The 55,834-nt window shown below is 69.2% G+C and carries 55 protein-coding genes, 1 other RNA gene and 1 pseudogene (1 of these 57 cut by a window edge); 30 read left to right on the plus strand and 27 right to left on the minus strand.

The window, feature by feature from the left end; genetic code table 11:
- Positions 1 to 162 precede the first annotated feature (162 nt).
- Positions 163 to 654, plus strand: a complete 492-nt coding sequence (locus TY25_RS35630) for a winged helix-turn-helix transcriptional regulator (protein WP_042263921.1) — start codon at positions 163 to 165, stop codon at positions 652 to 654.
- On the opposite strand, the gene TY25_RS35635 is transcribed toward TY25_RS35630, so the two are convergent.
- On the minus strand, positions 627 to 1,322 hold the full coding sequence (locus tag TY25_RS35635) for a nitroreductase (protein WP_042263923.1): 696 nt from the start codon (positions 1,320 to 1,322) through the stop codon (positions 627 to 629). The two genes, TY25_RS35630 and TY25_RS35635, sit on opposite strands and share 28 nt — an antisense overlap.
- A 172-nt stretch (positions 1,323 to 1,494) precedes the next feature.
- Here TY25_RS35635 and TY25_RS35640 point away from each other — a divergent pair, with 172 nt between their 5' ends.
- Positions 1,495 to 3,267, plus strand: a complete 1,773-nt coding sequence (locus tag TY25_RS35640) for an Eco57I restriction-modification methylase domain-containing protein (RefSeq protein WP_042263925.1) — start codon at positions 1,495 to 1,497, stop codon at positions 3,265 to 3,267.
- A gap of 3 nt (positions 3,268 to 3,270) precedes the next feature.
- On the opposite strand, the gene TY25_RS35645 is transcribed toward TY25_RS35640, so the two are convergent.
- Complete coding sequence (locus TY25_RS35645) at positions 3,271 to 3,894, minus strand: TetR/AcrR family transcriptional regulator (RefSeq protein ID WP_042263928.1); 624 nt, start codon at positions 3,892 to 3,894, stop codon at positions 3,271 to 3,273.
- Between the two features lie 215 nt (positions 3,895 to 4,109).
- On the opposite strand from TY25_RS35645, the gene TY25_RS35650 reads away from it, so the two are divergent.
- Together TY25_RS35650 and TY25_RS35655 are read left to right on the plus strand one after the other, a co-directional pair.
- Positions 4,110 to 4,922, plus strand: coding sequence for an SDR family NAD(P)-dependent oxidoreductase (locus tag TY25_RS35650; RefSeq protein ID WP_042263930.1), 813 nt, complete (start codon positions 4,110 to 4,112; stop codon positions 4,920 to 4,922).
- A gap of 102 nt (positions 4,923 to 5,024) precedes the next feature.
- The gene (locus TY25_RS35655; protein WP_042263931.1) at positions 5,025 to 6,020 is read left to right on the plus strand and encodes a GAF domain-containing protein; all 996 of its coding nucleotides are present in this window, start codon (positions 5,025 to 5,027) and stop codon (positions 6,018 to 6,020) included.
- A 24-nt stretch (positions 6,021 to 6,044) separates the two neighbouring features.
- Here TY25_RS35655 and TY25_RS43020 read toward each other — a convergent pair whose 3' ends face one another.
- The 3 genes from TY25_RS43020 to TY25_RS35665 all read right to left on the minus strand — a co-directional run bounded on the left by TY25_RS43020 (position 6,045) and on the right by TY25_RS35665 (position 7,904).
- Positions 6,045 to 6,182 carry a hypothetical protein gene (locus TY25_RS43020; RefSeq protein WP_162184251.1) on the minus strand — a complete coding sequence of 46 codons (138 nt, stop codon included), beginning with the start codon at positions 6,180 to 6,182 and terminating at the stop codon, positions 6,045 to 6,047.
- A gap of 224 nt (positions 6,183 to 6,406) precedes the next feature.
- Positions 6,407 to 6,922 (minus strand): gamma carbonic anhydrase family protein, encoded by a 516-nt coding sequence (locus tag TY25_RS35660; protein WP_042263932.1) that lies wholly within the window; start codon positions 6,920 to 6,922, stop codon positions 6,407 to 6,409.
- A 31-nt stretch (positions 6,923 to 6,953) separates the two neighbouring features.
- A complete protein-coding gene (locus tag TY25_RS35665) occupies positions 6,954 to 7,904 on the minus strand; it encodes a GlxA family transcriptional regulator (protein WP_042263934.1) in 951 nt (316 codons plus the stop codon).
- Positions 7,905 to 7,975: 71 nt separating this feature from the next.
- Here TY25_RS35665 and TY25_RS35670 point away from each other — a divergent pair, with 71 nt between their 5' ends.
- Together TY25_RS35670 and ald are read left to right on the plus strand one after the other, a co-directional pair.
- Positions 7,976 to 8,746 carry an MBL fold metallo-hydrolase gene (locus TY25_RS35670; RefSeq protein WP_042263936.1) on the plus strand — a complete coding sequence of 257 codons (771 nt, stop codon included), beginning with the start codon at positions 7,976 to 7,978 and terminating at the stop codon, positions 8,744 to 8,746.
- A 128-nt stretch (positions 8,747 to 8,874) separates the two neighbouring features.
- Complete coding sequence (gene ald, locus TY25_RS35675; RefSeq protein WP_042263937.1) at positions 8,875 to 9,990, plus strand: alanine dehydrogenase; 1,116 nt, start codon at positions 8,875 to 8,877, stop codon at positions 9,988 to 9,990.
- Positions 9,991 to 10,042: 52 nt separating this feature from the next.
- Here ald and TY25_RS35680 read toward each other — a convergent pair whose 3' ends face one another.
- The 3 genes and pseudogenes from TY25_RS35680 to TY25_RS44530 form a co-directional block, all read right to left on the minus strand.
- Entirely contained in the window at positions 10,043 to 11,233 is a 1,191-nt protein-coding gene (locus TY25_RS35680) for a cytochrome P450 (RefSeq protein ID WP_042263939.1), read from the minus strand.
- 116 nt (positions 11,234 to 11,349) lie between these two features.
- Positions 11,350 to 12,312 carry an RNA polymerase sigma factor SigJ gene (gene sigJ / locus TY25_RS35685; protein ID WP_042263941.1) on the minus strand — a complete coding sequence of 321 codons (963 nt, stop codon included), beginning with the start codon at positions 12,310 to 12,312 and terminating at the stop codon, positions 11,350 to 11,352.
- 325 nt (positions 12,313 to 12,637) lie between these two features.
- A pseudogene (locus TY25_RS44530) lies at positions 12,638 to 12,739 on the minus strand (DUF4333 domain-containing protein); the annotation flags it as partial.
- A 103-nt stretch (positions 12,740 to 12,842) separates the two neighbouring features.
- Between TY25_RS44530 and TY25_RS35690 the strand changes: the two are divergent.
- Positions 12,843 to 13,760: a cobalamin biosynthesis protein gene (locus TY25_RS35690; protein WP_042263944.1), complete on the plus strand. Its 918-nt coding sequence runs from the start codon at positions 12,843 to 12,845 to the stop codon at positions 13,758 to 13,760.
- Between the two features lie 569 nt (positions 13,761 to 14,329).
- Here the strand turns inward: TY25_RS35690 and TY25_RS41005 are convergent.
- The 3 genes from TY25_RS41005 to TY25_RS35705 form a co-directional block, all read right to left on the minus strand.
- Positions 14,330 to 15,076: a hypothetical protein gene (locus TY25_RS41005; protein ID WP_081869325.1), complete on the minus strand. Its 747-nt coding sequence runs from the start codon at positions 15,074 to 15,076 to the stop codon at positions 14,330 to 14,332.
- A 241-nt stretch (positions 15,077 to 15,317) separates the two neighbouring features.
- Positions 15,318 to 16,193 (minus strand): SURF1 family cytochrome oxidase biogenesis protein, encoded by an 876-nt coding sequence (locus TY25_RS35700; RefSeq protein WP_042264046.1) that lies wholly within the window; start codon positions 16,191 to 16,193, stop codon positions 15,318 to 15,320.
- Complete coding sequence (locus TY25_RS35705) at positions 16,193 to 16,711, minus strand: low molecular weight protein-tyrosine-phosphatase (RefSeq protein ID WP_042264047.1); 519 nt, start codon at positions 16,709 to 16,711, stop codon at positions 16,193 to 16,195. The genes TY25_RS35700 and TY25_RS35705 overlap by 1 nt, the downstream gene beginning before the upstream one ends.
- A gap of 271 nt (positions 16,712 to 16,982) precedes the next feature.
- Between TY25_RS35705 and cobC the strand changes: the two genes are divergently transcribed.
- From cobC to TY25_RS35735, 6 genes are all read left to right on the plus strand, one after another.
- The gene (gene cobC / locus TY25_RS35710) at positions 16,983 to 18,023 is read left to right on the plus strand and encodes an Rv2231c family histidinol phosphate aminotransferase CobC (protein WP_042263947.1); all 1,041 of its coding nucleotides are present in this window, start codon (positions 16,983 to 16,985) and stop codon (positions 18,021 to 18,023) included.
- Between the two features lie 244 nt (positions 18,024 to 18,267).
- On the plus strand, positions 18,268 to 19,389 hold the full coding sequence (locus TY25_RS35715) for a Nif3-like dinuclear metal center hexameric protein (protein WP_042263949.1): 1,122 nt from the start codon (positions 18,268 to 18,270) through the stop codon (positions 19,387 to 19,389).
- 142 nt (positions 19,390 to 19,531) lie between these two features.
- Positions 19,532 to 20,173 carry a hypothetical protein gene (locus tag TY25_RS35720; RefSeq protein WP_042263952.1) on the plus strand — a complete coding sequence of 214 codons (642 nt, stop codon included), beginning with the start codon at positions 19,532 to 19,534 and terminating at the stop codon, positions 20,171 to 20,173.
- An 85-nt stretch (positions 20,174 to 20,258) separates the two neighbouring features.
- The gene (locus TY25_RS35725) at positions 20,259 to 20,996 is read left to right on the plus strand and encodes a zinc ribbon domain-containing protein (RefSeq protein ID WP_042263954.1); all 738 of its coding nucleotides are present in this window, start codon (positions 20,259 to 20,261) and stop codon (positions 20,994 to 20,996) included.
- 31 nt (positions 20,997 to 21,027) lie between these two features.
- Positions 21,028 to 22,191: a bifunctional RNase H/acid phosphatase gene (locus tag TY25_RS35730; RefSeq protein WP_042263955.1), complete on the plus strand. Its 1,164-nt coding sequence runs from the start codon at positions 21,028 to 21,030 to the stop codon at positions 22,189 to 22,191.
- Between the two features lie 506 nt (positions 22,192 to 22,697).
- Positions 22,698 to 23,402 carry a S1 family peptidase gene (locus TY25_RS35735; RefSeq protein ID WP_052383413.1) on the plus strand — a complete coding sequence of 235 codons (705 nt, stop codon included), beginning with the start codon at positions 22,698 to 22,700 and terminating at the stop codon, positions 23,400 to 23,402.
- Positions 23,403 to 23,413: 11 nt separating this feature from the next.
- Here TY25_RS35735 and TY25_RS35740 read toward each other — a convergent pair whose 3' ends face one another.
- Positions 23,414 to 24,244, minus strand: coding sequence for a helix-turn-helix domain-containing protein (locus TY25_RS35740; RefSeq protein ID WP_370466238.1), 831 nt, complete (start codon positions 24,242 to 24,244; stop codon positions 23,414 to 23,416).
- Positions 24,245 to 24,449: 205 nt separating this feature from the next.
- Here TY25_RS35740 and TY25_RS35745 point away from each other — a divergent pair, with 205 nt between their 5' ends.
- The 5 genes from TY25_RS35745 (at position 24,450) to TY25_RS35765 (ending at position 27,913) form a co-directional block, all read left to right on the plus strand.
- Complete coding sequence (locus TY25_RS35745; RefSeq protein WP_236639171.1) at positions 24,450 to 24,788, plus strand: hypothetical protein; 339 nt, start codon at positions 24,450 to 24,452, stop codon at positions 24,786 to 24,788.
- Between the two features lie 102 nt (positions 24,789 to 24,890).
- On the plus strand, positions 24,891 to 25,115 hold the full coding sequence (locus tag TY25_RS35750; RefSeq protein ID WP_146154031.1) for a hypothetical protein: 225 nt from the start codon (positions 24,891 to 24,893) through the stop codon (positions 25,113 to 25,115).
- A gap of 9 nt (positions 25,116 to 25,124) precedes the next feature.
- Positions 25,125 to 25,613, plus strand: a complete 489-nt coding sequence (locus TY25_RS35755) for a GNAT family N-acetyltransferase (protein WP_042263963.1) — start codon at positions 25,125 to 25,127, stop codon at positions 25,611 to 25,613.
- 60 nt (positions 25,614 to 25,673) lie between these two features.
- Positions 25,674 to 26,705: a YihY/virulence factor BrkB family protein gene (locus TY25_RS35760; RefSeq protein WP_081869318.1), complete on the plus strand. Its 1,032-nt coding sequence runs from the start codon at positions 25,674 to 25,676 to the stop codon at positions 26,703 to 26,705.
- Positions 26,705 to 27,913, plus strand: a complete 1,209-nt coding sequence (locus tag TY25_RS35765) for a hypothetical protein (protein ID WP_042263964.1) — start codon at positions 26,705 to 26,707, stop codon at positions 27,911 to 27,913. Before TY25_RS35760 ends, TY25_RS35765 begins: the two co-directional genes overlap by 1 nt.
- 447 nt (positions 27,914 to 28,360) lie before the next feature.
- Here the strand turns inward: TY25_RS35765 and TY25_RS35770 are convergent, their stop codons facing one another.
- From TY25_RS35770 to TY25_RS35780, 3 genes are all read right to left on the minus strand, one after another.
- Complete coding sequence (locus tag TY25_RS35770; RefSeq protein WP_042263966.1) at positions 28,361 to 28,921, minus strand: NUDIX hydrolase; 561 nt, start codon at positions 28,919 to 28,921, stop codon at positions 28,361 to 28,363.
- A 39-nt stretch (positions 28,922 to 28,960) separates the two neighbouring features.
- The gene (locus TY25_RS35775) at positions 28,961 to 29,239 is read right to left on the minus strand and encodes a hypothetical protein (protein WP_042263968.1); all 279 of its coding nucleotides are present in this window, start codon (positions 29,237 to 29,239) and stop codon (positions 28,961 to 28,963) included.
- 150 nt (positions 29,240 to 29,389) lie between these two features.
- Complete coding sequence (locus tag TY25_RS35780) at positions 29,390 to 30,088, minus strand: hypothetical protein (RefSeq protein ID WP_042263971.1); 699 nt, start codon at positions 30,086 to 30,088, stop codon at positions 29,390 to 29,392.
- A 40-nt stretch (positions 30,089 to 30,128) separates the two neighbouring features.
- Between TY25_RS35780 and TY25_RS35785 the strand changes: the two genes are divergently transcribed.
- The gene (locus TY25_RS35785) at positions 30,129 to 30,749 is read left to right on the plus strand and encodes a TetR/AcrR family transcriptional regulator (protein WP_042263972.1); all 621 of its coding nucleotides are present in this window, start codon (positions 30,129 to 30,131) and stop codon (positions 30,747 to 30,749) included.
- 2 nt (positions 30,750 to 30,751) lie between these two features.
- On the opposite strand, the gene TY25_RS35790 is transcribed toward TY25_RS35785, so the two are convergent.
- Positions 30,752 to 31,270 (minus strand): TrmH family RNA methyltransferase, encoded by a 519-nt coding sequence (locus TY25_RS35790; RefSeq protein ID WP_042263974.1) that lies wholly within the window; start codon positions 31,268 to 31,270, stop codon positions 30,752 to 30,754.
- A gap of 135 nt (positions 31,271 to 31,405) precedes the next feature.
- Entirely contained in the window at positions 31,406 to 32,293 is an 888-nt protein-coding gene (locus TY25_RS35795; RefSeq protein WP_014983032.1) for an alpha/beta hydrolase, read from the minus strand.
- Positions 32,294 to 32,369: 76 nt separating this feature from the next.
- Here TY25_RS35795 and rnpB point away from each other — a divergent pair.
- The 3 genes from rnpB (at position 32,370) to TY25_RS35805 (ending at position 34,389) form a co-directional block, all read left to right on the plus strand.
- Positions 32,370 to 32,785: RNase P RNA component class A (gene rnpB / locus TY25_RS41015), an RNA gene on the plus strand.
- A gap of 201 nt (positions 32,786 to 32,986) precedes the next feature.
- Positions 32,987 to 33,409, plus strand: a complete 423-nt coding sequence (locus tag TY25_RS35800) for a hypothetical protein (RefSeq protein WP_042263977.1) — start codon at positions 32,987 to 32,989, stop codon at positions 33,407 to 33,409.
- Between the two features lie 104 nt (positions 33,410 to 33,513).
- On the plus strand, positions 33,514 to 34,389 hold the full coding sequence (locus TY25_RS35805) for a slipin family protein (protein ID WP_042263978.1): 876 nt from the start codon (positions 33,514 to 33,516) through the stop codon (positions 34,387 to 34,389).
- Positions 34,390 to 34,484: 95 nt separating this feature from the next.
- Here the strand turns inward: TY25_RS35805 and TY25_RS35810 are convergent, their stop codons facing one another.
- Entirely contained in the window at positions 34,485 to 34,862 is a 378-nt protein-coding gene (locus tag TY25_RS35810) for a hypothetical protein (RefSeq protein ID WP_042263982.1), read from the minus strand.
- Positions 34,863 to 35,294: 432 nt separating this feature from the next.
- Here TY25_RS35810 and TY25_RS35815 point away from each other — a divergent pair, with 432 nt between their 5' ends.
- Together TY25_RS35815 and TY25_RS35820 are read left to right on the plus strand one after the other, a co-directional pair.
- Positions 35,295 to 35,627: a hypothetical protein gene (locus TY25_RS35815; RefSeq protein ID WP_042263985.1), complete on the plus strand. Its 333-nt coding sequence runs from the start codon at positions 35,295 to 35,297 to the stop codon at positions 35,625 to 35,627.
- A gap of 16 nt (positions 35,628 to 35,643) precedes the next feature.
- A complete protein-coding gene (locus TY25_RS35820; RefSeq protein ID WP_042263987.1) occupies positions 35,644 to 37,077 on the plus strand; it encodes an RNB domain-containing ribonuclease in 1,434 nt (477 codons plus the stop codon).
- A gap of 397 nt (positions 37,078 to 37,474) precedes the next feature.
- Here the strand turns inward: TY25_RS35820 and TY25_RS35825 are convergent, their stop codons facing one another.
- From TY25_RS35825 to panB, 5 genes are all read right to left on the minus strand, one after another.
- Complete coding sequence (locus TY25_RS35825; RefSeq protein ID WP_042263989.1) at positions 37,475 to 38,362, minus strand: CHAD domain-containing protein; 888 nt, start codon at positions 38,360 to 38,362, stop codon at positions 37,475 to 37,477.
- A 3-nt stretch (positions 38,363 to 38,365) separates the two neighbouring features.
- Entirely contained in the window at positions 38,366 to 39,343 is a 978-nt protein-coding gene (gene pip, locus TY25_RS35830) for a prolyl aminopeptidase (RefSeq protein WP_081869319.1), read from the minus strand.
- Positions 39,343 to 39,789: a hypothetical protein gene (locus TY25_RS35835; protein WP_042263992.1), complete on the minus strand. Its 447-nt coding sequence runs from the start codon at positions 39,787 to 39,789 to the stop codon at positions 39,343 to 39,345. Before TY25_RS35835 ends, pip begins: the two co-directional genes overlap by 1 nt.
- Before the next feature lie 74 nt (positions 39,790 to 39,863).
- Entirely contained in the window at positions 39,864 to 40,712 is an 849-nt protein-coding gene (locus TY25_RS35840; protein WP_052383414.1) for a hypothetical protein, read from the minus strand.
- A 28-nt stretch (positions 40,713 to 40,740) separates the two neighbouring features.
- Complete coding sequence (gene panB / locus TY25_RS35850) at positions 40,741 to 41,598, minus strand: 3-methyl-2-oxobutanoate hydroxymethyltransferase (protein ID WP_042264055.1); 858 nt, start codon at positions 41,596 to 41,598, stop codon at positions 40,741 to 40,743.
- Between the two features lie 205 nt (positions 41,599 to 41,803).
- Between panB and TY25_RS35855 the strand changes: the two genes are divergently transcribed.
- The 5 genes from TY25_RS35855 to TY25_RS35875 all read left to right on the plus strand — a co-directional run bounded on the left by TY25_RS35855 (position 41,804) and on the right by TY25_RS35875 (position 50,560).
- Entirely contained in the window at positions 41,804 to 43,336 is a 1,533-nt protein-coding gene (locus TY25_RS35855; RefSeq protein WP_042263998.1) for an alpha/beta hydrolase, read from the plus strand.
- Between the two features lie 99 nt (positions 43,337 to 43,435).
- Positions 43,436 to 44,776, plus strand: coding sequence for a glutamine synthetase family protein (locus tag TY25_RS35860; RefSeq protein ID WP_014983044.1), 1,341 nt, complete (start codon positions 43,436 to 43,438; stop codon positions 44,774 to 44,776).
- An 87-nt stretch (positions 44,777 to 44,863) separates the two neighbouring features.
- Positions 44,864 to 47,875, plus strand: a complete 3,012-nt coding sequence (locus TY25_RS35865; protein WP_042264000.1) for a bifunctional [glutamine synthetase] adenylyltransferase/[glutamine synthetase]-adenylyl-L-tyrosine phosphorylase — start codon at positions 44,864 to 44,866, stop codon at positions 47,873 to 47,875.
- Positions 47,876 to 48,039: 164 nt separating this feature from the next.
- Positions 48,040 to 48,984 carry an endonuclease/exonuclease/phosphatase family protein gene (locus TY25_RS35870; RefSeq protein WP_042264002.1) on the plus strand — a complete coding sequence of 315 codons (945 nt, stop codon included), beginning with the start codon at positions 48,040 to 48,042 and terminating at the stop codon, positions 48,982 to 48,984.
- A 130-nt stretch (positions 48,985 to 49,114) separates the two neighbouring features.
- A complete protein-coding gene (locus TY25_RS35875) occupies positions 49,115 to 50,560 on the plus strand; it encodes a neutral zinc metallopeptidase (protein ID WP_042264004.1) in 1,446 nt (481 codons plus the stop codon).
- Here the strand turns inward: TY25_RS35875 and TY25_RS35880 are convergent.
- Genes TY25_RS35880 through TY25_RS35895 form a run of 4 tightly spaced genes read right to left on the minus strand, consistent with a single transcriptional unit; the run spans position 50,491 to position 54,975 of the window.
- A complete protein-coding gene (locus TY25_RS35880) occupies positions 50,491 to 51,009 on the minus strand; it encodes a 6,7-dimethyl-8-ribityllumazine synthase (RefSeq protein ID WP_226887446.1) in 519 nt (172 codons plus the stop codon). The genes TY25_RS35875 and TY25_RS35880 overlap by 70 nt on opposite strands.
- Positions 51,010 to 51,018: 9 nt before the next feature.
- Positions 51,019 to 51,888: an alpha/beta hydrolase gene (locus TY25_RS35885; protein ID WP_226887445.1), complete on the minus strand. Its 870-nt coding sequence runs from the start codon at positions 51,886 to 51,888 to the stop codon at positions 51,019 to 51,021.
- A gap of 43 nt (positions 51,889 to 51,931) precedes the next feature.
- Positions 51,932 to 53,308, minus strand: coding sequence for a M20/M25/M40 family metallo-hydrolase (locus TY25_RS35890; RefSeq protein WP_042264005.1), 1,377 nt, complete (start codon positions 53,306 to 53,308; stop codon positions 51,932 to 51,934).
- Complete coding sequence (locus TY25_RS35895) at positions 53,305 to 54,975, minus strand: CocE/NonD family hydrolase (protein ID WP_042264007.1); 1,671 nt, start codon at positions 54,973 to 54,975, stop codon at positions 53,305 to 53,307. The genes TY25_RS35890 and TY25_RS35895 overlap by 4 nt, the downstream gene beginning before the upstream one ends.
- A 147-nt stretch (positions 54,976 to 55,122) precedes the next feature.
- Between TY25_RS35895 and TY25_RS35900 the strand changes: the two genes are divergently transcribed.
- Positions 55,123 to 55,834, plus strand: partial view of a DMT family transporter gene (locus tag TY25_RS35900; RefSeq protein ID WP_226887444.1) — the 5' portion only. 251 nt of this gene lie beyond the right edge of the window; 712 of the gene's 963 nt are visible here — the first part of the coding sequence; its start codon is at positions 55,123 to 55,125; its stop codon lies beyond the right edge, outside the window.

Below are 55,834 nucleotides of genomic sequence, written 5' to 3' on the forward strand. Positions count from 1 at the left end.
TACCGCGCTGCGCCGTATCGCTCTGTGCCGCTCCGCGCCGCACCGCACCCGTTTCTCGCACGGGTACTGCCTTCCCGCACCCGCTCTGGCATGCCACAGAGGGTGCGAAGTGTCAGAACTGGTGCGGGGAAGCGGAAGGGTGGGGGTCGGTAGCATCTAGAGGTGCGCTATGAGGAACTTGCCGACGTGCCGTGCTCGATCACGCGTCCGCTCGTGATCTTCGGCGACCGCTGGACTCTGCTGATTCTGAAGTTCGCGTTCTCCGGGGTGCGCCGATTCAACGCGTTTCAGAGTGCGCTCGGTATTTCCCGCAGCCGGCTGCAGGATCGCCTCGATCGGCTGATCGAGCACGAGATCCTGGTGAAGCAGAAGGCCGCGGTCGGTGCGCACGAGGAATATCGGCTCACGCAGAAGGGCCACGATATCTACCCGATCCTGATGGCCATCCGGGACTGGGGCGACACCTACATGGCGCCGGACGGCCCGCCGGTGCGATACACGCACCGCGAGTGCACCGGCGAGGTGCACGCGAAACTCGAGTGCGACGTGTGCGGCAGCGCGGTGACGGCCCGCGACGTGACCCCCGAACCCGGGCCCGGACTGCTCGGGCCCGAGATCGACGCCGATCAATCGGTGAACCAGGTCGCCACCTGATCGATGCCCTCGCGCGCGGTCCGGAAGCTGTTGACCGGGTGTGCGGTATCGGGGTAACCGAACGAGATGCCGGCGACCACCCGGCGGTGGTCGGGTATATCGAAGTACTTCCGGATGAACGGCGCGTACGAGGCCAGCGCGGCCTGCGGTGCCGCACCGAGTCCGAGGCTCTGCGCGCCGAGCAGGAAGTTGCCGAGGTAGAGGCCGCAGTCGACGGCGCCGTAGACGCCGAGATCCGCCTCGGTCGTCACGATCGCGACGTGCGGGGCGTCGAACAGTTCGAAGTTGCGCAGCGTCTGCCGCATTGTCTTCTCGTGCTCGCCTTTTGCGATCCCGATGCTGTCGTACAGCTGAAAGCCGCACGCGCGCCTGCGATCCCGATACACCCCGGCGTACTGCGCGGGGAACGCGAAATCCGGTTCAGGAGCGGCGGTTCGGACGTGTTCGAGCAGTGCCGCGCGGAAGCGGTCGGTGCCCGCGCCCTCGGTCAACACCACCTGCCACGGCTGGGTATTGCACCAGGACGCCGTCCGCTGGGACAGGCGCAGCAGTTGTTCGATGACGGCGCGCGGCACCGCCTCGGCCAGGAACTGCCGGCAGGTCCAGCGCTCGTCCAGCAGTCGGGTCAGCGCGGCGAATTCTTGGGTGTCCACCTCGGCCGTTGTCATGCCATCTCCTCATTTGGTCCCATTATGAGACCAAACGCTAGCATCGGCCGGACGATCTTGGCATGCCTCGGCACCACGGTGCTCGTGCTGCCTATGAAGCCGGTATTCAATGCTGTGCTCGCAGTGCGCGGATTACCCCGAATGGGACGCCGGGAAAGGGCAGAATCCACGCATGGCGTCCGAGGCCCGCGGCGCGCGGGATCGCAAGCGGCACGGCAGGCACTACACGCCGCCTGTGCTGGCGCGTTTCCTGGCCGCGCGGCTGCTCGCGCACGTCGTACCGCCGCCCGCCGGGGTGCTGCGGGTGCTCGATCCCGCGTGCGGGGACGGCGAGCTGCTGTTCGCGCTGTGGTCCGAGGCGGCCGAGCGACTACCGGGTACCCGGATCGAGCTGATCGGCTACGACCTCGATCCGGCGGCATTGCGGGTGGCGCGGGCGCGGGCGGGCGCGGCGGGGATCGCCGTCGACTGGCAGGTGGGCGACTTCTTGACGGTCGCGGCCGAGCTGGCGGCGGTCTCGTTCGACGCGGTGATCACGAACCCGCCGTACGTGCGAACCCAGCAACTCGGCGGTGCGACCGCCCAATTGTTGAGTAGGCAGTTCGGATTGCGCGGGCGGATCGATCTGACGCATCCGTTCGTGGCGACCCTGCCCAGACTGCTGCGCGCCGGCGGTGTGCTCGGATTGCTCAGTGCCAACCGGTTTTTGACGACCAGGGCGGGGGCGAACATCCGGCGGCTGCTGCTCGCCGAACTGGCGCCGGTCGAGCTGTACGACCTCGGCGACACCAAGCTGTTCGAAGCCGCGGTGCTGCCCGCGATCACCATTGCGACGCGTGGCACGAATCCCGATGCGTGCCGGTATGTGTCGGCGTACGAGGTGGACAGCGGCGGGATCGCCACGGAGACCGGCCTTTTCGAGGCCATGGTCGGCCCGGCCGGTTGTCTGGTCACCCATGAGGGGCGGCAGTTCGCGGTGGAGATCGGCACTTTGGTGACCGGCGAATCCGTGGTCGGGCAGAAGACGAAAGGCGACTTGGTGATTCGGCCACGGGCACCCGGGACCGCCCTGCCGGTCGATGCCGAATCTGCGGCGAGACACCGAGCCCCGCCGCATGCCACGACACCGGATACCGCGTGGCGCATGTCCAATGCGCGCGTGGACGCCTGGCTCGCCGCCATCGACGCCGCGACCTGGCGGACTTTCGGTGAGGTCGCGCGAATCCGGGTGGGTATCAAGACAACTGCTGATCGAGTGTTCATCTCGGACCGGTGGGCCGAGGCCGAGCCGGTCCCCGAAGCTGAACTGCTGCTGGACCTGATCACGCACAACGATCTGGAGCCGTGGCGGATCGCCCGGGTCCAGGACACTCGTGTGCTCTACCCCTACGATCTGACGCTGGCCCGGCGCACGCCGATCGATCTCGACGAATATCCCTGTGCCGCTGAATATTTACGCAACCACAAGGACATACTCACCGCTCGCCGCTACATCGGCGCCACCGGCCGGGAGTGGTTCGAGATCTGGGTGCCGCAGCGCCCGCAACTGTGGCGGCAACCCAAGGTGGTCTTCCCGGATATCAGTGACCGCCCACGTTTCGCCCTGGACCGCTCCGGTGCGGTGGTCAACGGTGATTGCTACTGGCTGTCCCTACCGGAGCTGTCCCGTGACCCCGCCGAGGCCGAGCAGCTCGCGTATCTGCTGATGGGCGTGGCCAATTCCGCGCTCGGCCTCCGCTTCTACGACACCGTCTGCGGCAACCGCCTCTACTCCGGTCGCCGCCGCTGGATCACCCAGTACGTCTCGCGCCTACCCCTACCGGATCCGGCCTCCCCGCACGCCGCGGCGATCATCACGGTGGCCCGAGACCTCACCGAGGGCCGGTGCGCAGACCCCGCGACCCGCGCCGAACTGAACGATCGGGTGGCCGCCGCGTTCCGTTGACGCTCAGCGGGTGAGGTGGACGCCGACCATGGGCAGCAGCGTGCGGCGCGCGAACTCGCGGGCGGCGTCGCGGTCGGCGACGGGGATCAGGCCGTCGGGGGTGAGGGCCAGCGAGAGGGCCAGGCGGGCCATGATCTCGGCGACGAGGTCGGCGTCGAAATCGTGGGTGCCTTCGGTGTCGCGCAGTTCGCGCAGCTTGTCGGCCAGGTAGCCGCGGCCGACGGCGAGGATGGGGCCCGCGTCGGTGGTGAGGCGGGGCAAGATCAGGTCGGGTTCGGTGCGCAGCAGGCGACGCAGCAGCTCGTTGTGCGCGATCGCGGTGATGAACGCGACGAAGATCTCCACCAGCTGGTCCTCGCTGCCGGAGACGGCCTGCACCTGCTTGTCGATCATCTCGACGAAGTGCTGGGCTTCCCGCACACTCACGGCCTCGACCAGGTCGTTCTTCGATTCGAAGCGGCGGTACAGGGTGGCGGGGCTGATGCCGGCGCGGCGGGCGATCTCGCCCATGCTGGTCCGTTTGATGCCGAAGTCCAGGAAGGCCGAGAGCGCGCTTTCCAGGAGCTTCTCGCCGTCGGCGACGGGCTTCTCCAGGATGCGCTGCAGCATGGGCGGGACAGTGGGCATCTGGTCTCCAGTCGATTCGCGCGGACGCCGGGGCGAGCGGACGGCATCGCGACGGTGCGGGTGAGGGCCATTCATTATTTCATCGGCCGGTGTCGGCGTGGTCGGGGATGGCCGAACCAGGGGGTGTTCTGTCTTATCGGTCGCATGTCCAGCTTCGAGTGATTACCCTGTGGATATCCACCTTGGATGCTGGATGGGCCGGAAGAGGTTGCGCCGTGGCATATTTCGCGAACCGGGTGGTGGCGATCACGGGGGCGGGCGCGGGCATCGGCCGCGAATTGGCCCTGGCGCTGGCCGGGGACGGCGCGTTGCTCGCACTGTCGGACAAGTCGGCGCAGGCCGTCGCCGAGACCGGAAAGCTCTGCGCCGCGCGGCATTCCGAACCGCTGGTGACGACCCTGGACGTCACGGACCGCTCGGCGGTGCTCGCGCACGCAGCGGCGACGGTCGCGCACTTCGGCCGGGTCGAGGCGCTGTTCAACAATGCCGGGATCCTGCACGTCGGCGGCGTCGCCGAATCGCCGTTCCGGGACTTCGAACAGGTGATGGACGTGGATTTCTGGGGAGTCGTCAACGGCACCAAGGCTTTTCTGCCCTACCTGCAGGCCGCGGAGCGGGCGCACGTGGTGAACATGTCCTCGGCTTTCGGGCTGGTCGGGGTGGCGCAGCACGGGCCGTACAACGCGGCGAAGTTCGCCGTGCGCGGGTTCACCGACTCGCTGCGGCAGGACATGCGCGCGGCGGGCGGTGTGGTCCGGGTCACCGGGGTGTATCCCGGTGGCGTGCTCACCTCCATCGCCCGGTCGGCGCGGGTCGCGCCGGGGATCGACGCGGCCGCGGTGGCCCGGCGCTTCGAGGAGCGGGTCGCGCGGACCGGCCCGGCGGCGGCCGCGCGGACGATCCTGCGCGGGGCCGCGCGCGGTGAGGCAAAGGTGCTCGTCGGACTGGACGCCCTTCTTGTGGATCTGGTCACACGGATCACCGGCTCGTATCACGAACGGGTATTGGACATGGTATTTCGTTCCTGACCGCGCGCCCCGGCGCGGGCAGGAACGGGTAGACGAAATGGCAACTGGTCGAACACATCTCGTGACGAAGAACGATCGGACGCGATTGATCGGACGCGATTGATGGCGAAATGGCTTCTGATCGAGTGCTTCTCCGGCCCGCCGGGCACGGTGATCGCCCTCGGGGCCACGCCGAAATCCTTCGTGCCGCTGCGCCACATCCTGCGCAATCCGCTGTCGCTGGCCGATGCCGAAGCCGCATTGGCGCAGGCTGCCGCGACCTGTGCCGTGGTCGCGCGGGTATCGGCGGATGGCCGGCGCGCCGTGCGCGCCGAGCCGCTGCTGATCACACCGGACCGCGCGCACGCCGTACGGCTGTGGGTGGGGCCCGTGCGGGAACCGCTGCCGGAGCGAGAACCGGTGGGCGCTTGGTATTTCAACCTCACCACCAATCGATCGGTGCGCAGCATCGATCTGCTCGACCTCTACGGCGTCGCGCCCGAGGATCGCGCGGCGGAGCTGGCGATCGCCGGCGCGTTCGCGCGGCTGGTCACCAACCGGGACGAGCGCGAGGCGCTGGCGAAGCTGGTGAACTCGGAGCCGGACACCGAGCATCAGGCGGTGTGGACCATTCGGCGGGACGACAATGCCTTGCGGGCAGGACATTTCGCGTGCCGGATCAATATCGAGACCGACGCCGCAGGCGCGCGTGCGGTGCTGTTCCGCGGCGTGACCCAGGACATCGGCGCGGCCACGGCGGTACCGTCCGCGCCCCCGCCGATGATTCTGGAGTATCAGCTGCTGGAGGCCGCCACGGCGCCGGGGGAGTATCGGGCGATCGTGAATCTGCGCTCACTGCAACTGATTCGCTGGATCGGGCCGCCGATGCCCGGTATCGCCTGGGCGGACCTGCCGGGGGAGCCCGCGCCGCAGATCCATCCGGACGATCTCGCCGCGGCGCGCGCGATGTCGCGGGAACTGGCGCACCGGCGCGCGGAGGGCACGGTGCGGTTGCGGCGGCTGGACGGAGGTTGGCAGGCGGTGCGGGTGCGGGGCGCGCTGATGGTGCTGGATCAGCACACCACGGCCGGACTTGCCACGGTCACCGCGGTGTCATGACATCGCGGTGACCGTGGGCCGAGCTCATTGGCGGGGTAAGTCCAGTGCCGCCATTTCCTGTTCGATCGCGTTCGCAGCGAAATCGACTCCGCTGGAACGCAATTCATGAACCCGTCGCTGTAACGCCTCGATGCCACCCGGTTGGGCGGCGATGTCGGCCACACTGATCCGCCCCATCGGCCGGTGCATACTCGCCTGCACGTACGCAACCACCGTGATACCTCCTGCCTGCACGCTAGCTCACGTTCCCACCCGACCCGGGGTGGGTTCACCACTGCGCTACAAGCCGCACGACAGCCGTGTCGGCAGGAGACCCCGGGTCACCGGGCACGCTGGCAGAATGTTATCAGCGAATCCTACTGGACGCTTGATCAGTGTGCTCTGTCTCACACCTCTTTCGCGGTGCGGTGATTGGCCGTGTTGTGTACGTACACAGCCCCATTCAGTCGAATGCCGTCCTGTTCGGCCGCGCTGAGCTCGCGGCGAACCTTACCGGGCACTCCGGCGACGAGCGACCTGGGCGGAATCTGCGCGCCCTCCGGAATCAGCGCGTTGGCCGCGATCAGGCTGCCCGCGCCGATCACCGCGCCGTTGAGCACGGTGGCGCCCATGCCGACGAGCACGTCGTCGCCGATCGTGCAGCCGTGCAGAATCGCGTTGTGTCCCACCGAAACCCCGGTGCCGACGGTGAGCGGGAAGCCCGGATCGGCGTGCAGCACACAGCCGTCCTGGATGTTGGTGCGTGCGCCGACGGTGATCTGCTCCAGGTCGCCGCGGATCACCGCGCCGTACCAAATGCTCACCTCGGCCGCGAGCCGCACCCGCCCGATGACTGTCGCCGTCGGCGCGAGCCACGCGTCCTCGTCGATCTCCGGAACGAACTCACCGATCTGAATCCTCATGCGCTGAACCTAGCGTCTCGTCCGCGCGGGGCTAGTGCACCGGGGTCGCGAACAGCGCGCGGTGTGCGGCGGGGCTGGTGCCGAGGATGCGGTGGAAGTGGTGCCGCAGGCTGACGGCGGTGCCGAAGCCGGTCTCGGTGGCGATCCGGTCCATGGTGTCGCCGGTGGTCTCCAGCAGCAGCCGGGCCCGGTCGGTGCGCTGGTGCAGCAGCCACTGCTGCGGGCTGCTACCGGTGCGGTCGCGGAAGCGGCGGGTGAACGTGCGCCGGGACATCAGGGCCACCCGCGCCCAGCTGTCCAGGTCGATCGGATCGCCCAGATGCGTTCGGGCCCAGACCATCGCGCGTTCGATCGGGTCGTCGTCGGCGGCGTCCGGTACCGCGACCGGGATGTACTGCGCCTGCGACCCGCTGCGATGCGGCGCCGTCACCAGCTCTCTGGCCAGTTCGGTGGCCGCGCGGCTGCCGAGATCGTTGCGCACCAGGTGCAGGCAGCAGTCGAGGGCGGCCGCGACGCCCGCGGAGGTGACCACGTCGCCGAGATCGGACCACAGGGTGTCGGCCCGGACGCGGACCGCGGGGAAGGCCGCGGCCAGCTCGGCGGCGCCGGCCCAGTGGGTGGTGATCTCGCGACCGTCGACGAGGCCGCTGGCCGCCACCGCCCACGAGCCGAGGCACAGCCCGACGATCCTGGCCTGCGCGCCGTGCGCCTGCCACAGTGCCTCGCGCAGCTGCGCCGACATCGGCAGGTGCCGCTCCCAACTCGGGATCACCACGGTGTCCGCGCGGGCCAGGGTGTCGAGGCCGTGGCGCACGTCGATATCGAAACCCGCTGGGGTGGGCAGGGTTCCGGGTCGCTCGGCGCACACGTCCACCCGGTACGGCGACTTGCCGCCGATGCCGATCCGGCCGAAGACGAGGCCGGCCACGGACAGGTGGAACGGGCTGATGTTGTCGTAGGCGAGCACGGCGACGGTACGCATGGCCCGATTTTAGCGGTTAGCGGCTCACGGGCCACTGTCGGGCCGGTCCACAGCCGGACAAGATCATTGCCATGACCGAAACGATCGAACGAACCACCAAGCTCGAGGCTCTGCACGTGGGCGGCCCCACCCTGCGTTTCCGCTACGCGGGCCGCACCTTCCTGACCGATCCCACCTTCGACGAGCCGGGCGTCTACCCGGGACCGGTCACGCTGTACAAGCTCGCCGGCCCCGCGGTGTCCGCGGCCGAGGTCGGGCCGGTGGACATCGTGCTGCTCTCGCACGACCAGCACGCCGACAACCTGGACAACGCGGGCCGGGAATTCCTGCAGTCGGTGCCGACCGTGCTCTCCACCCCGGACGCCGGGGAGCGCATCAACGGCGTTCGGGGACTGGCGAATTGGGAGACCGTGACGGTCGACGGCATCAAGGTGACCGGGGTGCCCGCGCTGCACGGGCCGGAAGGATGCGAATCGGTCACCGGCGTCGTGACCGGCTTCGTCCTGCAGGCCGACGGGCAGCCGACCGTGTACGTCTCCGGCGACAACGCCTCGGTCGATCGGGTGCGGCAGATCGTCGAGCGGTTCGGCCGGATCGACGTCGCCATCCTGTTCGTCGGCGCGGCGAACGTCGGGGCCTTCGACGATGTCGACATCACCCTCAACGCACGCACCGCGGTGCAGGCCGCGGAGGTGCTCGGGGACGCGACCATCGTGCCGGTGCACGGCGACGGCTGGTTGCACTTCACCGAGACGCTGGAACGGTTGACCAAATTCTTCGAGAACGCGGGCCGCGCCGACCAGCTGCGGATCCCGCCGCTCGGCAAAGCGGTCACTGTCTGAGGTTCTCGCGCCGAGTCTGCTGGTCAACCTGCGCAGAAACGCGCTGTGGCCCGGCGTACTCGTGATCATCGTGTGACACCCGCGCGTCGTTCGTGGCGGGACCGGGGTGCGGGGTCCACGATGACCGTATGAGGATCGGAGTTCCACGGGAGGTCAAGGAGCAGGAGTTCCGGGTGGCGCTGACGCCGGCGGGTGCCGGGGAGCTCGCCACGCAGGGGCACGAGGTGCTGATCCAATCCGGGGCGGGTGTCGGATCGGGGTTCGCCGACGCCGACTACACCGCGGTCGGGGCGAGACTGGCACCCGAGGCGGATCAGGTGTGGTGGGAGGCCGACCTGATCCTGAAAGTGAAAGAGCCGATCGCCGAGGAGTATCCCCGGCTACGTGCGGGGCAGGTGCTGTTCACCTACCTGCATCTCGCCGCGTCCCGGGAGTGCACCGACGCGATCCTGCGCTCGGGGATCACCGCGATCGCCTACGAAACGGTGCGCTCCACCGACGGGTCGTTGCCGTTGCTCGCGCCGATGAGCGAGGTGGCGGGAAAGCTCGGCGGACAGGTCGGGGCCTATCACCTGATGGCGCCGCTGGGCGGTGCGGGCATGCTGCTCGGCGGGGTGCCGGGCGTCCGCCCGGCGGAGGTGGTGGTGCTCGGCGGCGGTGTCGCAGGCACCAACGCGGCGTCGGTCGCGGCGGGCATGGGCGCGCGAGTCACGGTGCTGGACACCAACTTGCACCGCCTGCGCGAGCTGGACGCGCGGTTCGACGGCCGGGTGACGACCGTCGCGTCCAATGCCGCCGAGATCGAGCGGGCGGTGCCGGCCGCCGATCTCGTCATCGGCTCGGTGCTGGTACCGGGCGCGCGGGCCCCGAAACTCGTCACCGACGAGCTGGTCGCACAGATGCGGCCGGGTTCGGTGCTCGTCGACATCGCCATCGACCAGGGCGGTTGCTTTCAGGGATCGCGGCCGACCACGCACGCGAATCCGACCTTCCGCGTGCATGATTCGCTGTTCTACTGTGTCGCGAACATGCCGGGTGCGGTCCCGCACACGGCCACCCTCGCGCTCACCAACGCCACGTTGCCCTACGTCCGGGCCATCGCGGGGCTCGGCTGGCAGCAAGCCTGCGCCAACTATCCGGAACTCGCGCAGGGTCTCACCGCGGACGGAGGCCGGCTCGTGTCGGTGGAAGTGGCCGCGGCACACGGGTACCCGGCACGGCAGCCGATGGGGCTGGTCGGCTGACACGCGGGCGGATCACCACGTGTGGTTGATGTTCCAGAATCGTGCGGGTTGGTTACCGACGATCCGGCGCAAGACAGCGATCATGGCTGTTCACCTCCTTCCGCGAGAGACCGGACGAGCGGTCCGTGCTGCGCTGCAGGACAAAGGGTCTGGGGGTCGCGGCGTTGATGACGACCGGCCGCAGATCGCCGCCGGTGACGTGCAGGCGGGCGTTCTCGGCAAGCGCGGCAACTGTTTCGGTGATCAAGGTGTGCGCGACGGCGGCGCCGGAACAGGCGAACGGGCCCGCGCTGAACGGCAGATAGAGGCCACGACCGTCCGGCTCGCTCCAGCGTTGCGGCCGGAACACCTCGGGGCGCGACCATCGGGTTTCGTCGTGGTGCAACAGGTATGGACACACCGACGCCATCTCGCCCGGATGCAGTGGGACACCGCCGATTTCGAGAGCGTGCGGGACGGGACGGCCGACCATCCAGACCACGGGTCGATACCGCAGTGACTCACGGACGAGCTGATCGGCGAGCCACGGCCACGGGGCATGCGGCCGGTGCAGGCTGCCGAGCAGTACCGACCAGGCCACCGAATACGCCACCGTGCCGACGATCGAGCGGAACATCAGCACGTACAGATCGGCCACCGCGCGGTCGCTGATCTCGCCGGAGCACGCGCCGAGCACGGCATCCAGGACGTCGCGGGGCTCGTCGGGCGGTGCGGCCGCACGACGATCGCGCACCTGGTCGGTGACGGCGCCGAAAAGCTTGGCGCTCAACAATTCCGCCCGTGCGCGCTGGTGCATCCGGGGTGGCCGGATCAGCACCCCGGCGGTGGCGGAGCGGGTCAGCGCCCGGTGCAGGCGCGGCGCGCAGTCGGGATGCAGCATCAGCTCGGCGGTGCTCCGGTGCACCAGAGCCGTTCCGGCTGTGGGCCAGTGGGTGCGGGCGGGTAGTTCGGCGACCGATTCGGCCAGACGCAGCCGGAATTCCGGTAGGCGCGAGCGGATCACCTGGCGCACGGCGCGACCCAGCTCCAGTTGCGCGGACCGGGCAGGCAGTACGGTACCGAAGAATCCGGCGCCGTCCGTATTGAAGGCGTTGTCGTGCAACACCGTTTGCGCGAGTTCGGGGTCGCTCACGCACACCCCGCCCCACGGCAGGCGGAACGCGCCGCCGGGCGCGCCGCGGCGCAGTCGCTCCAGAAAACCCAGTGGATCTCGCCGGAATCGGCGCATGTCCCGTGCACCCATCGCTGTCCGCTTTCCGCCTGGACAATTCGTAGGAGGACTTCACGGTAGTGCGCCAGATATGTTCCGGTGGGCGGATATTCGCGTCTAGCAGTTCTTTGCTGTACCCGCCCTTCGCGTTACTCGGTGTCGGGGTCCGTCATGTTGAGGTACCAGTCCGGCTCGCCCGAGGTGGGCAGGTCGTGCAGCTTGTCGGGGTTGCGCACCACATCGATGGAGACGATGCGGCCGTTGTCGACGGTGAAGGCGAAAACGCCGATGTGGTTGCCGTCGAACACCACCAGGCCCGGCGCGCCGTTCACCAGCACCGCACGGCCCCAGCCGCCCGCCGCCGACGGCGCGTGGTACCAACCGAGCAGCATCTTCGCGATGAGCTCGGCGCCGCGCACCGGCTGCCGGATCGCGGGCACCTTGCCGCCGCCGTCCGCGGTGAGGCTGACGTTCGCGTCGAGCACGCCGAGCAAGGCGCTGAGATCGCCGGACCGCCACGCGACCGCGAACGCGGAAACTACCTTCTCCTGCTCGTCCGCCGAGGCGGGGAAACGCGGTGTGCCGTCCTCGACCCGCTTGCGGGCCCGGGACGCGAGCTGGCGCACCGCCGCCGGAGTGCGCCCCACCACCTCGGCGACCTCCGGGCCGCTCATGCCGAACACGTCCTGCAGCACGAACGCGGTGCGCTCGGCAGGCGACAGGGATTCGAGCACGACCAGCAGCGCGGTGGTCACCCGCTCGTCCTGGGTGATCCGGTCCGCCGGATCGTCCCAGCTGGTCACCTCCGGCTCGGGCAGCCACTCGCCGACGTACTGTTCCCGGCGGGCACGCGCCGAACCGAGCTGATCCAGGGCGAGCCGGCCGACCACGGTGCTCAACCAGGCGCGCAGGTTCTCGATCTGGCCCGCCGTGCCCGCCTCGAACTGGCGTTGCAACCGCAGCCACGCCTCCTGCACGACATCGTCGGCATCGGTGAGACTGCCCAGCGTGCTGTAGGCGAGCCTGCGCAGATATGGCCGATGCTCCTCGAACCGCCGGGCCAGCTCGGCCTGGTCGAGAGGTTCGGAAGGAGAAGACGGTGCGGAAGTCACTGCTGTTCGCCGTTCGATCGTTGCGCCCGGGATAGGGCGAGTCCAAAGGTGCGTCACCGGGTTGACGACGCAGGACCTCAGAGTGTGACACGCCGGAAAAGTCCAGGTGGTGGATGCCCGTTCCGGCGAGTCCGGGATCACTGCGCTGGGGGGACATGGGTGTGGCGTGGTCCGCGCCCGGTTCAGGTTCGCACCACTTTTGAGTTCCCGCACCTCCTGTGCCATGCCGTAGCGAGTGCGGGAACGCGAAAGTGGTGCGCGAACCTCTGCGGGTGGGCACGACCGGACCTGCACACCGCTCGGCCGCGTAGGCGCCGTCTTCCTTGGTGATCTTGATGGTCACCTTCTTGGTTTCGCCGCTGACCTTGACGTCGCAGGCGAAGGTGGCGTCGACCTCGACTGGGTTGCACGGTGGTGCGGGTGGCACAGGTGTGTTGGTCGTGGTGATCGGTGTGGCCCGTGCCTGTTTCGGGTGATCGTGCGGGTGGGCGATTCGCTGTGGTGCGCTCGGTGGCGGTTAGTCTCGGCGGGTGCGTAAGGGGAATTCGGCGGCCTTGGGGCTGGTGCTCGGGTTTGTGCTGGATCGGGTGTTGGGGGATCCACGGCGGTGGCATCCGGTGGCGGGGTTCGGCACCGCGGCGGCTGCACTCGAGTCCGCGACGTATGCCGACCGGCGTAGTGCCGGGGTGGTGCATGAGGCAGTGCTGGTGGGGTCGGTGGTCGGGTTCGGGATCGGGGTGCGCCGGGGTGGCTGGCCGGTGACCGCGCTGGGGACGTGGACGGTGCTCGGCGGGCGCAGCCTCGCGCGCACGGGTGGCGAGATGGCGCAGCGGCTCGAGGCCGGAGATCTGGCCGCGGCGCGGGCGTTGCTGCCGTCGCTGTGCGGGCGCGACCCCGAAGTGCTCGATGCCGACGGATTGGCCCGCGCCGCACTGGAATCCATCGCCGAGAACACCTCCGACGCGACCGTCGCCCCGCTGGTGTGGGGTGCGCTGGCCGGCGTGCCGGGCCTGCTCGGGTATCGCGCGATCAACACCCTCGACGCCATGATCGGCTACCGCAACGACCGTTACCGGAACTTCGGCTGGGCCGCCGCCCGCACCGACGACCTGGCCAACCTCCTGCCCGCCCGCCTCACCGGCCTGCTCACCGCCGCCCTCGCCCCGCTGGTCGGCGGCCGCCCCGCCGCCGCCCTCCGCGCCTGGCGCCGCGACGCCGCGCAACACCCCAGCCCCAACGCGGGCGTGGTCGAGGCCGCCATGGCAGGCGCCCTCGGCATCCGCCTCGGCGGCCGCACCGAATACCCCCACGGCGTCGAACACCGCCCCACCCTCGGCACCGGCCCCACCCCCACCGTCGCCGACCTCCACCGCGCAGTACGCCTCTCCGAAGCCGTCCAAGCAGCCGCCGTAGCGCTGGCCGCCTGCGCCGCCCTAGCCCGCCGCTAGGCGAGTCCCGGCCGTCCGCTTGCCGGCTCATCGAAACTGCGGCTTCCACAGACCGTTCACACCGAGCGTCGGCGCGCCACACGGCAATTCGCTCTGCGAAGCGTCGATCACCTTTGTGAAGGCGCTACAGGCGATCAGTTCTGGCGATGCAGCGGATCCGTCTCCCGTCCGTGCCTGGCGTGCCCCTCAGCCGGCGCTCCGCGTGCTCCATTGGGGACCCCCCGGGCGCGTTGGCGGGTCGTCACAAGATCAGGTGGAACTGCGGGCGGCATCTTTCGAGAAGGTACCGCCGCCAGTTCCCCCTGATCTTGGTTCGGCTATGCCTACCCTGGGACTCGTAGCGGAGGCGTCCCGGAGCCCGCTAGCCCAACCTCCCGCGCACGTTTTGGTGCGCCGCGCGGGGTGTGGGCGGCGCTTCGCCGTTTGCAGCCGGGGGCGTGTTGCCTCGCGCATGCCCCTGTTGTCGCGCGCACGCTTCGGTGCGCCGCGCGCGTGTTTGTCGATCGACGCTCGCGGGAGGACAGGAAGTGTGCGGGAGGGGTGGAGGCTTTGCGGGAGGGGTGGAGGCTTCAGGGGCGGATGCCGAGGGTGCCTGTCCAGGTGGGGGTGTCCAGGCCGGTGCGCTGGGCTAGGGCGAACATGGCGGTGATGTCGGCGGCGGTGCGCGGTGGGAATTCGTCCCGGTCGTATTCGTCTTCGGGGAAGTGCTCGTCTTCCAGTCGCGTCATTTCCTCGGCGTAGTGCCGCACGAGGCGTTCGGTGACGGCGCCGCGCTCGGCGGCGTCGAGCAGTTCCGCGCACAGTTGCGGCATCTCGCTGTCGGGCTCGAAAAGCAGCCAGTCGGCGATCTTTTCGAGTGCGTCGGCAGAGTTGGTCAGAGCGGAGAGGCCTGCGTCGAGTCCGTCGTCGGACAGGTCCTCCGGGTACGGCGCCCGATGCCAAACACCCTCGTCACACCAATAGACGCACCCGACCATGTAGGCATCGATCAAACCTCGAAGGTATTGGCGCGGTAGCCATTCCGGCGCACCGGCGAGCACGTCGATTGCGGGCTCGTGCCACTTGACCTTGCTCGACTCGTCTTCCCCGACGAGCACGGCGCGGCCGTCGCCGTACCACTTCAGTTCCCACCAGGTGCAACCGCAGTCGTCCCAATGCAGGCCGCCGTCATCGATCCAATATCCCGAACGATGAACGGGCGACTCCTCCTCCCGTGCGCGGCTGTAGGTCGCGACCGCGACACCGGCCCACCGCCGCCACAGCAGCCGTGGGTCGGGCAGATCTTCGGGTCGTCCAGGTTCGTGCAGATGCCCCAATGTGCTTCTCCTGACTCGCGTTCGGTGTGAGCCTAGGCGGACCCACCGACACGGTCCGGACGCGCGCTCGGCGGCCTCGGCGCTGATCACGGTCGGCACCGAATCGGTCGCCGCCGCGACCCGCCGCATTCGCGCGGCGTCGCAATCGAAGAGCAGGTCGGTGGCGCGTTCCCGGATCGCCTCGGGCGAAAAGCTCGGCCTAGATCAGGCGGTCCAGCACGGGCCGCCGAGTCCGGCGGGGTCAGTCGCGGCCGCGCCCGTAGCGGTCGGCCAAACGCGATTCCGTGGTGGCGGGTGCGGGTGCGGCGGGCGTGGATTCGGGGTTCGCCGCGGATGCGGCTGGGGCGCTGCCCTTTTCCTTACGGCGCTCGCGCAGTTCGGCGTAGACGAAGTAGCCGAGACCGAGCGGGGCCATGATGCCGAAGGCCAGCCATTGCAGGCCATAGGAGAGATAGGGGCCCGCGTCGAGCTGGGGGAGCGGCGTCGGCGTGAACGCGCCGGGCTGGTTTTCGTCGAGTTGCAGGTAGCCGCCGCGGTCGGCGCCGGTGGGGACGGCGGTGAGCGGTCGTTGCAGCACAGCGGATTCCTGCGCGAGATCGATCGAGTACACCTGACGGAAGCCGTCCTGCACGGACGGATCCTTTCCCGGCGTAACACCTTCCGACACCCGGACTCTGGCCTCGAGGCGCTGCGGACCCGGCGGCGGTTCCGCGATCGGCGGCGGGCGCACCCCGTCCACCGCGGCGACCAGGCCGCGGTCGATCAGCAGCAGCCTGCCGTCGTCCAGCCGGAACGTGCCGAGCACCGCGTACCCGGGTGCGCCGTCGAGGTGGCGCAACCGGACCAGCACCGTCGAATCCGGTTGATAGCTGCCCGACGCGATGACTTTGCGCCATTCGCTGTGTGTTTCGTCGGTGGCGGGGGTGCCGAGGACCGTGGTGATGTCCACGGGGTCGGCGCGCACCGAGTCGGCGATGAGCTGGTTGCGGTGCGAAGTGGTGGTGTTCTTGCCGAGCTGCCAGGGCGCGAGCACGGTGAAGCAGAGGTAGGCGAACGCGACGACCAGCACCGCGAGGATCACCCAGCTCGGACGCAGCAGGAAGGTCAGCCGGCGGATCATGCGCGTCCGTCCAGTACGGGATCGGGGGGACCGGATTCGGCGCCGAGCGCGGCGCGAACCCAGTCGAGCAGGCCCGGCATCGCCGCCTCGATCTGATCGCGGACCAGTTCGAAATCCGCGGTGTCGCCGTAGTACGGGTCGGGCACGTCGGGGCCGTCCGCGTCCGGATCGAAACTGCGCAGCAGCCTGCGCCGGTCCGCGGGGACGCCGCGCCGCGCCAGTTCCCGTTCGTGCGAGGTGTCGAGCGCGATCAGCAGGTCGGCGTCGAAATGATCGGCGCCGAGGGCGGCCGCCGCGTGCCCGGTCAGGTAGCCGTACTTGCGCAGGGTGGCGTTGGTGCGGTGGTCGGCGTCGTCGCCGACGTGCCAGGATCCGGTGCCCGCGCTGCTGACCCGGACCCGATCGGCGAGGCCCGCGCGGGACAGATGCGCCGCGAAGATCTTCTCCGCCATCGGAGAACGGCAGATGTTGCCGGTACAGACGAACGAGACGTGCAGCTCACCCACGCCTGCCATTCTGGCCGGTCGCCCGTCGGCACCGCCACGGAGGGTGCGCGGACGCGGCCCGAAGGTGGTCGCGATCACGCGAGCCGACGGTGGTGCAGAGCGGTCCTGGTGGCGCTGTCGCGGGTGATGGTGGGCAGTGCGGTGGTGATGTGCAAGACCCGATGCATGTGGCAGAGAGCTGCAGCGAGGCGTGTGTCGGCGAGTTGGAGCGAGGGCAGGCGCGCGAGGCATGTCCTCGCCGCTGAGCTGAGCCGCCCAGGATCCCACGTAAGGTGCTCTCGTGCCCGAGGACAGCGTCGACCATGCGAGCCTGCGCCACCACGGCGACGTGGACGCGCGGCCGGGCATGCTCGATTTCGCGGTGAACGTGCAGGGCAGTGCGCCGCCGGACTGGTTGCGCGCGCGGTTGGCGGCACGGCTCGACGACCTCGGCCGGTATCCGAGCGCCGAGTCGGAGTCGGCGGCGCGGCGGGCGGTCGCGCAACGGCATGGCCGCAGTCCGGACGAGGTGCTGCTGCTGGCCGGCGCCGCGGAGGGTTTCGCCATGGTGCCGCGGCTCGCTTCGCGGCTGGCGGCGGTGCTGCATCCGTCGTTCACCGAGCCGGAACTCGCACTGCGGGAAGCCGGGGTCCCGGTGACCCGGGTGCTGCTCGACCCGCCGTACACCCTCGACCCGGCCGCGGTGCCTGCGGAAGCCGACCTGGTGGTGCTCGGCAACCCCACCAACCCGACCTCGGTGCTGCACCCCGCCGACGCGATCAAGGCCCTGCGCAGGCCGGGTCGGACCGTCGTGGTGGACGAGGCGTTCGCCGACGCGATCCCCGGTGAGCCGGAGTCGCTGGCCGGATTCGCGGCACCCGATGTGCTCGTCCTGCGCAGCCTCACCAAAACGTGGGCGCTGGCCGGGCTCCGCTGCGGTTACGTCCTCGGCGCACCGGAACTGCTGGCCCGGCTGGATCATGGCCGCGCGCACTGGCCTTTGGGCACACTGCAATTGGAGGCGATCACCGCCACCGCCGCACCCGCGGCGGTCGAGCAGGAACAGCGGCAAGCGAAACGGATCGCCGCCGATCGCGCCGCGATGATCACCCGGCTGACCGAACTCGGCGTGCACGTGCACACCCCGGCCGCCGCCCCGTTCTTGCTGATCCAGGTCCCAGACGGTGAGCTCCTCCGAAAGCATTTGGCGGACAAGGGGATCGCCGTGCGCCGCGCCGATACCTTCCCCGGCCTGGGACCGAACCAGCTCCGCCTCGCGGTGCGCGGTCCCGCCGAAGTGGATCAGCTGATCGCTGCGATCCGGACGGCGAATCTGTGCTGACCGTCCGGACCCCGCCCATGCACGTCAGTTACGCGTCCGGCTTGATCGCCCGCGCTGCGCCGAACACCTGTTTTGCTGGTCGGCGCGACGGGCCCGGCACACGAACAACGAACGTGCGAGTCCAGGCCTCGGCGGCAGCGCGCCGGTTGCGGTCGGCGACGTCGAGCGGAAGCGATGGCGGTTCGGCCGAGGTGCGCCGGCAAGGTTTGCGACAGTGCAGTATTCGATCGGAGGAAGGTAGACGATGACCACGCTCGCGGATCTCATCGCGGTGCTCGATACCGCCTACCCGCCGCGGCTCGCCGAATCCTGGGACTCGGTCGGGCTCGTCGCCGGTGATCCGGCGGAGGAGATCACCCGGGTGCTGTTCGCGGTCGATGCGACGGCCGCGGTGGTGGACGAGGCGATCGAGTGGCGTGCACAGGCTTTGGTGGTGCACCATCCGCTGCTGCTGCGCGGGGTCGACACCGTCGCGGCGGATACGCCGAAAGGCGCACTGCTGCATCGGCTCATCCGTTCCGGCTGCGCCCTGTTCACCGCGCACACCAACGCCGATTCCGCCGATCCCGGCGTCTCGGACGCGCTGGCCGCCGCGCTCGGACTCACGGTGACCGGCCCGCTGGACGCCAAACCCGAGGCGCCCGTGGACAACTGGGTGGTGCAGGTGCCGCGGTCACACAGCGACGCGGTGCTGGCCGCCTTGTTCGCGGCGGGGGCGGGCGGCAGCGGCGACTACCGCGACTGTGCGCTGCGGGTGCCCGCGATCGGTCAGTTCCGGCCGATGTCGCAGGCCGATCCCGCGGTCGGTGCGCGCGGCGAACTCCAGCATGTCGAGGAGGAGCGGCTGGAGGTGGTCGCGCCGCCGAATGCCCGTGCGGCACTGCTGGCCGCCTTACGGGCCGCGCATCCCTACGAGGATCCGGCCTATCACATCACCGAGCGGGCGCTGCTGCCCTCGGCGCTCGGGATCGGCCGCGTCGGCACCCTCGCGGCCCCGGAGACCTTGCGCGCCTTCACCGATCGGGTGGCCGCCGCGCTGCCGCCGACCGCGTGGGGCGTGCGCGCGGCAGGCGACCCGGACCGCAGCGTCTACACGGTCGCGGTCTGCGGCGGCGCGGGTGACTCCTACCTCGACGCCGTCGCGCGGGTGGGCGTCGACGCCTACGTCACCGCTGATCTGCGCCATCATCCGGTGGACGAACAGCTGCGCCGCGGCGGCCCCGCGCTGATCGACGCCGCGCACTGGGCCACCGAATTCCCCTGGTGCGCACAGGCGGAACGGGTGGTGCTGACCGAGCTGCCCGAGCTGGAAACGCGGGTCAGCACCCTGCGCACCGACCCGTGGACGGTCGGCGCGCCCAGCTGAGCGCCGACTGTCGTGGGACACGCCGGTATTCGCGGGAGTGCGACGAACTCGCCTCCGGCGTGTCGGGGCGTGTCCGGCGGATCGACGTGTGCCGCGGGTGGATTGCGCGAGTCGAGCGGTCATTCGGGGGTACAACTACCGCATGAATTTCCCGGTGAATTTCGGCTTCATACAGGTCGGATTGATCCTGATCATCCTGATCGGGATCGCGCTGCTCATCTCCGGGGTGGTGCTGGCGCGCCGGATCGGTCTGCGCGCGCTGATCACACGCGGCGGCAGCGGTGTGGTGCTGCTGCTCGGCGCGGTGGTGCTGCTGTGGGTGGCCACCCTGATGCAGACCTATCTCGGATTGACCGGCGAGATCAAGGCCGCGCACGTGGTGGCGAAGCCGGTCGCCGGGCAGGAGCACCGCCTCGACGTCGAACTGACCCTGTTCGGCGACGACGACCACGAGGACCAGCACCTGCGTTACCAGGTCGAGGGCGATATGTGGGTGTTGCAGGCGGGCATCGTCGAACTGGAACCCTGGGTGAACGCGATGGGCTTCCACTCCGGGTACAAGGTCAGCAGGTTGTACGGGCAGCGACTGGACGGCGTGGCCACCACGCAGAACCAGATCTTCCTCAACGACGGCGACGAGGACTTCTTCAACGACATGACGAAGGGCCGCTGGTGGACCGAGCCGTTCGTGCGCTCGGCCTACGGCAACGCGGTGATTGCGGTGCCCGGTGAATACGACGTCTTCATCTCCCGCGACGCGATAAAGACGCGCGCACCGGCCTGATGGTGCGGCGTCGGTCAAGGAGCGGACCCCGGCGGGGTACGGTTGAGGGCCGACCCCGTCCATAGCGTTCAGGAGTTTGTCCGCGTTGAATGTCGAACCACCGATCCAGGCCAAGCTGCTACAGCTCGCCGCTGTCGACACCGAGCTGACGCGGATCGCGCATCGCCGCACCGTGCTGCCCGAACAGCAGGAGGTGGCCCGGCTGGAGGCCGAGCGAAACACGCACAAGGATGCCGCGGTCGCCGTGCAGATCATGCTGGACGATCTCGATCGCGATATCCGCAAACTCGAGGGCGAGGTCGACGCGGTCCGTAAGCGCGAGGAACGCGACAAGGGCATGCTCACCGCCGGAACTGTGAACGCGAAGCAGCTTTCGGAGATCCAGCACGAACTGGGCAGCCTGGAGCGGCGGCGTTCGGTGCTCGAGGACGAGCTGCTCGAAGTGATGGAGAAGCGCGAGGCCTCGGCCGACGACTACCAGCACGCGGGTGCCCGGCTGGACAAGACCGAGCAGGAGCTCGCCGACGCGCAGCGCCGCCGTGCCGAGGCGCTCGCGGATCTCGAAGTGGCACAGGGGCGTTGCGACGCCGACCGGTCGAACCTGGTCGCGCTGTTCCCGGCCGATCTGCTCGCGGTCTACGACCGTCAGCGCAGCCAGCACGGTGTCGGCGCCGCCCTGCTGCAGGCCCGCCGCTGCGGTGCCTGCCGGATCGAGCTGGACCGTGGCGAGATCGCCCGGATCGCCAAGACCGCGCCCGACGTGGTGGTGCGCTGCCCGGAGTGCAGCGCGATCCTGGTGCGCACCAAGGAATCGGGACTGTGACGGTGGTGGCCCGCGCGAAGCGAGTGGCACGGTGACCGAACGCGAGGTGATCGTCGAGGCCGACGGTGGTTCCCGGGGTAACCCGGGCCCGGCCGGCTACGGCGCCGTGGTGTACGCCGCGGACCACGTGCGCGTGCTCGCCGAGCGTCGCGAGTTCATCGGCGTCGCCACCAACAATGTCGCCGAATATCGGGGCCTCATCGCGGGTTTGGAAGCTTCGGCGGAACTCGGGGCCCGGGTCGTCGCGGTCCGGATGGACTCCAAGCTGGTCGTCGAGCAGATGTCCGGCCGCTGGAAGGTCAAGCACGCGGCGATGATTCCGCTCGCCGACCGGGCGCGCAGGCTGGTCGCCGACTTCGAACGGGTGAGCTTCACCTGGATTCCACGCAACGAGAATGCGCACGCCGATCGGCTGGCGAACGAGGCGATGGACGACGGCACGCTGGTGGATGAGGTACGTACCGCCCGCGCGGCCGAACAGCCTTCAGCGCCAACGGCTCCGGCGAGTACAGCCGCCGCGCAACCGGCTCCGGCCAGTGCGGCGGCCGCCGCGCAACCGGCCCCCGGCTGGACCGGCGCCGCCGGTCGCCCCACCCGCCTGTTGCTGCTGCGGCACGGGCAGACCGAACTGTCGGTGCAGCGGCGCTATTCGGGTCGCGGCAATCCGCCGCTCACCGAGCTGGGTCGCGAGCAGGCCGCGCGTGCCGCGAAAATGCTTGCCGCCAAAGGCGATATCACCGCGGTGCTGACCTCGCCGCTGAGTCGCGCCCGCGATACCGCACAGGCCGCGGCCGACGCGCTCGACGCGCCGTTGACCGTCCTCGACGGCCTCATCGAAACCGACTTCGGCGACTGGGAGGGCCTGACCTTCGTCGAGGCCGCCCAGCGCGACCCGGAATTGCATGCCCGCTGGCTCGGCGACCCGTCGGTGCCCGCGCCCGGCGGCGAAAGCTTCGATCAGGTGCGCGAGCGCGTGGACGCGGTGCGCCGGGACCTGGTCACGCAGTATCCGGGCACGAATCTGGTGGTGGTCAGTCACGTGACCCCGATCAAGACGCTGCTGCAATTGGCGCTGGCCGCCGGGCCGTCGCTGCTGTACCGACTGCATCTGGACCTGGCCGCGCTGTCGATCGCGGAGTTCTATCCCGACGGGGGCTCGTCCGTCCGGCTGTTCAACGACACCTCCTACCTCTGAGACGAACGCAGTAGGAGCGCCCCGCGTCGGTTGTTCGACCGCCGTCGTTCACGCGGCCGTCGCCGGGTGCTGCTGCCTGGTCATATTGCTCGACGATCATTCGCAGGCTCGCTGACTCTGCTGCGGCGCTCACCGCGTCGATTCGCCGTGCGGCGGTCGCGCAGCGTATAACGGTTGAGTATCGTCGGCCGCCGGGTTCGGCCGTGATCGGGGCGGGTGAGTATGAAAGTCGGTTCGGGTGAACGCTTTTCAGGGCTATCGCGCTGCGATGTGCCCTGCGTCTCAATCGGCACGCGACTGTGTCGCAGTGCACAGGGTGTTGTGCCCCCGCCTTCCCCTGGCCATGCTTGGTAGCCAATAGGTAACTGGCATTGCTCGAATCGAGCCGAATCGGCTGGTTCCGCTGCCCAAAGGCGGCCGCAGATTCCATCGGGGGGTGGTTTGCCTCCCGATCCAGGTGCGTGGGGGTGTCGGCACTCGTACGCACCTTTTCGAAAAGGAGAGAAGTGGCAAAGAAATTCAGATCCATCGCGATCGCGGCGGCCGCCGTGGCGACCGCGATCGTCGGCGGCGCGGGCAATGCCTCGGCCGCGCCGAGCGCGGTGCTCGGCGGCGGGTCCGGGATCATCTTCGACAACAATTCGGCGTGCTCGCTGACCACCATCGGCCACGATGGCGCGGGCAGGCTCGTCGGCCTCACCGCAGGTCACTGCGCACCCGCCGGGGCCAGGTTGATCGCCGAGGGCACACCCTCGGCGGGGGTGATCGGCACCGTCGCGTTCTCCGACAACGGCGAGGGCCTGGATTATGCGGTGCTGCAACTCGATCCGGAGCGGGTCACGCCGGTGCGCAGCATAGGCCCGACCACCATCGCCGGTATCGGTGTCCCGCCCGGCCCGGGTGGCACCGTGTGCGCGAGCGGGCGCACCAGCGGCACCGACTGCGGTGTGGTGTGGGGCTCGCTGGACGGCACCAGCATCAACCAATACTGCTCCAAGCCGGGCGATTCCGGTGGCCCGGTCTTCGTCGGCGATCAACTGGTCGGGATGAACCAGGGACGGCTGACCGGGATCGGCCCGATCGGTTTCGACGTGCCGTGCACCACGGCCGCCAACCCGGTGCACTCGCCCGCGTTCTTCCAGCCGATCGCGGTGATCCTCGCCGCTGTCAACGCGCAGAACGGCATCGGCGCCGGCTTCCAGCCCATCTGAGGCTGATCGCGTTACCGCGGTGACGAATTCGCCGCGGCCGCCAGCTCACGCAGCGCGGCCGCGGTGAGTTCGTCCAGGGGGTAGAACAATTCGATGGCCAGCTCGGACAATGTCACGTCCGCGGGTGCGCCGAACGTGGCCATCGTGCTGAACATCGAGAGTTCGCCGCGCGGCGTGCGGATCCGGATCGGTACCTCGAACGGGCTCGGTTCGCCCGCACCGACTTTCGGCTCATCCGGCTGGTGCGCCGGCCGTGGATAGCGACGCACCTCGTCGTGCAGCGCCGCCAGCTGCGGGTCGCCGCTCGCGCTCACCTGACGAGCGAGCCGCTCCAGGAACAACTCCCGCACCTGGCCCAGATTGGCCAACCGCGTGGCCAGGCCCTCCGGGTGCAGCACCAGGCGGTACACATTCGGCCGCGGTAGCAGCAGATGGTCCGGGATGCCGTGCAGCAGCACGCTCATCGCCGCGTTGCCGGTGACCACGTTCCATACCCGATCGATGACCACCGCCGGATACGGCTCGTGGGCGGTCAGCATCGTCGTCAGGGCGGCGCGGACCGAGGCCAGGTTCGTGTCGTCCAGGCTGCTCTCCCGGTAGGCGGGCGCGTAGTCGGCCGCCAGCAGCAGCGTATTGCGTTCGCGCAGTGGCACGTCCAGCGCCTCGGCCAGGCGCAGCACCATCGTCCGGCTCGGCTTGGCGCGTCCGGTTTCGACGTAGGAGATGTGCCGGGCCGAGATGTCTGCGGCCAGTGCCAGATCCAGCTGGCTCAGCCTGCGGCGCTGCCGCCATTCGCGGAGCAGCCCGCCCACTCTCGTCCGGGTTTCCGGCTGCGTCGACACCACGTCAGCAGGTTAACCAGTGGTCCGGCGGACGGGCCATGACCTCGGAGGTTATTGAGACGCTCACCTCAGGTCGGCAAGGTGAGGTTTCCGGAGCCGAACGGTCCGGCTGAACTCGACCGAACAGGAGCGCGACAATGAGCACAGTTCTCTCCGCCGACCAGGCCAGCACCGAATTCCTGCGCACCGCCTTGCGGGTGGACGGGTGGGGACCGGTGTATTCGGGGCGGTCCTGCTGGCCGGTGCGCCGGCACTGCGTGATCCGCTCGGCCTGCCCACCGCCTGGTCCGTTCCCTTCGGCGTCGCCATGCTCGGCGGTGCGCTGGCCCTGCTGTTGATCGCGGGGTACCCGGAGATTCCGTTCGGGCAGGCGTGCGCGGTCGTCGCGGTCAATGCGCTGTCGGCGATGGGGATGGTGGTGCTCGCGCTGTCGGGATTGATCGGGTTGACCGGCCTGGGCGTCGCGTTCCTGTTGGTCGGCGCGGGAGTGGTGGCGACTTTTGCCGCGGTCGAATACACAGGCATCCGCAGGGCTGGGTACTGAGCGGGGTACCCGGTCGGCGGATTCGCGGGCTGAGTGGGCGTCGCGGGGGTGGTGCGGGGTCGAGTGGGTGTTGCGGCGGTGGTGCGGGGTCGAGTGGACGTCATGGCGGTGGTGCGGAAACGAGCGCGCGTCATGGCGGTGGTGCGGGTCGAGCGGTTCTCGGCCGGTTCAGATGTCGTCGTGGCGGTCCTGCTGCACGCGATGGGAAACGTGACCGTGGTGCGCACGCCGGGCTATGACAAGCCCGCGCTCTTGGTCGTCGTAGCAGTGCTGATGGTGGCGGGTGCGCTGGTAAACGGTTTGCGCCGTTCGCTGCGCGACAGGTAGACAACTCGGATGGGGACATCGACGATCGGCATCCGATTGCTCGCCGCCGACGACTGGGAAACGTTCCGGCGGATCCGGTTGCGCGCCTTGGCCGACACACCGCAGTTCTTCGGCTCGACGCTCGCCGACGCGCAAGCGCGCACCGAGCAGGGGTGGCGCGCCGCCCTGTCCGAGCGGGTGCAGTACCTGGCCGTCGCCGATGGTGTCGAACTGGGCACCGTCGGCGCCATGCGGGACGCGGACCGCGGTGGCCTGCACCTGATTTCGATGTGGGTGGCGCCGGAGGCCCGCGGCACGGGTGTGTCGGACCTACTGGTGGAGGCGGTGCTCGACTGGGCCGACACCGCGGGCAGTCCACCGGTCTGGCTCGAGGTGGCCGACGGGAACACCGTCGCCGAACGCCTGTATCTCCGGCACGGATTCGTGCGGACCGGCGTGACCGGCCCAGTGGCGCCGGATGATCCGCGCCTCGAACACGAACTGGTGCGCCGCCGCTGAGGTACCGCGTTTGCCTGCCTGGTCGCCGGGTATTCGCCCCTCGATCGGGAGGTGACGGACATGCCGAAGCGGCACGGGCACCGTGTGGTGGATTGGTCGATGGGGCCGACGGTGTTGCGGTGGCGTTCGTGGTGGGGTGTGTTCCGCCGGACCGTCACCGAATTCCTGGACGACAATCTCTCGGATTGGGCTGCGGCGCTTACCTATTACAGCGTGCTGTCGATCTTCCCCGGCTTGGTCGTGCTCACCGCGATCCTGGGAGCGCTCGGCCCGTCGGCGACCCAGTCGCTGATCGACACCATCCAGCAGATGGGCCCGAGCAGCGGCACCGCGCTGCTCGTCGACTCCCTGCGCCAGCTGCAAGGGGCGAGCCAGTTGTCCGGCCCGTTGGCGGTCATCGGATTGGCGACGGCACTGTGGACCGCCTCCGGCTACATCGGTGCGTTCATGCGGGCGTCCAACGCCATCTACGACACCGAGGAAGGGCGGCCGATCTGGAAAACCGTTCCGGTGCAACTCGGTTTGACCGCGCTCATGGTGGTGCTGCTCGCGTTGTGCGCCATCGGCGTCGTCGTGACCGGGCAGGTGGCCGAGCGGGTCGGACAGTGGCTCGGGATCGGTTCGGCCGCGGTGCTGGTGTGGGACATCGCGAAATGGCCGGTGCTCGCCGTGCTGGTGAGTTTGGCGTTCGCGCTGCTGTACTGGGCCGCGCCGAACGCGCAGCAGCCGGGCTTCCGGTGGTTGAGTCCCGGCAGCGTGCTCGCCGTGCTGCTCTGGATCGCCGCATCGGCCGGATTCGCCGTGTACGTCGCGAATTTCGGTTCCTACAACAAGGTTTACGGTTCGCTCGGCGGCGTCGCCGTGTTCCTCATCTGGTTGTGGCTCTCCAATATCGCGGTGCTGCTCGGCGCGGAATTCGACGCCGAACTCGCGCGCGGACGGCGCATCGAACAAGGGTTCCCGCCCGACGAAGAACCCTTCCTGCCTCCGCGTGACACCCGAGCCATGCCCGACGACAACGAATCCGACGAGCACCCCGGCGACGCGGCCCTGACCGCAGCCGACCAACCCACACAAGACAGGAGCCGATGATGGGCGAGCCGAAACCCGCCGATGCCGAAACCGGCAAGTCCCAGCCGAAGACCGACGCGGTCCGCGAAAAGGGCGCGGCCGCAGAGAAACTCGCGGCCGAGAAGTCCGCGCGCCTGCGCGAGACCGCCGAGCAGAAAGCGGCCGAGGTGACCCGCAAGGCCGAAGCCAAAGCCGCCGAAGCCGAGCGCGCCACCGCAGCCGCCGCCGCAGACCGAAAGCAGGAAGCCGAACACGACACCGCCGAAGCGAAACGCAAAGCCGCCGCAGCAATCCGGGGCGCGCAGGCCCAAGCGAAGAAGAAGGCGGCGGAAGTGATCGACGAGGGGAAGACAGAGGCCGCGAAGGTGAAGGCCGCGGCCGGTAGCGAAGAGCCGCGTACCGCTGCCGATACCGCCGGGGCTGCCCAGGCGCCCATTGGCGACGCAGCGCAGAGTGCCGCCGGAGCGGTCGTTGCGGGTCGGGTCGATAGCGCTCAGCAGAGTGCGACGGAGGCGACACGGGCGAAGGCGGCTGCTGCGCAGCCGAATTCGACGGAGGCGGTGCTGGCGGAGACCGGTGCCGCGCAGCAGAGGTCGGTGGCGGACGCGGTGCAGGCCAGCGGCGCACAGCCCGATACGGCGCGAGCGGAGGCTGGGGACACACCGCAGAGTGTGGCTGGGTCGGCGGGCGCGGTACAGGCAGGCGGTGCCCAGTCGGATTCGGCTGAGGCGGCGCGGGCGCAGGCTGGGGATGCACGGCAGAGCGCGGACGAGGCGGCAGGGGCGGTGCAGGCGGGGGCTGATGCTGCCGCGGAGGGGATCGCGAAGGTGGCGGCTGAGGCCAAACGGGCTGCGGCCGATGCTATCGGGAAGGTGGAGGCGAAGGTCGGCGTCGAGAACCCCAACGCGGCGGCGGTGCTCGGGGCGGCGCACGCGAAAGTCGACGATGCGAAGGAGGCGACCGGGGCTGTCGCTGAGACGGCGCAGGAAAAGGCCAAGGCGGCGACGGAGAAGGCTGCGGAGTCGATTCGTGTGGCGGTCGAGCGGACCGATGAGGCCACCGAGCGTGCCAAGGACGCCGCCGAGAAGGTCGCTGATTCGGTCCCGGAACCTGTTGCGGAACAGGGCCGTTCGCTCATCGAGACGATCCGCAGGCAACCGGCGGCCGCCGGCGCCTTCGTGGTCGGCTTCGCCGTCGTGCTCTGGCGCGCCCTACGCCGCCGCCGCTGACCGCCGCCGCTACGCCTGACCGCCGCCCGTTGACCGCGTGCGCCGTTGACCGCGCGCAGCAGCTGTGGACCAAGTGAGAGATAGGTTCGCATCCACAGACCTTCTCCACGGCTCACAGCCGTTATATGCCCTGTGAACCGCCAAGAAGATCTGTGGATGCTCGGCGTGCGCTGGTCGGCAACGCGCCCGCGACCCGCCCTCGACCACCGGTGCCGTTGCGCCCCGCGCCACCGCCACTGGCCGCGTGCTCTGGCGCGCCCTGATCGCCGCCGCTGACCGCGTGCAGGGGCTTGCGCGCGGCGGCCGTGGACCCAAGCGACAGATAGGTTCGCGCCCACAGACCTTGCCTACGGTTCACAGGGGCTATATGCGCTGTGAACTGCATGCAAGGTCTGTGGACCTTCGGAGGGCGCGGGCAGCGGGGTGACTCGGCCCGCGCCCGCAACTTCAACGCAGCGCGTGCTGGAGTTTGGTGAGGAAGCGGGGGAGGTGGGGGTCGGTGTCGGGGAGTGCGAATTTGTCTATGCTCCACCAGTTCTGGGCGCTGAACTCGCGGGGGTCGAGGGTGTATGTGTTGCTGTGTCGGCCGCGGATGACGTACCAGAGGCTGATGTCTTCGTGGCCGCCGTGTGTGCCGACGGTGGTGGTGCGGGTGAGGAACAGGGGAGTGGTACCGGTGACGGTGAAGTCGGCGGTGATGCCCAGTTCTTCCGTCGTCTCGCGGCGGGCGGTCGCCAACGGGTGTTCGCCGGGATCGACGTGTCCGCCGGTCGGCAACCACAGGCCGGCGAGGCGGTGGCGTCCGAGCAGGACGGTGCGTGTGTCCGGGTCGACCAGGACGACGTAGCTGACCAGGTGTCGCGGCGGAATGTCCGGCTTCACCCGGCGGAACACGTCATCGGTGCAGGCCAACCACGTGAGCGTCTCGTCGATGTGTTCCTTTTCCACCGTATCGAAAGGGACGATCCCGCCCACGATCTCGGCGACGGCAGCAGTCGCGGCATGCATGGGCGAGGACTGTACTGTCGGGCACCGACAGAACGGTGCTCAGTCGAGCGTGACCGGCCGCAGCCGGGTGGTGTAGGTGCCGACGCGGTCGAGCGCATCCACGGCCGCCGCGAGTTCGTGCGCGGCGTCGTCGAAAACCTCTCGTGCACCGGCAACGCAATAGGCGAGCGCTCCGACGCCCTCGGTATCGATCAACAGCCCCGCGGTGTGTAGTGCGCCGTAGTCGTCGGCCAATTGGCTTACCCTGCTGCGGAGTTCGCGAACCTGCTCGAGGAGATGTGTGCGGCGGGTTTCCAGAAGCAAAGGATCGGCGAGCATACAAACCTCGATTCCACGCAATGCTGCTTGCTCGTAATCTACGCCGCCCGGCGGGCCCGGCTCCGGCCGCCTGCTGACTCTCCGTCGCGGCGAGCACCTCCAAGCGCCGGCCGCCCGCGCGCGCATCACGAATCAGCGTCCTTCCGTCGTTCACCCGACTGACGGCTGGGTAGCGGGTACGAGACGGAGGAGTGTGACACCGTAGGTGACCAACCACACGACCCACAGCAACCAGCTGATCAAGCTGATCAGGGCAAGTGGACCGGCATGATCGATGACCAGGGGAGTGAGCGTCGCGGAGACGAAAAGCCCTGCGGCGGCGACTAATCCGACGGCGGCGTGCCAGCGGCGGATCAGCCCGGCCCGGCGACCGCCGAGCGACAAGCCGAGCAGGGCGACGGTGAGAAACACTCCGTTCAGCACGAACAGCGCGTTGTGCAGCGCCCACAGTGTGGCGGTGCCGGAGCGCTCGGTGGTGGCGCTGAGGGCGAGGCGGATGGCGACCACGCCGACGAACGCGGCGGTTTGCAGCAGCAGCCCGGCGAAACCGACGAGCGACCAGGCCGTACCGGCGGCCCGTTCGCGCGGCCAGATGGTCGCGACCGCGGCGGCGCCGAACACGATGACGCAGAGCCATGCGGCCGGGGTGACGCTCGACGAGAGTCCGACGGCACCGGATTCGGCGGCGAAGAAGGTGTTCACCTCCTCGATGTCCGCGCCGATAACGGGCATGCCCGCGGGTTCGAGAACGAGGTTGGCGCCCACGATGAGCGCGGCGAAACCGATGGCGCCCAGGCCGCCGAACCGGGCGAACGGCCAGGCGTTATAACGTCCTGTTTGGATTGTCATATATTGAATATAAGTAGCGTAAACCGAAAGGGGAACCCCCATGGCGGAAGAGCAGGCACGCCGCCGCTACGACTCGTTGCGGCGGATCGCCCAGGCCCAGCAGACGAGCGCGGAGATCGCGCGCGCCGCCCGGGCCTTGTTCCTGGCCAACGGCTGGGCGGCGACGACCGTGCGCGACGTGGCGAGCGAGGCGGGTGTTTCGGTGCCGACGGTCTACGCCGCCTACGGCAACAAGGCCGGGCTGACCATGGCGCTGGCCGATGCCGCCGACCTCTCGGCGGACCTACCGCACCTGCTCGCCGAATTGGCGGCGACCGACCCGGCCGGTCAGCTCACGGCGATGACTGCCTACGATCGCAGGCTGTTCGAGCGCGCGGGCGATGTCATCGTCCTGATGCGCGACGCCGGACGCACGGAACCCGAACTGGCACAGGCATATCGGGACGCGCGCAGCCGCGCCGACGACGCCCACCGGCAGGTTCTCGGCTCGTGGCCGCCGGGCACCCTACGCCCCACCCTCGACCTGGCGACCGCGCTCGACATCTACGCGGCCCTCTGCAACATCGACGTCTACACCGAACTCACCGTCGAACGCGGCTGGGCGCCGGAGCGCGTCGAAAAGTGGTGGGCGGCAACGCTGATCCGCGAACTACTCGCCTGACCTCAGCAGAGCCCGGCGAGTTTGTAGAGCACCAGCGACCCCGCCACGGCGACATTGAGACTGTGCCCGGTGCCGATCATCGGTATCTCGACGGTCACGTCGAGTAACTCGAGCCCCTCCGGTGGGATGCCGGTGGATTCGTGTCCGAGGACGATGACGGTGCGCCGCCGGGCGGTCGGGAGATCGGCGAGCCGGATCGATTCGTCGATGAGTTCGACGCCGACGATGGCGGAGCCGCCGGCGCGCTGACGGGCGAGCCAGCGCTCGACCCGGCCGTCGATCCAATGCACGCACTGATGTTTTCGCAGTGTGTTGCCGTGAGCGAGGGCATCGGGCACCCACGGTTTGCGCGGTACGGCGAGGCAGGCGCCGACCGCGTCGCAGGTGCGCAGGAGGGTGCCGAGGTTGACGCCGTACTTGGGCCACAGCGGCGCGATGAGCAGATGGTTCCAGCAGCCGTGCGCGCGCGATCTGCGTTGCCTGCGGAGTTCCGGGCGGGATTTCACCCGCGCGGCCGTCATCGGTGGGCGGGAAGAGCCTTCCCGTGGCAGAGAACAGAATTCATGGGAGTGGATGCTTCGCGGCGCATCGGGGCCATCGTCGAGGACAGTTCGCGGCAACGGCCGCGTATCCACGATACGGCACCGGCGCGCGCACTACGGCCGCAGCACCGACACCAGGAACTCGGTCTGGTCGTACACCGCCTTCTCGAAGGTGTCGTCGAAGTAGATGTCGAAATGTCCCACCGGGTAACGCTTCACGACCGCGTGCTTGGTCCGTTCGGCGGCGCGCAGCGCGGGCTTGACCGGGGTGATCGAGTCGTTGTCGGCGAGGGCGTACAGCACCGGCATCTTCAACGCCTTGGCGCGCCGGCCGGGCTTGTCGAACATCGCCGAAAAAGCAATGCGGGCAGCTACTTTCGGCTTGTAGTGCTCGCTCTCCTCGGCCAGCCTGCCGTTGCCCTCGGGCACGTCGGTCGCGCTCATCAGCGCGGCGGAACGCTTGCGACCGGCTAATCGGATGCCGATGGGCTTGCGCCGCAGCGGGCCGATGAGCAGGTCGGTGGCGGCGATGGCGGTCACCTTGGTCAGGCTGATCGGGCCCTTCGCCAGCGCGCTGGACCAGCCGCTGGTGAACGGCACCTGCACCACGACCGCGGCCAGGTAATCGTCCTCGGGGGCCACCGCAAGGACGTGACCGGCACTGAACGAGGTGCCCCACAGGGCGATCCGGGTCGCGTCGATCCCGCGGATGGTGCGCGCGAACGCGATGGCGGCGCGCCAATCGTCGCGTTGCTTGCCGATTCGGATGAGCTGGCGCGGTTCGCCCTGGCTCGCACCGAAGTTGCGGTAATCGAACACGAGGACGGCCATGCCCGCGGCGGCGAAACGCCGCGCGTACCGATCGAGCCCCATCTCGCGGTTCGCCCCCAGGCCGTGTCCCATGACAACGAGCGGGCGGGGCTTGGGCGCGCCGTCCGGGCGGTAGAGCCAGGCGGCACACTGCTCGCTTCCGGACGGGAAGCCGACCTCGACACGTTCCATGGCACACCACCGTACTGCGTCCGCGGCCCCCGCACCCTGGCGGAGTCTGCCAGGCCGAGTACTCTGGCAGCGCGGACGAGTTGGCCGGGCGACCGCGGCATCGGGAACGGGCACAGCTGTGCCGCCGCCCGGCGTCGAGGAAAGTCCGGACTCCACAGAGCAGGGCGGTTGCTAACGGCAACCCGGGGTGACCCGCGGGACAGTGCCACAGAGAACAGACCGCCCACGGCCTTTCGGGGTCGTGCGGTGAGGGTGAAACGGTGCGGTAAGAGCGCACCAGCGCCCCGGGTGACCGGGGCGGCTAGGTAAACCCCGCCCGGAGCAAGGTCGAAGGTCGCATCGTTCGCGGTGCGGCTGCGCAGGTGTTCGAGGGCTGCTCGCCCGAGCCTGCGGGTGGACCGCTCGAGACACCCGGCGACGGTGTGTCCAGATGGATGGTCGCCCCCCGGTGCGAACCGGGGACAGGATCCGGCTTACAGGCCAACTCGTCCGCCCGCTCGGGCCCGGATCCGCCCGTGCCGGTGGTCCCCGGGCGAACGCCACGTGAACGGGTGAGATCCATTCCGTAGCCAGCTGATTGGGTCGGTCAGGACGCGCGCGATACCAGTATTGTCGGTCGAGTTTTGTGCGGTGTGCCCGATTCGGCGCGGCCGCGAGATCGATCGCTAGGAGATTGTCATCAACGTTCAGAGCATGCCGCGCCGGATGAGCATTCTCGCCGCCGCGGCGGCCGCGGCCACCATGGCCTGCGTCGGCCCGGCCGTCGCCGCCCCGACGACCGCCACCGCTCCGCCGAACAAAGTCGATGTCACCGGCGCCGACCGCACCGGTGGTGACGTGGTCGTGTCGGTGACCTACCTGTGCGAGCCCGTCGACACTCCGGTGACCTTGCAGGTGTTCATCCGCCGCGCGGAGGGCGAGCAGACGCTCGGCGCGAAGGCCGCGGCCACCTGCGACGGCACGCCGCAGACGCAGCGGGCCACCGCGACCAAGGTGGCCGATGCCGAGCCGTTTACCCCCGAATCCGACCAGAGCGTGCGGATTTTCGCGTCGCTGTTCCAGGGCGACAAGGCGCTCGAGGGCGGCACCGCGCTGAAGCGGCTGACGCTGAAATAGTCTGCCTGCCCGCCCTGTTCGGTGTCATGATGGAAGTAGCTGCGGGGCCGCAGCGTCCAGGCACCCGCCTCTGCTGTCTGCGGACGCGATTCAGGTGGGCGGGCATGGATTTCCTGACGATTGTGGGCAGCATCTTCGGCTTGGGCGCGGTGGCGGGCGCGATCGCCACCGCGACGAGCGCCCGGGTGGTCGCGCAGTACGAGAAGGGGTTGGTCTTCCGGTTCGGCCGGGTGATCGCGACGCGAGATCCCGGGCTGCGCTTGCTGATTCCGTTCGTGGACCGGATGCAGAAGGTGTCGACCCAGATCGTCACGCTGCCGATTCCCGCGCAGGACGGCATCACTCGGGACAACGTGACGGTTCGGGTGGACGCGGTGGTGTACTTCCGGGTGTTCGATCCGGTGCTGGCGGTGGTGGAGGTGCAGAACTATCTGTTCGCCGTCGGCCAGGTGGCGCAGACCTCGCTGCGTTCGATCATCGGCAAGAGCGACCTGGACAGCCTGCTGTCCAACCGCGAAGAACTGAACAAGGGCCTGGAGATCATGATCGACAGCCCGGCGCTGGGCTGGGGCGTGCACATCGATCGGGTGGAGATCAAGGATGTCGCACTGCCGGATGCGTTGAAGCGCTCCATGTCCCGCCAGGCCGAGGCCGAACGCGAACGCCGGGCCCGCGTCATCTCCGCGGAGGGCGAACTACAGGCCTCGCAGATGCTGGCACAGGCGGGCGAGCAGATGTCGCAATCGCCCGCCTCGCTGCAGCTGCGCCTGCTCGAAACCGTGGTTCAGGTTGCGGCGGAAAAGAATTCGACCCTCGTCCTGCCCTTCCCCGTGGAACTGCTGCGCTTTCTCGAGCGCAGCACCCCGCCGACCGCGGCTCCCACGACACAACCCGAACCCGACGAACTTCCCGCCCCCGCACCACAGCAAGGATTGAATCCCCCCGACAACCCGCCGCCCCCGAAACAAATCGCCCCTTAGAAAGTGATGCCGGTGGCGGATACCGATACGGGTACGGCGGACGCTTTTCGAGCGCCGCCGTGCGCCCCGCATCGGTCAGCCGAAATAGCCGCGGCTCAGCACATCATCTTGGCCATCTGATAGATGGCCTTCGACTCCTCGGTGGTCGCCTCGGTCTTGCCGGAGGCCCGCTTGACGATGTTCTTGACGACCTCGTCCTCGGGCTTACCCGCCTTGATGTCCTTGCAGGTGTCACTCAGCACGGTGGAGATCTTCGCGTCGTCCTTGCCGTCGGCGAGTTTCGGGAACGCACCGCGGAAGCTGACGACGAACGCGCCCGCCTTCACGTTGTCGACGACCTGGGTGTCGCCGCTCGACTGCGCGGTGGTGGAAGAAGAGGCGGCATCGGTGGTGGCCTTGTCGTCCCCGCAGCCGGTGAGCAGCAGGGCAAAGAGGGTCGCGCTGGCCGCGAGAGCGGCGGTAGTTCTGATCACGGAGCGGGATGCTAGCGGGCCGGAACCAAAGTCGCCTCCCGTCCGGTGAACGGGAGGCGACAGGGTTGTGGCAGAAGGTTTGTCGCCTCAGACCGGGGAGACGACGAAGACCTGGGCCCAATAGGCTGCCTGGTCCGCGCCGATCAGCGGGGCCAGGTAGTCGAACAAGATCGATGACATAGCTACGGAACTCCCAATTGTCGACGTACAGGACATTTCAGAATGTGCGGGCCGAATGTGAGCCACGCTACGGCGGGCAACGTTAGCAGCCACGTCGGCGGCCTGCCCGCCGTGCCGGGCCGCCATGCCGATGCGCGAGTAACTAGCCGGACCGTGATCGACGTCATAAAGTAGGGGCCGTCGGCTTGGCCCCTCTGCCGGGCCGCGACGTTCTCTTCACACTTCGAATGCGGGAAAGCAGGTCTCAACTCTATGCGGATTGTTCGCTCACTGGTCGCCGGCGCGTTGATCGCCGGTGCTGCTTCGGTTTTCGCCATACTGGGGGCCGGTTCCGCCGGTGCCGTAGCGGTGACGCCGCTGCCGGGCGGGGTGCAGGTCGACCTCAGCCCTGCCGACACGGTCTGGGTCGCCCAGAACCGTTTCGGGCAGACCCTCGCCGGTCTGCCCCATCCTTCGGCGCCTTCCTTCGGTCAGGCGCTGGACGCGGCCGCCGCGGTGTCGGCGGCGGTCCCGGGCGGACATGTCACCTTCACCGTGTACGGGCCGCTCGATTCGTTGAACGGCACCATGCTGGCGTTGCAGTAGGACTGGCACACCCAGCGTGGAATTGCATCAGCGGATCGTCTCGGCGCCGGTCGACTTCGGCGCCATCCGTTCCGAATTCGGTTTGGCCTCGGCGTACCCCGCCGAGGCCACCGCGGAAGCCCGCGACGCGTCCGACGCGTTCGCGGGCGACCGGAACGATCGCACCGACATCCCGTTCGTGACGATCGACCCGCCGGGGGCCATGGATCTGGACCAGGCCCTGCACCTGGAGCGCACCGGCACCGGCTTCCTGCTGCACTACGCCATCGCCGACGTGGGCGCGGTGATCGATCCCGACGGCGCGCTCGCCAAAGAGTCCGGCGCCCGGGGACAAACCTTCTATCTGCCCGACGGCACGGTGCCGCTGCATCCGCCGGTGCTGTCCGAGGGCACCGCGAGCCTGCTGCCGCAGCAGCGGCGCCCGGCCGCGCTGTGGACCATCGAACTCGACGAAAACGCCGAACCGCAACGGTTTTCGGTGCAACGCGCGCTGGTGTGCTCGCGCGCCAGACTCGACTACGCGGGCGTGCAGGCCGATGCCGACGCGGGCCGCCTGCACCCCTCGATCGCAGCCCTGCCGGAATTCGGCAAGCGGCGCATCGAGGCCGGACTGGCCCGCGGCGCGATCGGTTTGCGGCTGCCCGCGCAGAGCATCGTCCGGGACGACCGCTCGCCGGGGCACTGGCGGCTGATCGTGGAACCGCGCACCGCCGCCGACGACTGGAATGAGCAGGTCTCGCTGCTCACCGGGATGTGCGCGGCCCGGATCATGCTCGACGCGGGCGCGCCCGCGCTGCTGCGCACCATGCCGCCGCCCGCCGAATCGGCGATCGCGTCCATGCGCCGGACCGCGGCGGCGCTGGGCGTCGCCTGGCCCGAGGCGCAACCGGTCGGGCAGATGCTCGCCGGACTTGACCCGAACACTGCGGCCGCGCTGGTGCTGATGTCGGAGGCGACCAGCCTGCTGCGCGGCGCGTCCTACACCGTGGTGAACGGCGATACGACCGGCGCGGCCCCGGAAACGTTGCAGCACAGCGCGATGCACGCGCCGTACGCACACATCACCGCGCCGCTGCGCAGGCTGGTCGACCGCTACGCCACCGAGATCTGCCTGGCTCGCTGCGCGGGAACTGAAGTGCCGCAGTGGGTTACCGACGGACTCGCCGACACCGCGGACACCATGCGCCGCAGCGACGCGACCGCGAACAAGGTCGAACGCGCCTGCATCGACCTCACCGAGGCGACGCTGCTCGCCGAACGCGCGGGCACGGAGTTCGACGCGGTCGTGGTGCGCGAAGCCAACGGCAACCGCGCCGCCGAGATCTTCATCGCCGATCCACCCGTGCTCGGCCCCTGTACCGGCGAGCCCCCCGAAGGCGAACAGGTGCGCGTCCGCCTGACCGCCGCCGACCCCACCACCCGCAAGATCGCCTTCGCCTACGCGCCCTGAGCGCGGGCCGCACCGTCCGTTGAACGCGGACGGTGCGGGACCGCACCCCTTCTGACTTCGCGCACCCCTTTTGTGTTCCCGCACCCGATATGGCAGGCCATATCGGGTGCGGGAAGACGGAAAGGGTGCGCGAAGTCAGAAGTAGTGCGGCTGCGTGGCCGGCCGATGCGACCCGTGAGGACAGTGCGCGGGGGTCCTCCGATCGTCGTGGTGGACAAGGGTGGGTGCCGACGAAGGGCTCCATCGGGCTTATCCAGCCGTGGCGGCGACGCGCAGTGCGCCTGACTCGGCCGGCGAGGTGGATGCGGCGGATGTGGCAGGTGTGGCAGGTGTACGCGGTGCGGGGCGACGGGATGCCAATGGCCCGGCTTGCCAGGCAGCGCGGAGTCGGAACGGGCTAGTCGCCGTTGGTAGTCAATGCAGCGGCAGCTTCGGGGTAGCGGCTCAGGGCCTGGCGCGCCGCGGTGTCTTCGGCGCCGGCGAGGATGCGGTACAGCGCCGGCTCTTCGCCCGCGGCACCGGCGTCGGCGGCGATGCCGTAGAGCGCGTGCTGGGATTCGACGGCGTCGCGGTGGTCGCCCAGGACGGTCTGCAGCCGTTTGGCGCGGCCGCCGAGGCCGGTCGCCGCGGCGGCCAGCACCTGCTCGGCGGCCTCGCAGGAGTAGCGTAAACGCTTGGCGCTCTTGCGGATATCGTGCAGCAGCTCAACCCGCTCGTCCGCCGTCACAGCGGTTTCCAGCTGGATCAGCCGTTCGACCCGCTCTCGATCACGTTGCAGCACAACACCGAAGAACTCGGCGGCGGACACTTCGGCGCGCCGCGCCCGCAACGGTGGTTCGGTGCGCCAGTGCGTGAGTTCGCCGCGCAGGTCGCGGTAGCGCGGGCTGTCCAGCGCGAGCAGGACATCGGCGTGCGCGGTGGCGTAGCGCTCCTGCTGGGCGGTGACCAGCCTGGCCGTCACCGGCGCCAGCTCCGCCTCCGAATGTTCGCCCTGCTGAGCGTGTTTGGTCAGCAGCACCGCGAAACGCTCACCGCGCACCTCGGCGTCGCGGGCCACGCCGAGAACACCGGCCAGCCACTTGAGCTCCTCGCCCATCGAGGCGGCCGGCTCGCGCTCGAAAAGACTGCGGTAGGACCGCAGTACGCTGCGCAGCCGACGGGTCGCGACCCGCATCTGGTGCACCGAATCGGGGGCGTCGGCCCGCACATCGGGTTCGGCGGCCAGCAGCCGGTCGACATCGTCGCGTAGTGCCGCGATGATCGCGTTACCGGCTGTGGCCGTCATGGGTTACCCCGCCTTCGCGAATCGGTCGGTGGCCTCGACCAGGTGGTGCGTGATGCCTGGTTCGTTCGCCGCGTGGCCCGCGTCGTCCACGATGTGCAGCTCCGAGTTCGGCAGCGCCTTGTGCAGGTCCCACGCGCTCACCGCGGGGCAGACGATGTCGTGGCGCCCCTGCACGATGACCGTCGGGATATGAGAAATGGTACCGGCGTCACGGAGTAGCTGGCCCTCTTCGAGGAACCCGCGGTGCTGGAAGTAGTGGTTCTCGATCCGGGCGAACGCCAGCGCGAACCGCGGCTCGGCGGTCTCGGCGACCCGGTCCGGTTGCGGCAGTAGCGCACTCGTCGCACCCTCCCAGGTGGACCAGGCGATCGCGGCCGCGAGCGCGACCTGTTCGTCCGGGGAGTGCAGCAGCCGGTGATAGACGGCGACGAGGTCGTCGCCGCGTTCGGCCTCGGGCACCGGCGCGAGGAACTTCTCCCACTCGTCGGGGTACACGTAGCCCGCGGCGCCGTTGTAGTACCAGTCGATTTCCTTGCGGCGCAACAGGAATATTCCGCGCAGCACCAGTTCGGTGACTCGCTCCGGGTGGGTCTGGGCGTAGGCCAGCGCGAGCGTCGAACCCCACGAACCGCCGAACACCTGCCAGCGCTCGATACCGAGATGCGTACGAAGCGCCTCCAGGTCGGCGATCAGATGCTGGGTGGTGTTGGTCGCCAGGTCCGCGTTGTCGGCGAGGTGCGGGGTGGATTGTCCGCAACCGCGTTGATCGAGCAGCACGATCCGGTAGGCCGCCGGATCGAAGAACTGTCGTTGATACGGCGAGGTGCCGCCGCCGGGCCCGCCGTGCAGGAACACCACCGGTTTGCCGTCGGGGTTGCCGCTGACCTCCCAGTAGACCGCCTGGCCGTCACCGACGTCGAGCAGCCCGGTGTCGTACGGCTCGATCTCGGGGTACAGCGTGCGCAGCGTGCTGCCCGCCATCAGAACGCCAGCCCGGAGGCCAGGTCGGTCAGCTCCAGCGCCTCGATCGCCTGCTTGTGCACGTCGGGGCAGCTCTTGGTGGTGATCCGGTCGATCACGGGCTTGTCGGCCAGCACCGCGCCGTTGATGCCGCCGTTGCGCAGCGCCCACTCGTGCACCATCGCGTTGAGGCCGATCCGGCCGAGCGTCGGGCCCTGCACGCGCCAGTTCGACAGCTCCGGGCGGATCATGTCGCACAGCTGGGACGCGGCGGCGTCGGAGATCTCCGGGGTGCCCGGCTTCGGGGCGGTGCTGCTCGGCTTGCTGGTCGCCGTCGCGGATCCCGTCGTCGAACCCGAGCTCCCGGTAGGGGCCGGGTTCGACTCGGTTCCGCAGGCGGTCAGTGCTGCGGCGGCGAAAACGCCTGCCAGCAGCAGCGTGCTGCGTGAGATCCAACGGCTGCGCATCAAATACCTCTGCTGTTGTCGGCAATGTCCGCCTCGAGTCTGCCATTGATTCGCCGGCAGGGCCCGGACCGCGTTCAGCGGAAGCTGCTGCGCAACTCGTCCAGCAGGGCTTCGACCGTGCGGGCGAACGGTGCGGCGGAGATGTCGATGGTGCGCCAGGGGTGCAGTGCGATCAGCGGGGCCAGCCGCTCGGCGAGGGTGATCTCGGTGCGCGAGATGGGACCGCCGCGCCGCCACTGCGCGAAGTATTCGGCCTGGTGTGGGCTGCGCAGGATCTTGTGCGACAGGAACGGATGGGTGATCACCGCGTCCGCCCAGTCGAAGAGCAGTCCGGTGCCGGCGAACGCGTTGCCGGGGTGCACGTCGTTGTGTTCGATGCTGAGCCGGTTGTAGTCGCCCAGTTCCGCGGCGGTCTCCGCGATCCGGTCGCCGAGGCCGGGGATGCGCGGCTCGTAGTGCTGGTAGACGGTGACCAACCGGGCGGGCGGCAGATACGGCGTCCCGGTGGCGCGTAGCTGCTCGATGTGCGGGGTGAGCGACTGCTGTAGTTCGGCGTAGGCCCGGACGAGCCCGGTCCATTCGGCGGCGGTGTCCGGGGCGACGTCACCCCCGTGCCTGCTGAGCAGCCAGCCGCGATCCGATTGCACCGCAACGGGTTCCAGCGCGCTGCCCGGGCATAGTCGGGCCAGTAGCTCCAACAGGTGGCCCTCGTGCGCGAAGGCGCGGGCGTTGGCTTTCGCCCAGATCGGACCCGCGCTGGTGGGGATACGCACGACCAGCGACCAGGCGCGCCGCCGGGTTTCCATCGGCGCGCCCGTGACAGTCACCCCGTGCTCGGCGAGGACGCCGAACGCCCAATCGGTCAACGGCTCGATCGACTGTCCGAGCAGTGCGGCGGGCGCCTGCACCACTCGGCCGGTCATCGACACTGCGCTGTTCGTTTCGAGCGGGTCAGAAGCTGTGCTCGGGACCGGGGAAGGTGCCCCGGCGTACCTCGTCCGCGTAATTCGCCGCCGCGGTACGCAATTGGTCGCCGATATCGCCGAATCGCTTGACGAACTTGGCGGTCTTGCCGCTGGTGTAGCCCGCCATGTCCTGCCAGACCAGCACCTGGGCGTCGGTGTCCGCGCCGGCGCCGATGCCGACGGTCGGGATGGTCAGCTTGCCGGTGACCTGCGCGGCCAGTTCGGCGGGCACCATCTCCATGACGACCGCGAACGCGCCCGCCTCCTGCACCGCGATGGTGTCGGCGATGAGCTGTTCGGCGCCGTCGCCGCGGCCCTGCACGCGGAACCCGCCGAGGGTGTTGACGCTCTGCGGGGTGAACCCGATATGCGCCATGACCGGGATGCCCGCCGAAGTGATCAGCGCGATCTGCTCGGCGACGCGCTCGCCGCCCTCGAACTTCACCGCGTGCGCCTGGCCCTCCTTCATGAACCGGGTCGCGGTGGCCAGGGCCTGCTGCGGCGAGGATTCGTAGGTGCCGAACGGCAGATCGGCCACCACCAGCGCGTGCGGTGCGCCGCGCACCACGCCGCGGACCAGCGGGAGGAGTTCGTCCACGGTGATCGGCACCGTGGTGTCGTAGCCGTAGACGACGTTGGCCGCGGAGTCGCCGACGAGCAGCACGGGAATGCCGGCTTCCTCGAACAGTCGCGCCGAGGAGTAGTCGTAGGCGGTGAGCATGGACCAGCGCTCGCCGTCGGCCTTCATCTGCTGCAGATGATGCACCCGGGTTTTACGCACGGCCTTCTTCGGCTGGCTGGGCGCCGCGCCGTAGGCAGGGGTTTCCGAATCGGATACGGACATCATCGTCCCTTTCGTCGCTGTCTCCTCGGGGCCCGTCCGGGTCCCCGGGTTCGTCTGACAGCTTCAGTGTGCCAGCTGTGACCGGCCCCGATTAAGGCTTCGGCCCGATGCAATTGGTCACATCACCCGAGGTTGCGGCCCTGACCGCGGCTCGTCGCGGACGGGCTGTTCGTCGGCGTGCGCCGGGTACTGCCAGTATCAGAGGATGGCTTTGGTGCGGAGTGGGCGCGGTGCGCTGATCGTGGCGGTGCTGGGATTGGTGGCGGCGGGGTGTACGACCGCGGGGCATCCGACGGGTCCGATGCCCGAGGTGCCCGCCGAATTGGGCAAGTTCTATCACCAGACCGTGCAGTGGGGCGGTTGCGCCGGCTTCGGTTCGGCGGAGGACCGGTTCGCGCCGAGCGCGGAGTGCGCGAAGATCACCGTGCCGATCGACTACGCCGCCCCGGACGGGGCGACCGCGCAGATCGCGGTGTCGCGGATCAAGGCCTCCGGCAAGAAGATCGGTTCGCTGCTGATGAATCCCGGCGGGCCGGGGGAGTCGGGGCTGACCATGTCGGGGCTCGGCAACAAGACGCCGCTGGCGCAGCGGTTCGATCGGGTCGGCTTCGATCCGCGCGGGGTGGGCTCGTCGACGCCGTCCATCGTCTGCGAGACCGCGCAGGAGCAGGACGCGGAGCGGGCCGAGGCACAGAAGGACAACACCCCGGCGGGAATCGCCGCTGCCGAGGACGAGAACCGGCAGTACGCGGACCGCTGCACCGCCCGGACCGGCAAGGAGTTCCTGGCGCACGTCGGCACCCGCGAGGTGGTGCAGGACCTCGACGTGATGCGCGCCGTCCTGGGCGACCCGAAGCTCAGCTACCTGGGCTACTCGTACGGCACCAAGATCGGGTCGGCGTATGCGGAGAAGTTCCCGGACCGGGTGCGCGCGCTCGTGCTGGACGGCGCGATCGACTCCGCGCAGGACCCGGTGCAGGAATCGCTGCGCCAGGCGGCGGGCTTCCAGAAGGTGTTCGACGCCTACGCCGCGGACTGCGTGAGCAAGGCGGACTGCCCGCTCGGTACCGACAAGGCGCAGGCGGTGCCGCGCTTCCGGGCGCTGGTGGATCCGCTGTGGGACAAATCCGCGCCGACCACCGATCCGCGCGGCCTCAGCTACGGCGACGCGCTGACCGGTGTGCGGCAAGCGCTCTATACAACCGACCTGTGGTCGGTGCTCACGCTCGGGCTGTCCGAACTGCGCGACGGCCGCGGTGACACGCTGCTGCAACTGGCCGACCTGTACGACGGCCGTCGCGACGACGGCACCTACAGCAACACCACCGACGCGTTCAATGCCATTCGCTGCGTGGACGATCCGCGGATCAGCGACCGCGAGGTCACCGGCAGGCAGGACATCGAGTACCGCAAGGCCGCGCCGTTCCTCGACGACGGCCGCGGCACCGGCGCGGCGCCGCTGGACCAGTGCACGGTGTGGCCGGTGCCCAACACCAGTGAGCCGCATCGGATCACGGTGACCGGCTTGCGGAAAACCGTGGTGGTGTCGACCACCGAGGACCCGGCGACGCCGTATCAGGCCGGTGTCGACCTCGCGTCCCAGCTGGGCGCGTCGCTGCTGACCTACCAGGGCAGCAGGCATACCATCGCGCTCTCCGGCGGTTCCTCGTGCGTGGATCAGGCGGTGATCGACTATCTCGTCGACCTGAAGGATCCGGCGCCCGGCCTCACCTGCTGAGCGACTCGGCGGCCGGGGAAATCTTTTTCCGGCAACAAGGACGGCACACTCAGCGTGTATGTAACACGGATTTAACGCCGGGTGCTTACGCTCGCGGACATGGATCGCCAGAAGGAATTCGTGCTGCGGACGCTCGAAGAGCGGGACATCCGCTTCGTACGTCTCTGGTTCACCGACGTCTTGGGTTACCTGAAGTCCGTCGCCATCGCTCCCGCCGAGCTGGAGGGCGCGTTCGAGGAGGGTATCGGCTTCGACGGTTCCGCCGTCGAAGGCTTCGCCCGGGTGTCGGAGGCCGATATGGTCGCGCGGCCCGATCCGTCCACGTTCCAGGTGCTGCCGTGGTCGACGAGCAAGGGGCATCAGCACTCGGCCCGCATGTTCTGTGACATCACGATGCCCGACGGTTCGCCGTCCTGGGCCGACCCGCGCCACGTGCTGCGCCGCCAGCTGAACAAGGCCGGCGATGTCGGGTTCAGCTGCTACGTGCACCCGGAGATCGAGTTCTTCCTGCTGGAGAACGGCCCGCAGGACGGCTCGCAGCCGATCCCGGCCGATTCCGGCGGCTTCTTCGACCAGGCCGTGCACGATTCGGCGCCGAACTTCCGCCGCCACGCCATCGACGCGCTCGAGTCGATGGGCATCTCGGTGGAGTTCAGCCATCACGAGGGCGCGCCCGGTCAGCAGGAGATCGACCTGCGCTACGCCGACGCGCTGTCCATGGCCGACAACGTGATGACCTTCCGCTACCTGATCAAGGAGGTGGCGATCGACGAGGGCGTACGCGCGACGTTCATGCCCAAGCCGTTCGCCCAGTACCCGGGCTCGGCGATGCACACGCACATGAGCCTGTTCGAGGGCGAGGCCAACGCCTTCCACGATCCGGACGATCCGATCAACCTGTCCGTCACCGCGCGCGCGTTCATCGCGGGCATCCTCGAGCACGCCCCGGAGATCAGCGCGATCAGCAACCAGTGGGTGAACTCCTACAAGCGGCTCATCCACGGCGGGGAAGCGCCGACCGCCGCGTCCTGGGGCCGGTCCAACCGTTCCGCGCTGGTCCGGGTGCCGATGTACACGCCGAACAAGTCCTCCTCGCGGCGCATCGAGATCCGCAGCCCCGATTCGGCCTGCAACCCGTACCTGACCTTCGCCGTGCTGCTCGCAGCCGGTTTGCGCGGCATCGAAAAGGGCTACACCCTGCCGCCGGAGGCCGAGGACGACGTCTGGTCGCTGACCGCCGCCGAGCGGCGCGCGATGGGCTTCCGGGAACTGCCCGGCACGCTGGACGAGGCGCTGCAGGCGATGGAGCGCTCCGAGCTGGTCGCCGAGACGCTCGGCGAGCACGTGTTCGACTTCTTCCTGCGCAACAAGCGCCGGGAGTGGGCCGACTACCGCAGCCAGGTGACGCCGTACGAGCTGAAGGAATACCTCGGACTGTGAACCCGGGCGGGCACCTGCGCCGTTCTGGTACCGAAGATAGGTTCCGGGGTGGCCTGCCGTTAGCTTCGAGCCTGTAATTTGAGAGCTATGGTCCGGCCACCGTCTGCCCGCTCCGCTGTCCCCGGTGTCGGTCGGCTCGGATTACTCGAGCCGTCCGCTGCTGCCACGCTGCGCGAATTGGGCTGGGACAACGTCGAAAGTATCCCCGTGCTGTGGGCGCTGTCGCGCGCGCCCGACGCCGACCTCGCGCTGAACACCCTGCTGAAGCTGTACGAGCAGCTCGGAACGGACTGGGCGGCACTGGATTCGGCGATCCGATCGGAAACCGCGCTGCGCGGCAGGTTGTTCGCGCTGATCGGCGCGTCCAGCGCGTTCGCCGATCATCTCGTCGCCGACCCGGCGGCCTGGGAGATCCTGCGGCGCAAGGCTTTGCCTTCCCGCGAGGAGGTGCTGGCGGATCTGCTCGACGTGGTCGACGCGGTGCCCGAAACGGGAGCCAACGCGGGTCCGATGATTTTCCGGGCGGGCGAGCACGGTCCCGAGGTTGTGGCGTTGCTGCGCAAGCGATACCGGGACCAGCTCATGCTGCTCGCGGCGCTCGACCTCGCCGCGACCGTGGAGAACGAGCCGGTGCTGCCGTATCAGGTGGTCGGCAGGCACCTCACGGACCTGGCCGATGCCGCGCTCACCGCCGCGCTGTCGGTGGCGGTCGCGCGGGTCTGCAAGGACGGTCCGGTGCCGGTGCGCCTCGCCGTGATCGCCATGGGCAAGAGCGGTGCCCGGGAACTGAACTACGTCAGCGATGTCGACGTGGTCTTCGTCGCCGAACCCGCCGACGCCACCGCCACCCGGCTGGCCGCCGAGATGATGAGCGTCGCGAGCGCGGCCTACTTCGAGGTCGACGCGGCGCTGCGACCCGAAGGCAAGGCGGGCGCGCTGGTCCGCACGCTCGACTCGCATCTGGCCTACTACAAGCGCTGGGCACGCACCTGGGAGTTCCAAGCGCTGCTCAAGAACCGGCCGATGACCGGCGATCTGGAACTCGGCGAGCAGTACCGGGCCGCGCTGATGCCGATGGTGTGGAACGCCTCCGAGCGTCCCGACTTCGTCGCCGATGTACAGGCGATGCGGCGGCGGGTGGAGGATCTGGTGCCCGCCGATCTGCGTGAGCGCGAGCTCAAACTGGGGCACGGCAGCCTGCGCGATGTCGAATTCGCGGTCCAGCTCCTGCAATTGGTGCACGGGCGGGTCGACGAGTCGCTGCATGTGCAGGGCACCGTCGAGGCGTTGACCGCCCTGGCCGCGGGCGGGTACGTCGGCCGGGACGACGCCGCCAATCTCACCGCGTCCTACGAGTTCCTGCGGCTGCTCGAACATCGGCTACAGCTGCAGCGGTTGCGGCGCACGCACACGCTGCCGGCCGCCGACGACGAGGAAGGCATGCGCTGGCTGGCGCGCGCGGCGCACATCCGGCCCGACGGCAGGCAGGACGCGGTCGGTGTGCTCGGCACCGAGATCCGCCGGAACGCGGTGCGGGTCAGACGATTACACGCCAAGCTGTTCTATCGTCCGCTGCTCGAATCGGTGGTCAAGATGGACCCCGACGCGCTGCGGCTCAGCCCCGACGCCGCGATCCGGCAGCTGGCCGCGCTGGGCTACCAGGCGCCCGAACACGCACTCGGGCACCTGAAGGCGCTCACCGGCGGGGTTTCGCGTAAGGGCCGCATCCAGGCGCTGCTGCTGCCGACCTTGCTCGAATGGCTCGGTGAGACACCGAATCCCGACGCGGGCCTGCTCGCCTACCGGCGCGTGTCGGAGGGGCTCGACGACCAGATCTGGTTCCTGCGCGAACTGCGCGACGAGGGCGCGATCGCCCAGCGGCTGATGATCGTGCTCGGCTCCTCGGAATACCTGCCGGACCTGCTGATCAACGCGCCGGACACGATCCGCATGTACGCCGACGGGCCGGGCGGGCCGCTGCTGCTCAGCCCGCAACCCGAAGACGTCGCGCGCGGCATCATGACCGCGGCGTCCCGTTATGAAGACCCGAAACGCGCTGTGGCGGCGGCACGTTCGCTGCGCAGACACGAACTGGCGCGGATCGCCTCGGCCGACCTGCTCGGCATGCTCGACGTGCAGCAGGTGTGCCGGGCGCTGTCCTCGGTGTGGGTCGCGGTGCTCGAAGCCGCGCTCGCGGCGGTGATCCGGGCCAGCGAGGCGGAACTGGGCACGCCTGCCCCCGCCGATTTCGCAGTGATCGGGATGGGCCGGCTCGGCGGCATGGAACTCGGGTACGGGTCCGACGCGGACGTCCTGTTCGTCTGTGATCCCCGGCCCGGCGAAGACGAGACCAAGGCCGTGAAGTGGGCGATCAACGTCGCCGACAAGGTGCAGCGTCTGCTCGGCGCGCCCAGCACCGACCCGCCGCTGCATGTGGACGCCGGGCTGCGCCCCGAGGGCCGCAACGGCGCGCTGGTGCGCACCCTGGCCGCCTACGCCGCGTACTACCAGCAGTGGGCGCAGCCGTGGGAGGTGCAGGCGCTGCTGCGGGCGCACCAGGTCGCGGGCGATCAGCAACTCGGACTGCGTTTCCTGCACATCATCGACAAGGTGCGCTACCCGGAGGGCGGCGTCTCCACCGAGGCGGTGCGCGAGATCCGGCGGATCAAGGCCCGCGTCGACGCCGAACGGCTGCCGCGCGGCGCGAACCCCGCCACGCACACCAAACTCGGCCGCGGCGGCCTCGCCGATATCGAGTGGACCGTGCAGTTGATGCAGCTGCGCTACGCCCACGACGTGCTCGGCCTGCACAATACGTCCACGCTGGAATCGCTCGACGTGATCGAGCAGACCAAGCTGCTCGACACCGCCGACGTCGAACTGCTCCGCGACGCCTGGCTCACCGCGACGAAGGCCCGCAACGCCCTGGTCCTGGTGCGCGGCAAGCCGACCGACCAACTCCCCGGCCCCGGCCGGCTACTGTCCGCGGTCGCCCGAGTGGCGGGCTGGCCGAACGACGACGGCAGCGAATTCCTCGACCATTACATGCGGATCACCCGCCGGGCGAAAGCGGTGGTGGAGCGCGTGTTCGGCCAGTAGGCCACGGCAACACCGGACTGCCGCACCAGTTCTGTGTTCTCGCACCCCGACTTGCCGCGTGACACACCGGGTCTCGACGCAGAAGGGGTGCGTCTGTTGGCACCCACACAAGTGCTGCACAGATACGACGCGGTTGCTCCACAACGGGCGCTTAGGGTCGGGGTATGCGTGGATGGGTGGAACGTTTCGTACTCGGAGTGGGGTGGTGCGCTGCCGCGGCGGGGCTCGCCGGGCTGGTGCTGCACTTCGTGGCTTGGCGGCAGCGGCCGTTGGCGCTGTTGGCGTCGGGGGCCACGTATCTGATGGTCGGGGCGGTGGTCGGGCTGGTGTGTTTCCTGGTCGTCCGCGGGTGGCGCAGCGCGGGCGTGGCCGCGGTGCTGGTCGGGGTGGTGCTGTGGACGGCGGTGCCGACGTTCGTCCCGCAGAGTCGCGCCGCCACCGGTCCCGAGGTGAACGTGATGCAGTCGAACCTGTTGTTCGGTGGTGCCGACGCGGACGCGGTGGTGCGGGCCGTCCGGGACAACCGCATCGACGTGCTGACCGTGAACGAGCTGACGAACGCCGCGGTCGATCGACTGGCCGCGGCGGGACTCGACGCCGCACTGCCGCACCGCTACCTCGAGCCGACCGCGGACGGCGGGGGCGGCACCGGGATCTACAGCCGATATCCGTTGCGCGACACCAAGAAATACAGCGGGTTCATCCTGAACCAGGTCTCCGCCACGATGGAGCATCCGGACCGCGGACCCGTCGCGGTGTTCGCCTTCCACCCGATCCCGCCGCCGATGAACTTCGCCGACTGGCTGGCCGAGATGCGCCGCATCCGCGAGATCCTGGCCGCGCAACAAGGTCCGGCGATCGTCGGCGCGGACTTCAACGCCACCCGCGACCACGCCGCCTACCGCGAACTCCTGCACGGACGATTCGAATCCGCCGCAGATCAGGCGGGCGCGGGCCTGCTGCTCACCTTCCCCGACGACAAACAGTGGGGCCCGATCATCGGCATCGATCACGTCCTGCTCGCCGACGCCGAAGCCGAGGAAGTCCGCACCCTCAGCATCCCCCGGTCCGACCACCGAGCCCTGATCGCCCGAGTCCGTTTGACTTGACCTACGACATCCTCACCTCTGGTCGCGCGCGCGTGCGGCCTACTACCATCTAGGGCACGGCGGGCAGGGGTCTGCTGAAATCTCCGTCCCTCCTGAGTGAGCGGCGCGCGGTGGTTCGGGAGGCGCAGCGATGGGGAAGCAGCGGTGGCGGATCGGCGCGGTGGTGGTGCTCGCGCTGTTCGGCATGGTGCTCGCGGGATGCGGTGTGACCGTGCAGGATCCGGCGGCACCGCAGGCGCCGGCCACCGAGACGGACTGGGAGATCGCCGGTTCGATGACCGCCACGGGTCCGAGCGGTCCGCGGCCCGGCGTGCCGGACGCGCCGCTCAGCGCGACGAACGGTGACGGCGGCAGGTTCGACACGCTCGCGCTGAACTCGCTCGCGGATCTGCAGGAATTCTGGACGACGGAGTACCACAAGGACTTTCCGGGCCCGTTCACCCCGGTGCAGAACTTCTTCTCCTGGTCGGCGCCGGCGCCGAAAGACCAGGCGATCCGCTTCTGCGACGAATCCACCTATCACGTCGTGAACGCCGCCTACTGCGGTCTCGACCACACCATCGGCTGGGACCGCGGCGTCCTGCTGCCGCAGGTCGTCGAGAAGTTCGGCGAGATGGCCGTGGTGATGGTGCTCGCGCACGAATACGGGCACGCGATCCAGGGCCAAGCGCGATTGGCGGGCGTGCGCACCCCGACCCTGGTGCTGGAGCAGCAGGCCGACTGCCTGGCCGGGGTGTTCTTACGTCATGTGGCCGAGGGGAATTCGGCGCATTTCACGGTGAACACCACCGACGGACTCAATGCGGTGCTCGGCGCGACGGTCGCCTTCCGCGATCAAGGGTTCGGCGATCCGGGCAACGCGCACGGGTCGGCGTTCGAGCGGGTCACCGCGGTGCAGATCGGCTATTCCGACGGCACGAAGGGCTGTAAGGCGTTGACGCCGAAGGAGATCGCGCAGCGCCGCGGTCAACTGCCGGTTTCCTTCGGCGTGGCCGACGCGCTGTTCCAGCTGCCGGTGAATCGGCAGTCGCTGGAGCGGTTGAGCCGGACGCTGCTCGCGCTCTTCCCTACGGCCGAGCCGCCGCGGTTCGACTACGCGGGGACCGGTGGTGACTGTGCGAATATTACTGCGACAGAGCCGGTTTCGTATTGTCCGACGGCGAACCGGATCGGCACCGACGTGCCCGCCCTCACGAAGCTGAGTGCGCCCGCGCGCGGCGAGGCGGAACTGCTTTCGGCGATGGTGCACGGCGACTACTCCGCCTTCGTCCTCTTCGTCTCCCGCTACACCCTTGCCGTGCAACGCGAACGCGGGTTGTCGCTCACCGGCGCGGAGACGGCGGGTTTGCGCACCGCGTGCCTGTCCGGTGTGGTGTCCACGAAATTGAGTGAGCCGGGCGGTGATCTGCGGCTCTCGGCCGACGATCTCGACGAGGCCGTGTCCGAACTACTGACCGCGGGTCTGGCCGCGAGCGACGTGAACGGAAAGGTGGTGCCGAGCGGGTATCAACGCGTCGAGGCGTTCCGCACGGGGGTGCTCGACGGCGAGGCAGCGTGCCTGTCGCGGTACCGCTGAACCGGCAGGGAGCGCAGCGAAGTCAGCGTGGCGGCCAGTGCGCGCGCGGCCTGCGCACCCTTGGTCACGAAATGCTCGGTGAAATACGTGACGTGCTCGCTGTGTTCGTGGAAGTGATGCGGGGTGAGCACGACGGAGAACACCGGCACGTCGGTGTCCAGCTGCACCCGCATCAGCCCGTCGATCACCGCGGACGCGACGAAATCGTGCCGGTAGATGCCGCCGTCCACGACCAGCGCCGCGGCGACGACCGCCGCGTATTTGCCGGAGCGGGCCAGCCGCTGGGCGTGCAACGGGATCTCGAACGCACCGGGCACCTCGAAGACGTCGACGGTGGCGGGGTCGTAGCCGAGCTCGGCGTATTCGGCGGTGAAACCTTCGTAGGCCTTGCCGACGATCGAGCTGTGCCAGCCGGCACGGAGGAAAGCGATGGATCCGGTAGTTCCCATGGCCGGATCTTACTTGCCGGTAACGTGCGCCTCCAGCCAGTCCACCACATTGCCGAGCACCTCGTCCTGCTCGGGTTCGTTGAATATCTCGTGGTAGAGGCCGTCGTAGCGAATCGCGGTGAGGTCTTTGGAGCCCGCGCCCCGCTCGATCAGGTCCGTGCCGGCGGGCGCGGCGATGGCGTCGCCGGTGCCGTGCAGCACCAGCAGCGGCACGGTGAGCCGGCCGAGGCGCTGCTTCACCAGGGTCGTCGTGTCCAGGATCTCGACCGCGGTGCGGGCGGGCAGGCTGCCGCGATAGACCAGCGGATCGTTGTCGTAGGCGCGGACCACCGCCGGATCGCGGCTGATCTGCGACGAATCCAGTTTCAGCACACCGAGATTCGGCGTGATCCGGGTGAGTAGCGGCGCGACGAGGCGCTGCAGCGGGTTGCCGAGCGGAATGACCAGCGGCGGCGCCGACAGCACGATGCCCGCGACGTCGACCGGCGCGCGGGTGGCCAGGTGCAGCACGATGAGGCTGCCCATCGAGTGCCCGATCAGGAAGCGCGGCACGTCCGGGTATTCGCGGCGCGCGATGTCCAGCATCGCCGCCACGTTGTCGGCGGCGCCGTCCATCGAACCGATATTGGCCTTGCTGCCCGCAGACTTGCCGTGGCCGATGTGGTCGAGCGCGTAGACCGCGAACCCGGCGCCCGCCAAACGCCGGCCGACATGGGTGTAGCGGCCGGAATGCTCCGCGACGCCGTGCACCAGAACGATCACGCCGCGCGCCTGCGCCTCGGGCAGCCAGGCGCGCCAGGCGATTCCGCTGCCGGTGCCGTCGAATTGCCCGGTCTCGGTACGGATGCCCGCGTCGTCGCGCTCCGGTTCCGCGGTCACGACCGTGCCTCGCCGGTGCTCGGCTCGGTCCTGCTGCGCTCACTCATGCATCGGCTCCTGATGGGTGCGGCTCGCTGCTCGTCGAGTACGCCAGCTCGGTGAAGAGCCGCCGGTTGAACTCGATGAGTCGAGCGTAGTTCACCCGGGAAAGGCGTTCGTCGGTTCCGTGGATCGAGGCCAGATCGCGTTCTTCCAGCACGATGGGGGCGAAGTTGCAGCGGGTCGCGGCCAGGTCGTGATAGTGCCGGGAGTCGGTGGCGCCGGGCACGATGCCGGTGGTGATCACCGTTCCTGGGACGATGGCCTGCGCGATCTCGGCGATGAGGCCGAACGCGGCACCCGGGGTGGCGTGCACCGTCGGCTCCGAGCACACCCCTTCCGTTTCGATCCGGACACCGCTGTCGCGCACCACCTTCCGGCAGTGCGCGAGCACCGAGGCGACGGAATCGCCGGGCAGGATGCGGAAATTCACGAACGCCTCGGCGTGCTGAGGGAGCACGTTCGATTTCACGCCGCCCCGGATCACAGTGGGCGCGGTGGTGGTGCGCACCAGGGCCTCGGTCTGCGGCCGCGCCGCCATCACGCGGGTGACCAACGGCGCGACCAGATCGGCGAGGCGCAGCAGTTGCCTGCGCGGTGCGGGCATGACCGTGCGCACCCGGGCGAGCATGTCGGCGGTGACCGGGGTCATCCGCAGCGGCATCGGATGGTCCTGGATGCGGGCGACCGCCCGGGCGATCCGCCCGACCGCCGTTTGCTTACCGGGCATGGACGAGTGCCCGCCCCGTTCGGTGACCGAAAGCCGTACCGTCGCATAGCCTTTCTCGCCCACCATGATCGTGGCGACCGGTGGTTCGATGCGGTCGGCGACGCCGGTGGTGATCATGCCGCCCTCGTCCAGCAGCAGGTTCGCGGACACGCCTTGCGCGCGCAGGCGCTGCGCCATGTGCATCGCGCCCGTATCGCCGAAGACTTCCTCGTCGTGCCCGAACGCCAGAAAGATGGTGTGCCGCGGGCGGATTCCGGCCGCGAGGGCGGCCTCTACCGCCTCCAGGATGGCGAGCAACCTGCTCTTGTCGTCGATCGCGCCACGGCCCCAGATGAATTCGTCGTCGACGACGCCCGCGAAGGGCGGATGCGTCCAGCGCTGCGGATCGTCGACCGGCACCACGTCCTGGTGGGCGAGCAGAATCGCCTCGACCTGATCGGGCTCCACCCCCGCCCACCGGTAGAGCCTGCTGTGCCCGAACCGCTCCAACTCGAGTTCCGCGTGCACCCGGGGGAAGGATTGCTCGAGGTGTGCGGAGAGCCGGTCGAAAGCCGCGTCGTCGATATCGTCCGGATCGTCGGTGGACACGGTGACGCAGCGCAATGCGGCCGCAAGGCGCTCGGCGGTGCGATCGTCGACCGGCTCGGTCATCGGTCGCCGCTGCGGTTCGGCAAATTCATGGACACCGTTGCATTGTTCAACACGCCGGGCCCCAGCGGGATGGTCTTCTCGTTTCGCCACTTCACGATGCCCTCGGTGAGACCACCCGGCAAGTCGGCCACGCGCGCACCGGTGAGCATCGGCAACTCGACCCGGGCCTTGGTCACGGTGACCGTGGCGAGCGCCGGAGTGTGCGACCAGACGTCGTCGACCACGTCGGTGACCCGCACACCGATGCGATGACCGGCCGCGATCGGCCAATCCTGGCCGAGCAGGCGGACTTCGGCGGTGCCGTCGCCGACCGGCGCGATACCGCGGGTGATCACGGTGGCCAGGTTGTCCGGGGCGATGTCGTATAGCTCGACCGCGACCGTGGCGGCCGCGGGGCCGTCGAGTTGCAGTGTCGCGGTCGGAATTCCGGACAAATGCTGGGCTTGGGCCAACGGCTCTGAGACAGACCAGAGTTCGCGGTCGGGCCCTGGCACCAACCCGCGGTCGGTGTAGCTGCCTGCGCGCAGATCCACCGGCACACGGGCGGCATCGGCCGGCGGCCAGGCGGTTTCGGCGCGCCAGCGACCGTCGAACTGCCCGACCGTGATTCGCGGACCGGGGATCTCGACATCGCGGCCCGCCACATGCTTGTCGAAGAAGGCCAGCAGTTCGGTGTCGAAATGCGGTGTGCCGCATTTCTCGTGGCAGGTGCGGTGACCCCATTGACCGAACCAGGCACGGTGCGCGCCGGGCCCGAGGCCGTTCCACAGATCGAAAACGCGATAGGCGCGGGTGTTGTAGTCGACGAAACCCTGCCCGAGGAACAACGGAATGGTGTTGCCGCGCAACGGCCCGACCAGATCACGATCGCGCCAGAATGCCGAATTGCCGTCGTGATTGCCGGTCTCGGCGAGATATTGCTGATAGCACTGCATCGGCAATTGCGCGGCGGCGGCCTGATATTCGGGCGAATCTTCCGGGCGGCCCGGCGTCGACGCGATCAACAGATGTTCCAGGCCGGCGAAATCGGCTGGGCGCACCCCGCTCTCGGTGACCGGCTTGCCGGAGAACTTCCACGACACGCCCTGCATGTACAGGTACGAGTACGGATCGACCACCGGCTCGAAGGACGCGACGGCGGCGAGCCCCTTCGGCTTCGTCGCCAGACCCATCAAACCGGTCCAGCCCTCGTACGAGGTGCCGAACATGCCGACCTTGCCGGTGGACCACGGCTGATTCGCCGACCACTCCACCGCGGTCGCGACATCCGAGCGTTCACCGGGGCCGCCGAAATCGGGGCAGCCCGCCGAGCCGCCGAAACCGCGCAGGTCGACGATCACGTAGGTGTAGCCGGCGCGCAGGAACATGTCCGCTTGCAGGTTCTCGGTGGACGGTCCGCCGGTCAATCGCGGTTCGCTCAGATACGCCAGGTGCGCGCGGTACGGGCTCACGGTGAGGATGACCGGCGTGCGGACATCGTCGGCGAGACCGTCCGGTCGCAGGACGTCCGCGTGCAGGCGGGTGCCGTCGGGGGCGTCGATGAACGCTTGCTTCCACTGGAACGGCACGCCCAACGGCTCCGCCGCGGCGGTCACCGGGATGGCCGGGGCCAGCAGAAGCAGCAACCCGCACAGGGCGCGCAGCAGCACACGTCGTTCGCTCACCATAGGACTATCGAGTGTGCCCGGACGACCGTCCAGACCCTGGAACCGGGGTAGCAGATCAGCGGATCGCCGGACGAATGTCGCCGGTCGTCGCCGACTCGCCGGGCGAACGCCATCCGATGTTCACTGCGACCCGCCAGCATTGGCGCTATGGCGGAACGCGTCGAAGCGCTGGACGGGACGCCGATCGATGCGGCCGCGGTGGGGACGATCACGCTCGCGCTGGTGGCCGCGCTGCTGTTCGCGGTGTCTGCGGCGCTGCAGCAAGGCGCCGCGCGCGCAGCCGCGACCGCGGATCCGCAGGGACGGTTTCTGGTGATCGCCGGCATCGCCCGGCGGCTGCTCACCGATCGGCGCTGGCTGGCCGGGCAGGGCGCGAACGTGGCGGGGTTCGTCGTGCACGCGGTGGCGCTGCGGCTCGGGGCGATCGCGGTGGTGCAGTCCCTGCTGGTGGTGCAACTGCTGTTCGCGTTGCCGTTCGCGGCGGCGCGGCGCAGGCGGCCGCTGCTGCGGCGGGACTGGGCCGGGACGGTTTTCGTGTGCGCCGGGCTGATCCTGCTGGTCGGGCAGAGCGCGTCCAGCCACACCGAGTTGCGGCCCGAACTGTTGCCGACGGCCGGTGCCGGAGTGTTCCTCGTGATCGTCACGCTGATCGCGCTCTCTCGCCTGACCCGCGCCACCCAGGTGCGTTCGGCGCTGGTCGCCGTCGCGGCGGGTTGCTGTTTCGCCACCACGGCCGTCCTGGTGGTCATCGCCACCACCGCACTGCCGGGCCTGAGCTGGGCGCTGCTCGGCATCCCGATCTCCACCGGTCTGGGCGGACTGCTCACGCAGGAGGCCTATGCTCGCGGCTCGCTGCCTA

Source organism: Nocardia brasiliensis NBRC 14402 (assembly GCF_000308475.2).
GTDB classification, from domain to species: Bacteria; Actinomycetota; Actinomycetes; order Mycobacteriales; family Mycobacteriaceae; genus Nocardia; species Nocardia brasiliensis.

Coding starts and splice junctions, on each gene's coding strand:
- TY25_RS35760 (WP_081869318.1), top strand. CDS start 25,674: ATGCCGAAGCGGCACGGGCACCGTGTGGTGGATTGGTCGATGGGGCCG.
- TY25_RS35855 (WP_042263998.1), top strand. CDS start 41,804: ATGGCTTTGGTGCGGAGTGGGCGCGGTGCGCTGATCGTGGCGGTGCTG.
- TY25_RS35840 (WP_052383414.1), bottom strand. CDS start 40,712: ATGACCGGCCGAGTGGTGCAGGCGCCCGCCGCACTGCTCGGACAGTCG.
- ald (WP_042263937.1), top strand. CDS start 8,875: ATGAGGATCGGAGTTCCACGGGAGGTCAAGGAGCAGGAGTTCCGGGTG.
- TY25_RS35645 (WP_042263928.1), bottom strand. CDS start 3,894: ATGCCCACTGTCCCGCCCATGCTGCAGCGCATCCTGGAGAAGCCCGTC.
- TY25_RS35720 (WP_042263952.1), top strand. CDS start 19,532: ATGAATTTCCCGGTGAATTTCGGCTTCATACAGGTCGGATTGATCCTG.
- TY25_RS35680 (WP_042263939.1), bottom strand. CDS start 11,233: ATGGGTGCACGGGACATGCGCCGATTCCGGCGAGATCCACTGGGTTTT.
- TY25_RS35790 (WP_042263974.1), bottom strand. CDS start 31,270: ATGACGGCCGCGCGGGTGAAATCCCGCCCGGAACTCCGCAGGCAACGC.
- TY25_RS35795 (WP_014983032.1), bottom strand. CDS start 32,293: ATGGAACGTGTCGAGGTCGGCTTCCCGTCCGGAAGCGAGCAGTGTGCC.
- TY25_RS35785 (WP_042263972.1), top strand. CDS start 30,129: ATGGCGGAAGAGCAGGCACGCCGCCGCTACGACTCGTTGCGGCGGATC.
- TY25_RS35750 (WP_146154031.1), top strand. CDS start 24,891: ATGGCGGTGGTGCGGAAACGAGCGCGCGTCATGGCGGTGGTGCGGGTC.
- TY25_RS35865 (WP_042264000.1), top strand. CDS start 44,864: ATGGTCCGGCCACCGTCTGCCCGCTCCGCTGTCCCCGGTGTCGGTCGG.
- pip (WP_081869319.1), bottom strand. CDS start 39,343: ATGGCGGGCAGCACGCTGCGCACGCTGTACCCCGAGATCGAGCCGTAC.
- TY25_RS35780 (WP_042263971.1), bottom strand. CDS start 30,088: ATGACAATCCAAACAGGACGTTATAACGCCTGGCCGTTCGCCCGGTTC.
- TY25_RS35835 (WP_042263992.1), bottom strand. CDS start 39,789: ATGCGCAGCCGTTGGATCTCACGCAGCACGCTGCTGCTGGCAGGCGTT.
- TY25_RS35875 (WP_042264004.1), top strand. CDS start 49,115: ATGGGGAAGCAGCGGTGGCGGATCGGCGCGGTGGTGGTGCTCGCGCTG.
- TY25_RS35880 (WP_226887446.1), bottom strand. CDS start 51,009: ATGGGAACTACCGGATCCATCGCTTTCCTCCGTGCCGGCTGGCACAGC.
- TY25_RS35870 (WP_042264002.1), top strand. CDS start 48,040: ATGCGTGGATGGGTGGAACGTTTCGTACTCGGAGTGGGGTGGTGCGCT.
- TY25_RS35800 (WP_042263977.1), top strand. CDS start 32,987: ATGCCGCGCCGGATGAGCATTCTCGCCGCCGCGGCGGCCGCGGCCACC.
- TY25_RS35805 (WP_042263978.1), top strand. CDS start 33,514: ATGGATTTCCTGACGATTGTGGGCAGCATCTTCGGCTTGGGCGCGGTG.
- TY25_RS35705 (WP_042264047.1), bottom strand. CDS start 16,711: ATGGCAGGCGTGGGTGAGCTGCACGTCTCGTTCGTCTGTACCGGCAAC.
- TY25_RS35755 (WP_042263963.1), top strand. CDS start 25,125: ATGGGGACATCGACGATCGGCATCCGATTGCTCGCCGCCGACGACTGG.
- TY25_RS35670 (WP_042263936.1), top strand. CDS start 7,976: ATGACCGAAACGATCGAACGAACCACCAAGCTCGAGGCTCTGCACGTG.
- TY25_RS35655 (WP_042263931.1), top strand. CDS start 5,025: ATGGCGAAATGGCTTCTGATCGAGTGCTTCTCCGGCCCGCCGGGCACG.
- TY25_RS35660 (WP_042263932.1), bottom strand. CDS start 6,922: ATGAGGATTCAGATCGGTGAGTTCGTTCCGGAGATCGACGAGGACGCG.
- panB (WP_042264055.1), bottom strand. CDS start 41,598: ATGTCCGTATCCGATTCGGAAACCCCTGCCTACGGCGCGGCGCCCAGC.
- TY25_RS35765 (WP_042263964.1), top strand. CDS start 26,705: ATGGGCGAGCCGAAACCCGCCGATGCCGAAACCGGCAAGTCCCAGCCG.
- TY25_RS35770 (WP_042263966.1), bottom strand. CDS start 28,921: ATGCATGCCGCGACTGCTGCCGTCGCCGAGATCGTGGGCGGGATCGTC.
- TY25_RS35890 (WP_042264005.1), bottom strand. CDS start 53,308: ATGACCGAGCCGGTCGACGATCGCACCGCCGAGCGCCTTGCGGCCGCA.
- TY25_RS35665 (WP_042263934.1), bottom strand. CDS start 7,904: ATGCGTACCGTCGCCGTGCTCGCCTACGACAACATCAGCCCGTTCCAC.
- TY25_RS35815 (WP_042263985.1), top strand. CDS start 35,295: ATGCGGATTGTTCGCTCACTGGTCGCCGGCGCGTTGATCGCCGGTGCT.
- TY25_RS35715 (WP_042263949.1), top strand. CDS start 18,268: ATGACCACGCTCGCGGATCTCATCGCGGTGCTCGATACCGCCTACCCG.
- TY25_RS35640 (WP_042263925.1), top strand. CDS start 1,495: ATGGCGTCCGAGGCCCGCGGCGCGCGGGATCGCAAGCGGCACGGCAGG.
- TY25_RS35635 (WP_042263923.1), bottom strand. CDS start 1,322: ATGACAACGGCCGAGGTGGACACCCAAGAATTCGCCGCGCTGACCCGA.
- TY25_RS35825 (WP_042263989.1), bottom strand. CDS start 38,362: ATGACGGCCACAGCCGGTAACGCGATCATCGCGGCACTACGCGACGAT.
- TY25_RS35775 (WP_042263968.1), bottom strand. CDS start 29,239: ATGCTCGCCGATCCTTTGCTTCTGGAAACCCGCCGCACACATCTCCTC.
- TY25_RS35860 (WP_014983044.1), top strand. CDS start 43,436: ATGGATCGCCAGAAGGAATTCGTGCTGCGGACGCTCGAAGAGCGGGAC.
- TY25_RS35895 (WP_042264007.1), bottom strand. CDS start 54,975: ATGGTGAGCGAACGACGTGTGCTGCTGCGCGCCCTGTGCGGGTTGCTG.